This is a genomic window from Bombiscardovia apis (assembly GCF_033095945.1).
Classification (GTDB): Bacteria; Actinomycetota; Actinomycetes; order Actinomycetales; family Bifidobacteriaceae; genus Bombiscardovia; species Bombiscardovia apis.
Genome location: NZ_AP026800.1, coordinates 1,211,103 through 1,268,773 on the forward strand (window position 1 = coordinate 1,211,103; position 57,671 = coordinate 1,268,773).

45 protein-coding genes and 1 tRNA gene (2 of these 46 cut by a window edge) are annotated in these 57,671 nt (G+C 52.3%); 13 read left to right on the plus strand and 33 right to left on the minus strand.

What is annotated here, in order from left to right; all coding sequences use genetic code 11:
- The 3 genes in view from R8377_RS04785 to R8377_RS04795 are tightly spaced (each overlapping or abutting the next) and all read left to right on the plus strand, a layout consistent with a single transcriptional unit that may run on beyond the window.
- Positions 1–505, plus strand: partial view of a UDP-N-acetylmuramoyl-L-alanyl-D-glutamate--2,6-diaminopimelate ligase gene (locus R8377_RS04785; protein ID WP_317642354.1) — the final stretch only. It extends 1,073 nt beyond the left edge of the window; the window shows 505 of its 1,578 coding nt (coding positions 1,074–1,578); its start codon lies off the left edge, out of view; it ends in the stop codon at positions 503–505.
- Positions 502–1,743, plus strand: coding sequence for a carboxylate--amine ligase (locus R8377_RS04790; RefSeq protein WP_317642355.1), 1,242 nt, complete (start codon positions 502–504; stop codon positions 1,741–1,743). The genes R8377_RS04785 and R8377_RS04790 overlap by 4 nt, the downstream gene beginning before the upstream one ends.
- Positions 1,743–2,456, plus strand: coding sequence for an aspartate/glutamate racemase family protein (locus R8377_RS04795; protein WP_317642356.1), 714 nt, complete (start codon positions 1,743–1,745; stop codon positions 2,454–2,456). The genes R8377_RS04790 and R8377_RS04795 overlap by 1 nt, the downstream gene beginning before the upstream one ends.
- A 75-nt stretch (positions 2,457–2,531) precedes the next feature.
- Here R8377_RS04795 and smc read toward each other — a convergent pair whose 3' ends face one another.
- Together smc and R8377_RS04805 are read right to left on the minus strand one after the other, a co-directional pair.
- Positions 2,532–6,209: a chromosome segregation protein SMC gene (smc, locus tag R8377_RS04800; protein WP_317642357.1), complete on the minus strand. Its 3,678-nt coding sequence runs from the start codon at positions 6,207–6,209 to the stop codon at positions 2,532–2,534.
- Positions 6,210–7,631, minus strand: coding sequence for a bifunctional folylpolyglutamate synthase/dihydrofolate synthase (locus R8377_RS04805; protein ID WP_317642358.1), 1,422 nt, complete (start codon positions 7,629–7,631; stop codon positions 6,210–6,212).
- Positions 7,632–7,853: 222 nt separating this feature from the next.
- Here R8377_RS04805 and R8377_RS04810 point away from each other — a divergent pair, with 222 nt between their 5' ends.
- Both R8377_RS04810 and R8377_RS04815 read left to right on the plus strand, forming a co-directional pair.
- Positions 7,854–9,428: an aminopeptidase P family protein gene (locus tag R8377_RS04810; protein ID WP_317642359.1), complete on the plus strand. Its 1,575-nt coding sequence runs from the start codon at positions 7,854–7,856 to the stop codon at positions 9,426–9,428.
- A gap of 52 nt (positions 9,429–9,480) precedes the next feature.
- Complete coding sequence (locus tag R8377_RS04815) at positions 9,481–10,032, plus strand: NUDIX hydrolase (protein ID WP_317642360.1); 552 nt, start codon at positions 9,481–9,483, stop codon at positions 10,030–10,032.
- A 29-nt stretch (positions 10,033–10,061) separates the two neighbouring features.
- On the opposite strand, the gene R8377_RS04820 is transcribed toward R8377_RS04815, so the two are convergent.
- From R8377_RS04820 to R8377_RS04875, 12 genes are all read right to left on the minus strand, one after another.
- The gene (locus R8377_RS04820; protein WP_317642361.1) at positions 10,062–10,649 is read right to left on the minus strand and encodes a hypothetical protein; all 588 of its coding nucleotides are present in this window, start codon (positions 10,647–10,649) and stop codon (positions 10,062–10,064) included.
- A 1,745-nt stretch (positions 10,650–12,394) separates the two neighbouring features.
- Positions 12,395–14,116, minus strand: coding sequence for an ABC transporter ATP-binding protein (locus tag R8377_RS04825; RefSeq protein ID WP_317642362.1), 1,722 nt, complete (start codon positions 14,114–14,116; stop codon positions 12,395–12,397).
- A gap of 249 nt (positions 14,117–14,365) precedes the next feature.
- Positions 14,366–15,514, minus strand: coding sequence for a methyltransferase (locus R8377_RS04830; RefSeq protein ID WP_317642363.1), 1,149 nt, complete (start codon positions 15,512–15,514; stop codon positions 14,366–14,368).
- A 1-nt stretch (position 15,515) separates the two neighbouring features.
- Positions 15,516–16,616, minus strand: coding sequence for a radical SAM protein (locus R8377_RS04835; protein ID WP_317642364.1), 1,101 nt, complete (start codon positions 16,614–16,616; stop codon positions 15,516–15,518).
- 115 nt (positions 16,617–16,731) lie between these two features.
- On the minus strand, positions 16,732–17,334 hold the full coding sequence (locus R8377_RS04840) for a hypothetical protein (protein ID WP_317642365.1): 603 nt from the start codon (positions 17,332–17,334) through the stop codon (positions 16,732–16,734).
- Between the two features lie 1,566 nt (positions 17,335–18,900).
- Positions 18,901–19,338, minus strand: a complete 438-nt coding sequence (locus R8377_RS04845; protein ID WP_317642366.1) for a hypothetical protein — start codon at positions 19,336–19,338, stop codon at positions 18,901–18,903.
- A gap of 297 nt (positions 19,339–19,635) precedes the next feature.
- A complete protein-coding gene (locus R8377_RS04850; protein WP_317642367.1) occupies positions 19,636–19,959 on the minus strand; it encodes a hypothetical protein in 324 nt (107 codons plus the stop codon).
- Positions 19,956–20,357, minus strand: coding sequence for a hypothetical protein (locus R8377_RS04855; RefSeq protein ID WP_317642368.1), 402 nt, complete (start codon positions 20,355–20,357; stop codon positions 19,956–19,958). The genes R8377_RS04850 and R8377_RS04855 overlap by 4 nt, the downstream gene beginning before the upstream one ends.
- 122 nt (positions 20,358–20,479) lie before the next feature.
- Complete coding sequence (locus tag R8377_RS04860; RefSeq protein ID WP_317642369.1) at positions 20,480–21,157, minus strand: M14 family metallopeptidase; 678 nt, start codon at positions 21,155–21,157, stop codon at positions 20,480–20,482.
- A complete protein-coding gene (locus R8377_RS04865; protein WP_317642370.1) occupies positions 21,158–22,078 on the minus strand; it encodes a HesA/MoeB/ThiF family protein in 921 nt (306 codons plus the stop codon).
- Positions 22,079–22,999: 921 nt separating this feature from the next.
- Positions 23,000–23,635 (minus strand): tyrosine-type recombinase/integrase, encoded by a 636-nt coding sequence (locus R8377_RS04870; protein WP_317642371.1) that lies wholly within the window; start codon positions 23,633–23,635, stop codon positions 23,000–23,002.
- Positions 23,636–24,041: 406 nt separating this feature from the next.
- Positions 24,042–24,115 (minus strand) — tRNA-Arg (locus R8377_RS04875).
- Positions 24,116–24,410: 295 nt separating this feature from the next.
- Here R8377_RS04875 and R8377_RS04880 point away from each other — a divergent pair.
- Positions 24,411–25,094 (plus strand): hypothetical protein, encoded by a 684-nt coding sequence (locus tag R8377_RS04880; protein ID WP_317642372.1) that lies wholly within the window; start codon positions 24,411–24,413, stop codon positions 25,092–25,094.
- A gap of 48 nt (positions 25,095–25,142) precedes the next feature.
- Here R8377_RS04880 and R8377_RS04885 read toward each other — a convergent pair whose 3' ends face one another.
- The 7 genes from R8377_RS04885 to R8377_RS04915 all read right to left on the minus strand — a co-directional run bounded on the left by R8377_RS04885 (position 25,143) and on the right by R8377_RS04915 (position 31,959).
- Positions 25,143–25,922: a TlyA family RNA methyltransferase gene (locus tag R8377_RS04885; RefSeq protein ID WP_317642373.1), complete on the minus strand. Its 780-nt coding sequence runs from the start codon at positions 25,920–25,922 to the stop codon at positions 25,143–25,145.
- Positions 25,923–25,939: 17 nt separating this feature from the next.
- Entirely contained in the window at positions 25,940–26,125 is a 186-nt protein-coding gene (locus R8377_RS04890; RefSeq protein ID WP_317642374.1) for a hypothetical protein, read from the minus strand.
- A gap of 12 nt (positions 26,126–26,137) precedes the next feature.
- Positions 26,138–27,208, minus strand: coding sequence for an HAD-IIA family hydrolase (locus R8377_RS04895; protein ID WP_317642375.1), 1,071 nt, complete (start codon positions 27,206–27,208; stop codon positions 26,138–26,140).
- Positions 27,205–29,292, minus strand: coding sequence for a helicase (locus R8377_RS04900; RefSeq protein WP_317642377.1), 2,088 nt, complete (start codon positions 29,290–29,292; stop codon positions 27,205–27,207). Before R8377_RS04900 ends, R8377_RS04895 begins: the two co-directional genes overlap by 4 nt.
- A 95-nt stretch (positions 29,293–29,387) precedes the next feature.
- Positions 29,388–30,707, minus strand: coding sequence for a tyrosine--tRNA ligase (gene tyrS / locus R8377_RS04905; protein WP_317642378.1), 1,320 nt, complete (start codon positions 30,705–30,707; stop codon positions 29,388–29,390).
- A gap of 81 nt (positions 30,708–30,788) precedes the next feature.
- The gene (locus R8377_RS04910; RefSeq protein WP_317642379.1) at positions 30,789–31,361 is read right to left on the minus strand and encodes an arginine repressor; all 573 of its coding nucleotides are present in this window, start codon (positions 31,359–31,361) and stop codon (positions 30,789–30,791) included.
- 127 nt (positions 31,362–31,488) lie between these two features.
- A complete protein-coding gene (locus R8377_RS04915) occupies positions 31,489–31,959 on the minus strand; it encodes a hypothetical protein (RefSeq protein ID WP_317642380.1) in 471 nt (156 codons plus the stop codon).
- On the opposite strand from R8377_RS04915, the gene R8377_RS04920 reads away from it, so the two are divergent.
- Positions 31,959–32,132, plus strand: a complete 174-nt coding sequence (locus R8377_RS04920) for a hypothetical protein (protein ID WP_317642381.1) — start codon at positions 31,959–31,961, stop codon at positions 32,130–32,132. The two genes, R8377_RS04915 and R8377_RS04920, sit on opposite strands and share 1 nt — an antisense overlap.
- Before the next feature lie 90 nt (positions 32,133–32,222).
- On the opposite strand, the gene pheT is transcribed toward R8377_RS04920, so the two are convergent.
- The 3 genes from pheT to R8377_RS04935 all read right to left on the minus strand — a co-directional run bounded on the left by pheT (position 32,223) and on the right by R8377_RS04935 (position 36,853).
- Positions 32,223–34,817 (minus strand): phenylalanine--tRNA ligase subunit beta, encoded by a 2,595-nt coding sequence (gene pheT / locus R8377_RS04925; RefSeq protein ID WP_425604987.1) that lies wholly within the window; start codon positions 34,815–34,817, stop codon positions 32,223–32,225.
- Between the two features lie 12 nt (positions 34,818–34,829).
- On the minus strand, positions 34,830–35,894 hold the full coding sequence (pheS, locus tag R8377_RS04930; RefSeq protein WP_317642383.1) for a phenylalanine--tRNA ligase subunit alpha: 1,065 nt from the start codon (positions 35,892–35,894) through the stop codon (positions 34,830–34,832).
- A gap of 65 nt (positions 35,895–35,959) precedes the next feature.
- Positions 35,960–36,853, minus strand: a complete 894-nt coding sequence (locus R8377_RS04935; protein WP_317642384.1) for a TrmH family RNA methyltransferase — start codon at positions 36,851–36,853, stop codon at positions 35,960–35,962.
- A gap of 285 nt (positions 36,854–37,138) precedes the next feature.
- On the opposite strand from R8377_RS04935, the gene R8377_RS04940 reads away from it, so the two are divergent.
- On the plus strand, positions 37,139–37,759 hold the full coding sequence (locus R8377_RS04940; RefSeq protein ID WP_317642385.1) for a superoxide dismutase: 621 nt from the start codon (positions 37,139–37,141) through the stop codon (positions 37,757–37,759).
- A gap of 133 nt (positions 37,760–37,892) precedes the next feature.
- Here the strand turns inward: R8377_RS04940 and R8377_RS04945 are convergent, their stop codons facing one another.
- The 3 genes from R8377_RS04945 to R8377_RS04955 form a co-directional block, all read right to left on the minus strand.
- A complete protein-coding gene (locus tag R8377_RS04945; protein ID WP_317642386.1) occupies positions 37,893–40,400 on the minus strand; it encodes an ATP-binding cassette domain-containing protein in 2,508 nt (835 codons plus the stop codon).
- A gap of 5 nt (positions 40,401–40,405) precedes the next feature.
- Positions 40,406–41,071 carry an ECF transporter S component gene (locus R8377_RS04950; RefSeq protein WP_317642387.1) on the minus strand — a complete coding sequence of 222 codons (666 nt, stop codon included), beginning with the start codon at positions 41,069–41,071 and terminating at the stop codon, positions 40,406–40,408.
- 234 nt (positions 41,072–41,305) lie between these two features.
- Complete coding sequence (locus R8377_RS04955; protein WP_317642388.1) at positions 41,306–42,679, minus strand: dipeptidase; 1,374 nt, start codon at positions 42,677–42,679, stop codon at positions 41,306–41,308.
- Between the two features lie 77 nt (positions 42,680–42,756).
- Here R8377_RS04955 and R8377_RS04960 point away from each other — a divergent pair, with 77 nt between their 5' ends.
- From R8377_RS04960 to R8377_RS04980, 5 genes are all read left to right on the plus strand, one after another.
- Entirely contained in the window at positions 42,757–43,377 is a 621-nt protein-coding gene (locus R8377_RS04960; protein ID WP_317642389.1) for a DUF3043 domain-containing protein, read from the plus strand.
- A gap of 40 nt (positions 43,378–43,417) precedes the next feature.
- Entirely contained in the window at positions 43,418–44,908 is a 1,491-nt protein-coding gene (gene lpdA, locus R8377_RS04965; RefSeq protein ID WP_317642390.1) for a dihydrolipoyl dehydrogenase, read from the plus strand.
- Positions 44,909–44,950: 42 nt separating this feature from the next.
- Positions 44,951–45,682 carry a DUF4191 domain-containing protein gene (locus tag R8377_RS04970; RefSeq protein WP_317642391.1) on the plus strand — a complete coding sequence of 244 codons (732 nt, stop codon included), beginning with the start codon at positions 44,951–44,953 and terminating at the stop codon, positions 45,680–45,682.
- 149 nt (positions 45,683–45,831) lie between these two features.
- Positions 45,832–47,268 (plus strand): type I glutamate--ammonia ligase, encoded by a 1,437-nt coding sequence (gene glnA, locus R8377_RS04975; protein WP_317642392.1) that lies wholly within the window; start codon positions 45,832–45,834, stop codon positions 47,266–47,268.
- A 107-nt stretch (positions 47,269–47,375) separates the two neighbouring features.
- The gene (locus R8377_RS04980; RefSeq protein WP_317642393.1) at positions 47,376–48,686 is read left to right on the plus strand and encodes an MFS transporter; all 1,311 of its coding nucleotides are present in this window, start codon (positions 47,376–47,378) and stop codon (positions 48,684–48,686) included.
- A gap of 63 nt (positions 48,687–48,749) precedes the next feature.
- Here the strand turns inward: R8377_RS04980 and R8377_RS04985 are convergent, their stop codons facing one another.
- The 6 genes from R8377_RS04985 to R8377_RS05010 form a co-directional block, all read right to left on the minus strand.
- The gene (locus tag R8377_RS04985) at positions 48,750–49,442 is read right to left on the minus strand and encodes an ABC transporter ATP-binding protein (RefSeq protein WP_317642394.1); all 693 of its coding nucleotides are present in this window, start codon (positions 49,440–49,442) and stop codon (positions 48,750–48,752) included.
- A 9-nt stretch (positions 49,443–49,451) separates the two neighbouring features.
- Positions 49,452–50,861: an ABC transporter permease gene (locus tag R8377_RS04990; RefSeq protein WP_317642395.1), complete on the minus strand. Its 1,410-nt coding sequence runs from the start codon at positions 50,859–50,861 to the stop codon at positions 49,452–49,454.
- Positions 50,862–51,067: 206 nt separating this feature from the next.
- Positions 51,068–51,787, minus strand: a complete 720-nt coding sequence (locus tag R8377_RS04995; RefSeq protein WP_317642396.1) for a hypothetical protein — start codon at positions 51,785–51,787, stop codon at positions 51,068–51,070.
- Positions 51,788–51,898: 111 nt separating this feature from the next.
- Complete coding sequence (locus tag R8377_RS05000; RefSeq protein ID WP_317642397.1) at positions 51,899–53,080, minus strand: P-loop NTPase; 1,182 nt, start codon at positions 53,078–53,080, stop codon at positions 51,899–51,901.
- Between the two features lie 160 nt (positions 53,081–53,240).
- A complete protein-coding gene (gene ligA / locus R8377_RS05005) occupies positions 53,241–55,868 on the minus strand; it encodes an NAD-dependent DNA ligase LigA (RefSeq protein ID WP_425605040.1) in 2,628 nt (875 codons plus the stop codon).
- A 97-nt stretch (positions 55,869–55,965) separates the two neighbouring features.
- A protein-coding gene (locus R8377_RS05010) for a tetratricopeptide repeat protein (RefSeq protein ID WP_317642399.1) crosses the window boundary here: on the minus strand, positions 55,966–57,671 show its end. It continues 1,783 nt past the right edge of the window; 1,706 of the gene's 3,489 nt are visible here — the last part of the coding sequence; its start codon lies off the right edge, out of view; it ends in the stop codon at positions 55,966–55,968.

Consider the following 57,671-nt stretch of genomic DNA (forward strand, 5'->3'; position numbering starts at 1 on the left):
GGAACGCTTCGAGGGCGAGGGTATGGTGGCATACGTCGACTACGCCCACAATTTCGCGTCGACTGCGGCAATACTGGACTTTGTCAAGCAAACCTATGGCGAGCGTAAGCCATATATCACCTTGGTGACTGGCTCAGCTGGCGGCAAGGCACTGGACCGCAGGCGCGAAATAGTCGAGGCTGCTCAGACTCGGGCCAATCGCATTATCTTGACCGAAGAAGACACCGAATCAGCCGACGACCCCACCGCCGACATTTGCCAAGAAATGCTGGGCTATGTAAGCAATCCAGCAGTCGATGCCAGTATCATTCTAGACCGAAGCGAGGCCATTGAGCAGGCCTTCGATGCCGCCCAAGCCCACCCCGAGCGCTTCGATGTCATAGCGGTGATTGGTAAGGGCAATGAGCGCTGGATTAAGCGCGACGGCAAGCATGTGGCCTACGATGGCGACGACCAAGTCATTGCCCGCCTAATCGCACAGACCAAGGGAAAGGAAGAGGCATGAGCAGCTTTCAACCAGTCATTCTCGGCTCTGACATCAATGCTTACGGCATGGCGCGCGCCTTCCACGAAGAGTACGGCATCGTCTCTATCGCTTTTGCACACTTTCAGTTGAGCCCCACCAAGTACAGCCACATCGTAGACGTGCGGGTAGTGCCTAACTTCGGCAGGCCTGACGTGTTCGTAAACACGCTCATCGAGTTTGCAAAGGACTTCCAATCCAAGCAGACCGATGCCAAGCTCGTGCTCATCCCCTGCGGCGACTCTTACGCTAACCTGCTGGCCGGTGCCCGCGAGCGTCTAGAGCCCTACTACGTATTCAACGTCATTGGCCCCGAGCTCAACCGCGAACTCTCTATCAAATCTTCCTTCTACCAGCTGTGTGAGCGCTACCGTCTACCCCATCCAGCCACAGTTGCGATAGATGCCGAGGGAGTTCAGCGCGGGGAGTACAAGAACCTGCCCTTTGCCTATCCGGTGGCCATGAAAGCTGCGGATTCCGACGCTTGGCTCTCGGTTGATTTCCCTGGCCGCAAAAAAGCCTTCATTTTTGAGGATCCTAGCGAGCTGGAGACGATGATTCGCCGCTCTTACGAGGCCGGATACAACGGCGAGATGGTGATTCAAGACTTTATCCCCGGCGACGACTCACACATGCGCGTGCTCAACGCATACGTAGACCAGCATCACCGTGTGCGCATGATGTTTTTGGGGCACCCGCTTTTGGAAGATCCCACACCTGAGGCTGTGGGCAATTACGCAGCGATTATCCCCGATTACAATGAGGATATTTTTGAGCCTATCAAGGAATTTTTAGAAGACATCGACTACTGCGGTGTAGCCAATTTCGATATGAAATACGACGAGCGCGATGGCTCCTACAAGCTCTTTGAAATCAACTTACGACAGGGCCGCTCCTCCTATTTTGTGACCTTAAACGGAGCGAATCTGGCCCGCTACTTTGTAGACGATCTCGTACAAGACACGCCGTTCGACGGTAGAACGCTCTACGCTCGCGGCTCCAAGCTGTGGATGGAAATTCCAAAATCCATTTTCCGCGATTATGTGGAAGAGGGAGCCGACAAAACTCGCGGCTTAGCTATGCTCCGGCAAGGCGATTGGGGCACAACCCTGGAATACTCCAAAGACAAGTCCCCCTTGCGCTGGCTGATGATTCGGCATATGTTCAATATTTATAAGAAGCGCTACCAGCAGTACTTTAGGAGGAAAGGGGACTTGTAATGCAGAACTTTTTTGCCATCCTCGGCGGCATGGGAACCCTGGCAACTGAGAGCTTTGTGCGCACGCTTGACCGAGCTACCGGCGCCAAGAGCGATCAAGAGTTTCTTAGCTACCTGGTTTTCAACGATGCGGACGTGCCTGACCGCACAGCATTTATCGCTGACCGCACGCAGCCAAATCCCTTCCCCAGCTTGGCGCAAGACGTTGAACAGGCCTCAGCTCTGGGGGCCTCATCTATCGTTATTGCCTGCAATACAGCCCACTATTTCTACGACCGGCTCCAAGCCTTGACGCCAGTACCCATTGTGCACATGCCCCGCACGGCAATCGAGTGGGCCAGCCAGCACTTCCCCGCCAGCACTCACCCACGCTTAGGTTTTATGGGCACTGAGGGCACGCGCGATGCTGGCATTTACCGCACCCTTGCCCAAGAAGCGGGCTATCAGCTGGTCGAACCTGAACAACTGATGCAAGAGCGAGTCAACGAACTGATTTATCAAGATGTAAAATCGGGCAAACTCGACCGCTTGCACTATGAGAGCGTTGTCCAAGAGCTCTTGACTGACTACGATTGCGATGCCGTTTTGCTGGGTTGCACGGAACTGTCGGTCCTCAATGAGACCTTCCCTTTGCCCCAGCTGCCCATCGTCGATGCTCAAGCCCTTACGGTTGAGCGAGTAGTTGAGCAAGCCAAGGCCCAACAAGGCAAGTAATCCGCCATACATAAGCGAGGGGTTCGTGAACGCAGATAAGTGTTCACGAACCCCTCGTTCTTAAAGCCAGCGAGCTTAGCTGATGTCTAGGCTCTCTTCCTGCCCCTGGGCCAGCTTCTGAGAAATAACCGCAGTGATGCCGTCTGCTCGCATGGTGACGCCATACAGGGCATCAGCGATTGACATGGTGCGCTGCTGGTGGGTGATGATAATGAGCTGGGCATGTTCACGCAGCTGGTTAAAGGCGTTCAGCAAGCGAGACAGGTTGGTATCGTCTAGAGCTGCCTCGACCTCGTCCATCACATAGAAGGGGCTGGGGCGGGCAGTAAAGATAGCGAAGAGCAGGGCGAGAGCAGTCAGCGAGCGCTCACCGCCAGAAAGCAAGGAGAGCTGGCGGACCTTTTTACCTGCCGGGCTAGCTTCTACCAATACGCCGGTAGTGAGCAGGTCATCTGGATCTTCCAGACGCAAGCGGCCACGGCCCCCAGGAAAGAGGGTGGCAAACATCTTCTCGAAGGCGGCAGCTGTGTCGTCGAAGGCAGATTTGAAAACGTCGACCATAGTCTGATTCAAATCCTTGACTAAGTCCATCAAATCGTCTCTAGACTGGACCACATCTTGACGCTGATCGTTGAGATACTGGTTGCGCTGCTTGAGCGATTCATATTCCTCTGCCGCCAAAGGGTTGACCTTACCCAAGGCTGCCAAATCTTTGCGAGCCTTGTTGAGACGTTTTATCTGCTCTTCGCGCACGTAGGGCACGCTGCGATACTCAACGTTGGCTTCTTGCCCGTCCTCTAACTCGGACTCTTCGCTGCCCGCGCTCCCCTCGACTGGCACGGGAGCTCCGGTCTCGTCTAATACAGGTACCGGCTGCTCGGGTCCGTAATCGCGAATAATTTCCTCGACGCTCATGCCCAAGTCGTCGCTAATCTTCTGGCTCACTTGGCCCGACTGCGTGGCCAGTCGCTCTCGGTCCACGTCGAGCTGGTGCTCCTGCTCCCGCAAGCGCTCGACCTGCGGCTCAAGCTCGCTGCGCTGCCCCCTGAGCTCTTTGAGCTCGCTGTCGTGGCTACTGACCTGCGACTGTATGCGATCTCGCTTGGCAACCGTCTGTTCCAAACTGCCCGCCAGCAAGCCCAAGACTGCCTGAGCGCTGGCTGCAATCCCCCGCAGACGCTCGACCTGCTCTTGCCTCTGCCGGTTGAGTTCAGCCGCACGCTCCCGGCGCTGGGTAGCCTCCCGAGCCTGATCGCGCAGCAATTTGGCCTGGCGAACCAGCGATTCAGACTGCTGCTTAGCCTCATTCCACTTGAGCTGAGCACCCATCTCTTGACCGCGAGCCGAATCTAAGGCTTCTTCCAAACTACGAGCGCGCTGCGTCAGCTGGTCGACGTTGACTTCTTGGGAGTTAGAGTTTTCTGCCTGCTCTACAGCATTGCGTACGTCGTCAAGTTTGGCCTGGTGCGATTTAGTGTCTTCTTCCAAGCCTTCGATGCGATTGCGAATGGCCTCAAGTTTGCTCTCAAGCGTGCGAGTTTGACCCTGCGCAGCTGCTAAAGCCTTCTTGCTTTGCTCGGCCTGCAAGCGCGACTCTGTGCGCTTGGCTTTGGCGGCTTCTAAACTAGCTTCGGCTTGCTTGAGGGCATCTTGAGCTTGACCGAGCTCATCTTCCTTGCTCTCTAGCTGCCTATTCAAGCCCTGCGCTTGAGTCAGTGCCTTATCGCGACGGGCCACCAAGGCCAAATCGCTCGTAGCGGGCCCTGAGCCACCCACAGCACCAGCAGCAGTAAAGACATCACCCTCCCGCGTTACTAGCTCATCCCAGGCCCCTTCCTGACCCGAATTGGCCATACTGGCCATGAGCTTCTGGGCTTCGTTGCGATTTTCTACCGCTCCAGTGCGGGCCAGGAGCCAGCGGACCGCAGCCAAGACCCCTTGAGCCTGAGCCTTATCGCGAGCGCCTTCGCGAACGCTCACCAGAGAGGCAGCCGAAGCTATCGTCTTGCCCTGCTCGTCTTGGTAATTGTGAAGCTGCGGCTCTTGGTTCAGCGGGGAAAGCACCACAGCCTTGCCTAGCTGATCTTCATGCGCCTTGTCTAGGGCCGATACCAAGCCATCCGTGTTCGAGACGACCATGGCTCCAGAATAATCAGCCAAAGCGTGGGCTATGGGCTCTTCCCAGCCGTCTTCCACCTGAATGAAATCAGCCAGCCGCCCTAATACGTGAATGCTCTCCTCTTGAGCCAAACGGTCTACAGCCGAGCGCGATTGGAGGGTGTCTGTCAGCGCATCTGCCTTGGCTTGCAGGGCAATAATCTGAGAGTTGAGAGTGCGGCGCTCATCCTCTAGAGCGTTCACCTTTTCTCTGGCCGCAGTCCGGGCCTGCTCAGCCTTATCGAGGGCCTCTTGGTCGTCTTTGCTGTCGCTCGACTGAGCTTGTAGGTCGAGTTCGCGCTCCTCAACCCGCGCCTGTTCAAGTTGAGCACTGAGAGACTCAAGTTCTTTGCTACCGTCTCTCAGGCGCTCTTGAGCCAGCTCTAGGGCCGATTCTTCGCGGGTAACCAAGGTGCGCAGGCTTGCCAGTTGAGCGTCGTGCTGCCTTGCGCTCTGCTGTAATTCGGTCAGCGTCTGCCGGGCTGCGGCTAGCTGTTTTTCTTGACTAGCGCGCTCCTCCACTGCTTGGTCTAAAGCTAAGCGAGACTGGGCTACGATGTTAGCTTGCTCTTGGCCTTGATGTTCGAGTTCCTCGGCCCGCTTGGTCAGCATTTCCGGGTCTGGCCCTACGCTAACTTGCCCTATCTGGTCTTGAACCGAACGCGCGCGCTCATTGGCCAGAGATACCAGTGAAGTAAAGCGTTCTTGCAGCTGGGTTACATCGTGCCAGATTTGGTTAATCTGCGCCATTTGCGGGTTGGACTCTTGGGTCAGCGCTTCGACCTGCTCTATGCGCATTTTTACCTGGGCCAGCGCCCTCTGCTTCTCGCTCAGCTGCGAGCGCATCTGCCCTAGTTGAGTGCGGGTGGCTTCTAAGGATTGAGTTACCTTGACCGCATCTTCAGCGTAAATACGGGCTTGGGCGTCGCGCAGAGTCACTTCAATGCCGTCAGCTCTGCGGGAGACGCGCGCCTGCCTACCCAGCGGCCCCAACTGCCGGTGAATCTCGCCTAAAAGATCGTCGAGCCGCGAGAGGTTGGTCTCGGTATTGCTCAGCTTACGCAGGGCCCGCTCCTTGCGCTTGCGATGTTTTAGGATGCCGGCTGCTTCCTCAATAAAAGCCCTGTGCCCGCTTGGGTCTGCATGCAAAATGGCGTCGAGTCGACCTTGCCCCACGATGACATGCATCTGCTGACCCAAGCCCGTGTCTGAAAGAAGCTCTTGAATGTCAAGCAAGCGGCAGGCTGAGCCATTGATAGCGTATTCCGATCCTCCATTGCGGAAGATGGTACGCGTTATGGTCACTTCCGTATAGTCAATATCGAGCGTGCCGTCGGTATTGTCAATCGTCAAACTCACCTGGGCCCGGCCCAGCGCTGGCTTGGAAGACGTGCCCGCAAAAATGACATCTTCCATAGAAGTACCGCGTAGGGCCTTGGCCCCTTGCTCACCCATAACCCAAGCCAAAGCGTCCACAATGTTCGACTTGCCAGAACCATTGGGACCTACCACGGCGGTAATCCCTGGCTCAAAGCGCAAAGTGGTGGCGGATGCGAAGGATTTGAACCCTCGCAGGGTGAGCTCCTTTAAGTACATTTAGACCCTCTCAGCCTTCGGTTTACTCAGGTCGGGGTTGTGGTGCTCTTTGAGGAGTATGCGAGCGTCGCCAGCGGTCACGAATGAGCCACAAATCAGCACACCGTGCCCGTAGCCCACGCCCAGCTCGTCTTGCTCGTCTACCATATTGACTGCCAGCTGGATGGCATCTGGCAAAGCGTCTTGGCGCAAAACGCGGTCGGCCCCAAAGACTTTCTTAGCAATCTCTTCAAGCTCTTGAGCGGGCATAACACGCTCACGCCAAGAGTTTTCAGTGACCACAATCTGGCTGAGGAGAGGCTCTAGTGTGCCCAAGTATGCTTCGACCTGCTTGTCTCGCATCATCGCCACTACGCCCACGACCTGCTCGAAATCGTAGTTTTCTTCGATAGCTTCGCGCAGGGACTGGGCAGCGTTCACGTTGTGCCCGCCGTCGATGATAATGGTTGGCGAGGTACGCACCTGTTCGATACGGCCCGGCACCTTCACCTGGCTCAAGGCCTCGGCCACTAGCTCGCCGTCAAGAGCGCCGTTGACCGGAATCACTACTTCTGCCGCAGCCAAAGCCGCCAGAGCATTGTGGGCCTGGTGGACGCCAAACTTGTCAATGGGCACATCTTCGTAGGTGCCGTTGGGGGTGCGTAGGGTGGCTATCTGGCCGCCGACTGCCAATTGGCGGGAAATCACTTCAAGCTCTTGGCCATCGCACAAGACTTGCGCTGCCTCCTGCTCGCGAGCCGCCTGCTCAATTATGGGCATGACTTCGTCTTCGTGGGGCTGAGCTCCTACTATGAGCGTGGAACCAGGCTTGATTATGCCGGCTTTTTCTGTGGCAATCTGCTCAACCGTGTTTCCTAGCCATTGCATATGGTCCAAATCAATCGGCCCGATAACGGCAGCATCGGCTGTAAGTACGTTAGTGGCATCCCAGAGCCCGCCCATGCCCACTTCAACGATAGCTACATCGACTGGCGCATCTGCAAAAGCCCAGATTGCCATGGCCGTAAGCACCTCAAAGAAGCTCATGGCCGGCTTGCCTTCTTGGGCAGACTTGGCATCGACGATAGCAATTAAATCTTTAATCTGCTCGTAAGTATCAACGAAATCGTCGTCGCTCAACTGCTGGCCGTCGATAGCGATGCGCTCGTTCACGCGCTCCAAGTGTGGAGAAGTATACAAGCCCGTACGCAAGCCATAGGTGCGCGCAATAGCTTCGGTCATGCGAGCTGTAGATCCCTTGCCATTGGTGCCGGTAATGTGCACCACCCGGAAGGACTGCTCAGGATGGCCCATAAGATCGAGGATTGCCTGCATGCGGTCCAAGTTGAGATTGGTCGTATTATGCTCAGTTGGCCGAGCCATAATCTCGCGCTCAACCTCGCGGATAGTGCGACCCTGCTCGTTGGGATGCTCATATGACATAAAGAAACTCTTGCCTCCACCTTGCATGCGTGAATCCGCGCTATTGGCTTGAATTCTAGGACTATCCCCTATTCTATGCGGCACCCCTGTCCGGCGCGCTCACAATCGGCCCCGAGCAAAGCCCCAAGTTCGACCCCAGCACTAGAATACGAAGTATCAATATATTAGCAAGAGCGAGATTGCCGGCGGGACCCGAGCTCGCGTTTTTCTAGGAGGCAGGGCATGGCGGATAGCACAACACCGCGCGAATCTGATGTAGATATCAACGAGCAAGACATGGCAGATCGCGTCAACAACCGCACCTTGCGCCCTAATTCGGCTAGCTTCCAAGAGTTCATGACCCAAGACTGGGGAGAGCAAGACAGCAGCGTTGAGCCCCTAGAGTCGAGCGCCTACATCGGTGCCCGATTGGCCCAGTTGGGCAAGCGCTTCCCTACGGACAGGCTCATCATTCCTGCCGGTGATTATAAGACGCGCAACAACGACTGCGATTACGCCTTCCGCCCCGACTCTGCTTTCGCCTATTACACCGGGCTTGGTGAGGACTTGGAGCCGGGCGCTATCTTGGTTCTCGAACCGCTGGCTGCTGATTCTCCTGAGGCTCAAGCTGGGCAGACCCACCGGGCCGAATTGTTTGTCTCGCCTCGGGCTGACCAGTCCACTCGCGACTATTATCGTTCTTCGCAGTATGGCGAGTACTGGGTTGGTCCGCGAGCAGGGCTGAAAGAGCTCTCTATCATGACAGGGCTGCCCACGCGCAACATTGCCGAGTTTGACCAGGCCATTACCCAAGGTGTGGGGCCAGATGAGGGTGCTATACGCCTGCGAGTGCTCTACCATACCGATCCTGCCATTACAGCACGAGTCGACGCAGTCCGTAAGGAAAAAGGCCAGGGAAGTCCTGACCACAACAAGGCGCTCGACAACCAGTTTGAAGAGTTCGCCTCCGAAGCTCGCATGATTAAAGATGCCTACGAAGTGAATGAGATGCGCAAGGCTGTGGCTGCCACCAAAGACGGATTCGACAGGATTTTGAGCCGTCTGCCGCAGGTGGTGGGCCAGCCTCGTTCAGAGCGCATGCTTGAGGGGGCTTTTAATGCCAACGCCCGCGAAGAAGGCAACGATGTGGGCTACGGTTCGATTATTGCTTCGGGCGTCCACGCTCCAGTCCTGCATTGGATGCGCAATAACGGCACCGTAAGCGAGGGCGAACTCCTGCTCATCGACGCAGGTGTGGAAACCAACTCCCTCTACACTGCCGACATTACGCGCACCTTCCCAGTAGGCGGCAAGTTTAGTAAGATTCAGCGCGACATTTACGAGACCGTGCTCAGGTCTCAGATTGCCGGTTTTGAGGCAGCACAGCCTGGTGCCACTTATTCAGATATCCATCATGCCTGCATGCAGGTCTTGGCTGAGCAGCTGCACGAATGGGGTATTTTGAAGGTCTCGGTCGAAGAATCACTTTCGCCCCAGGGCCAGCAGCACCGCCGTTGGCATGCTTGCGGTTGCGCCCACCACTTGGGCCTGGATGTGCACGATTGCGCTGAAGCTCGCTATGAGTCCTACCAAGGCGCTGCCATTACGCCGGGCATGATTTTCACTATCGAGCCAGGCTTGTACTTCAAGGAAAACGACATGATGGTGCCGCCAGAATTCCGCGGTATTGGCGTGCGCATTGAAGATGACATCTTGATGACCGAGAATGGCCCCGAGTGGATTTCCAAGCAGATTCCGAAGACCGTTGAAGAAGTCGAGGCTTGGATGGCTGAGCGCGCTGCTGTAGCTCAAAACTAATCTCAAAACCCGCCTTCGGTGTTTGTGTACTGCTTGAAAGGAACGTAATTACATGTCTACTCCCCAATTTGTGCTTGACCTACGCAAGTCGATAGGCCACGACCTTTTGTGGCTCAACGGCATCACTGCTTATGTGCAAAGGGAGGATGGGCGCCTGCTCCTAGGCAAGCGTGCGGACTCAGGTAAGTGGGCCATCGTCTACGGCATTAACGAGCCAGGTGAAGAGCCTGCCGATACAGTGGTTCGCGAGGTGAAGGAAGAGACCGGTGTCGATGTGATTGTGACTGACTTTGTAGCGGTCAAATCGCAGCACAAGGCCACCACGTATACCAATGGTGACATAACTATGTATATGGACCATCTCTACCTGTGCAAGCCCGACCCCAAAGGCAATATCGAGCCATTTGTGGGAGACGATGAGAGTTTGGAAGTGGGTTGGTTTGAACCTGATCAACTCCCCCAGCCCTTAGATAAGGCCACTATTGAACGCATGAAACTGGTGCATCAATACCTCGCAAACGCCGCTCGGGGTGATCGCCACGCCCTCTTCTTCGGAGGCAATAGCCAGCCGGAAATCGACGGCGATGTAAGCAACTACGAGTAAAGCACTCCGTTAGCTCCTGAACCGCTCCTTTAGAACAATCGGTTCAGGAGCTTTTCTATACCCTTATAGGCAGCAAACATGAGGCAGGCAGCTACTGTGCCAGCTGCTATCGCGGCCCAGCGGGGTGTAAACATAAGATGCATGGTATAGCAACCGGCCAAGTAGACAACAATCCTCGTTAGCCCCCGCACTCTGTCGGGATGCTTGGAATCCTCAAATATATTGTGAAGTATCCCGTAAATGATGAGGGCTGCAAATATCCAGTATCCGAAGAGCTGAGTGGGCCGATACCAATCAGCCAGACGAGCCACACTGCCATGATAGCCCGCATCCGGTAGGGTTTGCGCCAGCCAAATGGCAGTCAGCCAAGGCACAAGACCCGCGAATACTATCTTGCAGCATAGTTCGAGCATGAAAGATGCGAATCCGGCCCAAACTGTTGCCCTGCTCTTAGTCTCGCTTTCGACAGGCTCGGGCAAAATACGGTAGGGTAACGGAGCCTTGGGTTCGCTTGACTCTGGTGAAGCCTCCTGCTCTGCACCATCTGGCTTAATCGCTTCGAGAAAGTCGAGCAGCTGGTCCTGAAAGCTCTTGCCTCCCTTATCGCTGTTGTCCAAAGCCCCCACCTCCCCTAGTCTTTACTCTCATTCTAAGCACAGACCGAATCACCCAAGTTCCCCGCCCCTGCACAAGCCAATGTATGCCCAGCTGGGCAGAGCATTGTGCAACCACGGTATTGCCAACTTCGAACGCATATATTAGGAGAACAGCAAGCACACCAATCCCCACACGCAACACTCATTACTGTCGATACCAGCCCAAGAAGAAAACAAGAAACCCCTGGAAGCTACTGTTTCCAGGGGTTTAACTGTGCGCCAGACAGGATTCGAACCTGCGACCTGCTGCTGAGCTTAAAACAAATACGCCATTCCGTCCAGGACTATCTAAGGCGATACCGCAGTGTAAACATTAGGTCGCCTGAAGCAGTACACATAAACTAAAATTGCCTGAAAAAATAAACGACGTTCATCGCTTCTGAATAGTGTCTGAACACCTCTATCCAATCTAAGCGAAGCGAAAAACCGTATTCCATAGCATCTAATTAGAACAGGCCGAGATTGATGGTCCTATCTGAAAGTTAGTCCAATGAAAATGTGATACAAACACTATGATTGCACAACAGTAAGTCAAGATCTTATAGAGGACACGCAGGATTAATAACAAAAGAATAAAACCCGCAAACGGAGAGGTTCAAAGATGGCATTATTAGAAATAGCAGCTGCAACACTAACTAAACTGTTGGCTAAGTCTGCAGACGATGCAATCAGCGAAAAGATGCAATGGTTATAATATAAAACAGCACTTTACGAAAAGCAATGGAAGAGCTCGGGCAAGCATGCATCAGAAACAATTACTCTAAAGCACTACCAGCGAACCGTTCCCTCTCATATAAGAAATTAGCAGTAACCTATCTACGACAGATCTGGGGTTATACGCCAAAATGTGTGCACATGGGTTCCTAGAGAGTTTTGCCAGTGGTGTGGTTGATTGGTTGGTACTGGTGCTGATCGGTGATTGTAGGTGTGACTTCTGAATGGTCTGAACCGGCAGAAATACTGGGTTAAGAAGCCGTTACGATACTTGTGTGGTATGTTGTGTGATTTTTTATAGCCTGGCATAGAGGCTACTGGTGGGCTGGTATATGCTAGAGGTTGAGACAGCACTTATGAACAGTGCTCACACATACTGGTACAAGGGCTTAGCCCATGGAAAACGCACACATTTTGGCCACCCTCGAAAGTCCCCTACACCACATTCGAACACACCTTAACCTTACTGGCACAAGGGCTCAGCCCCCCCCCCAAAAAAAACGCACACATTTTGGCGTATATCCCCAGATCTGCATGCTATTATATTTTGAGATACTGTTAACTCAAGCAGAAATTAATCAGTTAAACAAGCCAAGCGACGAGTTGCGCGATCAGTTGACATTGTTTAAGAAGTCATAGAAGACTTAAAATAATTATGGTTTTCACATTGGACTACGCATGTGAAGGCATGAAGACTAGATTAAACAAGGTCGACGTTGTTCAACACAGGCTGCCTAATTCACAGGGAGGCTACCAGAGAGCCCTCAGCATTGGTAGTGTGGGTCTCCATTCGTTGGGCGATTCGATCCCAAGCTGCATCACAACGCAATCAAAACCGAATCAAAATAACCAACATCTTAACCAAGCAAGGCTGCAGAAGAGAGGTCCAAATCGGATTCTAGAATCACATAGAAGTTCTTATAGATCTTGTTGAATTAATGCGTTGCTGAGCGACGCGAACATCACTTTGAATGCACTATTGCACACGAAGATTATTCTGCTCTACCGTGAGATTGAGCCTCGACTAGCTTTTTATAATATTTGCAACGATTCATAAGATCTGAGTGTCTACCAGAATCGAGCACTATTCCATCTTTAATAACTATAATCCAATCAGCTTCAAGGATGAGAGAGAGTCTGTGGGCTGAATACAAGAGAGTTGTATTTGGGAATCTGTTTCGTATAAGTTCAGATATTTCTCCTTCAGCAAGACCGTCTAAACTAGATGTCGGCTCATCCATGAGCAGTAGCTTGGGAGTTCTTATCAAAGCCCGAGCAATAGCTATTCGCTGTTTTTGTCCACCCGATAACGACAAGCCTGATTCTCCTACATGGCGGTCTAGTAGATTTTCTTGGCTTACGCCGGTAATGCACAAACCAACCTGAGCCAGAGCAAAGGTGATCTCTTCATCTGTAGCTGTTTGCTTTCCTAATTTAACATTATCTCTGATAGTGCCAGTAAGAATACAAGGTTCTTGCTCAACGAAAGCTACGCAATTCCTTAACTCTGAAATATCCAGTTCGGAAAGATTATTGCCATTAATAGTAATTTTCCCACTGGTCGGCATAAAGAATCGTTCCATCAGACCAAGGCATGTTGTTTTTCCTCCACCAGATTCTCCAACAAGTGCCGTAATTTTCCCAGCGGGTACGTTAAAACTTACTGCCTTCAAAGAATAATTTTGTCCAAGCGAATATTGATGGTATACATTGTTAAAACTAACAACCGGTGCTTCAATTAGTGTTACCGCGCAAGATCTTGCATCATTTTCTTCCTCTTCCATCATCATGAATTCGTCAACTCTCTGCGCGCCGACCAAAGCTTGCTGGAATTGACCTACAGCAGAAGCTATCGATGTAGTTGCTGATGAAAAATAGGAAAAGTACATCAGAAACATGACAAGAGTAGCAAATTCCATGCTGCCAGAAGCAACTTGATACGCTCCGTAAAGGATAGCAAGGACATTACCAAGTTGGGATAGGATTTGAGTAATCGGACCTAAACTGCTATATAGATAGATTAATTTTTTTCCAGAATGGAATGCCTGCGATATCGTATCATAGAGTTTCCTCTTCTCTCCTTCTATAGCATTATATGCTTTAAGCATTCTCATTGCAGAAGCTGACTCTTGTATATTTAAAGTCATACCCATTGATGCGTCCTGCACGTCATTTTGCCACTTTTTGATTGGCTTAGATACAACAAATACACACAATACAGAAATAAAGGATGGAACGATAATTATTGCAAAAAACAGAAGATTGATTTTAACCAAAGCCGTCCCAGATCCTACGAGCAAAATCGCAGACTGTATGATTCCAAGAAATTGAATGGGAATCGACTTTATCAATGCAGCGTCGCCTGCAATTCTCTGGGAATACCATGCGGGAGGTTTGACTTCACGATCAAGTAACCGCATACGGAAGAATTTTTCTACCATACGGTTTCGGGTTGAATATACCTTTTGTTCACCTATTTTACCTATTAGAGCCTGCTGAACGGCAGCTAGCATCGCTCCTAATATTGCGAGAATTCCCAGAATCATCGCAATATTGGTTACAGATATCTTCTGCTGTACTCCAGCTATTAAACACCCACTCAGCGTGGGCTGCGCTAGAGTTAAAATCTGGTTTATCACCCCCAATATTAGGCAGAAAAAATATATGCCTGCATGTCCTTCAATGTACTTCCATATAGAATGAGAATTCTTCATCTCGTACTCCTATCCCAAAATACAACATAGGTGGAATCCGGTACCGACTTTACATTGTAGATTCATAGATATCAGAAGGGCTATGAAAATCATTTGTGGTGGTCTACCAAACCTTGCTAGACGGTCTTTAGTCTTACTGTCCTTTATCTTGCATAGCACAATTCTCTAAAATAGACAATCCCAGGAAAGGCATTCCACACTTGTGAAGCTCTGGAATAAGTAACGTGTTGAACAAACCTTCTCGCGTGTTTAGACCCACCAACTCAGTACGTTTGACCGTGCCTTTCTATAATCGACGATTGAGTGAGTATGGCAGTCTCTCTCATTATCTGCAGCTATTGAAAATGAATAACTTAGCACTTTCGAAACGCCAGCCTTGCGGTAAGCTTCATAAACAGATGATTGCTGAATCTTGTTATCGTCAACTAAATATAGATTTATGGAATCCGCCATAGAACGTGTCCACTCGCAGCCATCTTTAATTACAACTTCGGATAGCAGGATTAGATTTGCGTTAACCTTGTATCTTTCTACTGCTCCAGTAATTAGCTCTTCTATAGCTATTTTCGAACCATAACAGGCAGACATGCCCAGAGAAAGCAAATGACCCGTACTGCTCAGTAAAGGTACTCCAGCAGCAATAATATCTCGCGTAATATCTACTCCATCTTCTCCGCCGTCACCAACGATCGGATAGCATAACTCGGCAGGCACCGGCAAAAGAGGGGGGTTCGCACAAATTAAATCAAATGTATCGCCAGATAACGCACTTGAGCTGTCCCTAATACTTGTGTTCAAAACGCGATATTGCGCTTCAAGACCATTCAGAACGGCATTACACCGCGCAAGCTCAGCAGCAACTGGGTTGATTTCAACTCCTGTTACACTTGAACAACCCATTTTCGCGCAAACAAGTCCTTGTATACCGGGACCTGAACAATAATCGAGAACTCGTTTACCAAAACCGCAATATGCTGGTAATCTTGTCACAAGAGCTTCCGAATCAGTGCCATAATATAAGGGCTGACGCCCATTGGGAAAATCAGCAAAATAGAGTAGTCCATGAATTGCATATAGACAGAGACCGTTCAGATAAATTCTGTCATTCTCAATCGTCACCAATCCTGCTGTCTGAAGTTCGCGAAAGGGTTCAATTGTTTCTAAGATCGAATCGTCAATGACAATATTTCCCCCGTATAGCAATAAGGAGCATATTTTTTGAAGATTAGCGGGAAGAGATCTTATCAGCGGCAGTAATTCTATTGAGGCATCGTTTGTAGGAGAAACTGAGGATGTTAAATCTATATAACCAGCATTTTCCAGAGCTTCAAATATCTTTCTCCCTGCAGCGGAAGGAATGGCGTTATGATCAAATATTCTTAGCAATCTCTGTACCATATTAACGTACCGCTTCCTTCATGATTTTCATAGCTGCTGTATCAGCAAGAATTTGATTAAGATTCGCGTAAAGGATTTGTAACAAATCATTATTAGTCGTTACTTCTTCGCAGAGTTCACACACAGGGTGAAATTTCTGTCGGATAAACTCATTATCGGTTCCTGTCGCTAGTTGATAAAGGTAAGCAGGACCCAACACGCCTATAGCATTTAAAAGTGCTTGCTGCTCGCTACTAGGGCGGGGGATATCAACCCCACCAGTTTTTTTAAAAACTCTTCCCAACGATAGTACGTTGTTCCCCTCAGCATTTATTCCGCAGCAAACTCCTCCTGTTCCATCAGCCATTAGTGTAATTGGTCTAAAAATCCCGTTGCATCCACCGAAGAGCCCAACACCAGATTGATTATCTTCGAAATATTGGTTTTTAAGTCTGCGGCCTCTTCCTAGCCTAGCGATTTTTGTGTTGGATATTCCGTAAACAGTTCCATCGGCCGATCTATCAGGCAATTGGCTCCTGCCATTACTTTCCTCAAAAATGAGTGAACCAGGTTCTCCCAGAAACTCCTTGAGCATATCTGCTGTGACTTTACTGCGAGGACCTCTGCACACAGCAATAAGAACAGTTTCGAACCCTTTGTGTTTAGAAGCGTTCCATGCGCGCTTAACATTATCGAGAGGAACCCATACTGCATGAAAATCATCAGTTGAAATATTGATTTCAGATAATCCTGCATCTCTCAGGTCATTTATAATTTCTTCCGATTTACTATCATCAGTTGCCCAGTATGCATTTGTTACAATTCTAGTGCTCAATCCAGTCTCAGAACAGTACGCTATCGCTTCAAGAAGTTCATCACCAAGGAGGGTGGACTCGCCGCCAGTAAAGACAACCACTTTCAAAGGATTAGAAGAACGCACAAAATCTATATACTCAATTATTTCCGAGCTTGTTAAACGTTCTTTACGCTCGGGACCAGATTTCATTAAGCAATGAGCGCAACGAATAGGGCATTCATCTGTAGTTGCTATAGCGAGTTCATATACAAACTTATTGGAATAAAGACGCAAATTATCATGTTCACCACCAGTGGAAACTACCATGTTTCCTCCTTCCACGTGTTATAATATTATGGGGTCAGAATGCTGCCAATTACCGGAATTGAATCTTTTATAATAGGAACCATCCGTCAACTAACTCTAGATCATAGATTCTTATCTATTGTTCAATTCGTTGCAGAGTCGATGATTCTGGCGACTTTTCCTCATTAACGACACCGTCGACTAGTACTAATCCTTCAGATACTCGCTCAATGTCAAACGAAATTTGAAATTCTTGAAACTGTCCCTTTTTACCAAGCGCTTGCTTCCGCAGAGTACTACGCACTATAGCTCGTTCTCGGCTTTCACTTAACCCTCTACTCTCGAAGAGCTTATGTAAATCTGAATTTAGATATTGCTCAGAGAAGGTGATGGGGAGCTGGACCCGATCAGACATTTCAACACCAGGGTTGCCATATCCGTTTGCATTAACACGATAGTTAGCATTAGCCCCATAGTGAAGATTAGCACCCCACCATGCATTAGCCACCCAGTTGACATTTGCTGCAAGATTGAAATTAGCCACTACATTCGCCAAGATACCCCAAAATGGCTGAATCTCTGGTTTTTCATCTACTGCAGCAGGAGCTTTACTTTCTACAGGTTTTAACCCCGTCAGCGCTGACTCTAGCACAACAAGTCGCATACCTTCTGGCGCAGTCATAAGATAATCACTCAGATAAGTCAAATCTTCACTGTTATCAGTTAATCTGAAATCCAAGTCTACTGCTTTTAAGAAGTTCGAGGGATCTTGCTCGAACTTATTTTAGCCTGATCATCAGTTAAAATTAATTCCCGTATTTCTCGTAGAGACTCTACTATATCCCGTGAACTGTCTGATTTTACATTCATTGCAATCCTCCTGTGTAAAAGTTCCAGCGGTACAGCCCTTCTTCGCACTTTCTACCAGCACAACAGTCTAAGCATAGCTCATTATACGCTAATCGCGAAATTGGATTACTGCTTTACTACTGGCCATACTGGGTTTCTGAACCGATTAAAAATAAAAGAATTCTTCGATATACTTATTAGTAAACCATCAACGGCAGAGGTGTTATGAAATCGAAAATTAATGCTTGCAGTATCGCAACATTGGCTTGGTCAACTATTGTGTTGCTTTTCGCTGTGCTTAAATTCCGAGAATCGAGCGGTCCCGTAGCTTTACATTGGAATATGCACGGAGAGGTAGATCGTTGGGGCTCGATTAATGAAACACTTGTAATACCAATTTCCCTGTTCATTTTAACTCTCTCCGGCATATCTATTCAGCCAGTCTTAAAAGAGACACAAAAAAATAGTGTAATTACAGACGTAATTACACTAATCCTTCTCGGATCGGATGGTTACCTTGGCGCTCTTTGCACTGGCTTATCAAGTGCGCATACTGATCCCAATAATAGAATATGGCTAAACTCAGGTAATATTTTCTTACTAGTTGTTTCGACATCTTTTCTATATTTTGCCTATAGTGCGTCAAGATCTCGACGAGTTGTAATGCCTGGGGTTAACGGGGTCGGTACCTGTCTCTTCGATTTACGGTCGAAAAAGATCCGTACATTCTGGAGCGTTTCGCTGTTAGTAAGCGGTGTCGTCGGAATAATCTTATGTTTCATTTACTCAGCAAATGACCCAGTTTTGTCCATTGCTGGTGGCATTCCTGGTCTCTGTATATCAATACTCCTCTTCGCAAGTGTACTCATTACGATTGCACTTTCAAATACTGTTTTAGACAAATACTAAGCCTAAGACTAGTCCATTATTTTATTCTCTTGTTACTTAACAAATTGGTTTACGTAAGTCATTTCCGTCGTACAGGGTTTATTCAGGTCTAGAGTCGTCGTTAGATGGATTGATTGCGTTTGGGTTCAGCTTCGTAAGCGTTGTTATTCTCTTTGGTTACTATAGAGGAGGACATCTCTGCAAGTGTGTGTTGGATTGATGCCACAGTAGAAGCTTATTGAAAGAGGCAGAGTTACCGACCTCCATCTGAGTCTTCACCCATGAGAGTTAAGATGACACCGGCTAGGATTTGTGCAGGTATGAGCTGTTCAGATGCTCAGCTCGATCGTTGTCCGCGGGTATCATCGTGCTTGTATTCTAGGTCGAGCAGATTGGTGTTTGCTGGTAGGCTATAATTGGTGCGCTTATAAAATCAAGGACAACTTAGTTTGTACCGTACTTTAAACCTAAAGTTAGACTCCATTGAGAATTCCATGAATGATACAGGCTTGGAGATAATTTACTCCACCATTTTCTGATGATTCTCATTAAATTTTGGCCATTAACCCTAAATTTTGTGGGATCCGTCAAGCGCACCTTCAGCAATTCTATTGTGGAGTATCCCGTATATGATGAGGTCTGCAAATAGCCAGTATCCGAACAGCTGAGTGGGCCGATACCAATCAGCCAGACGGGCCAAACTACCGTGGTAGCCCGCAGCCGGTAGGGTTTGCGCCAGCCAAATAGCAGTCAGCCAAGGCACAAGACCCGCGAATACTATCTTGCAGCATAGTTCGAGCATGAAAGATGCGAATCCGGCCCAAACTGTTGCCCTGCTCTTAGTCTCGCTTTCGACAGGCTCGGGCAAAATACGGTAGGGTAACGGAGCCTTGGGTTCGCTTGACTCTTGGCAAGCCTCCTGCTCTGCACCATCCGGCTTAATCGCTTCGAGAAAGTCGAGCAGCTGGTCTTGAAAGCTCTTGCCTCCCTTATCGCTGTTGTCCAAAGCCCCCACCTCCCCTAGTCTTTACTCTCATTCTAAGCACAGACCGAATCACCCAAGTTCCCCCGCCCTTCACAAGCCAATGTATGCCGAACTCGGCAGAGCCTCGTGCAACCATGGTATTGCCAATATCGAACGCATATATCAGGAGATCAACAAATACCCCAACACCACAGACTAGCGGACACACATTTTGGCGTATACCCGCAATACAATGAGGCATACAAAATCGCACCCAACTGTCGCAGAGAGGTAAAGGATACACAACTGCTATCTAGACATTGAGCAATACACCGTACATCAAAAAACTAACAACACGGCTGGTATCTTATCAAATATGTTTTTTCCCTCTGGAGCAACACCAATCAGCCCATTGCTGGACAATGTTCTTAAAAAGCCTAAGACATCCACAGCGGTTGAAGATTTGCTCTCTATAATTTTTTCTACTTCATAAACAGGTCGAGTTCCATCCAATAGACGAACAACATCAGCACCTATAGGCGGAATTGCAAGAAAAGTCGAACCTGTCCCCAGAATATACGATCCGTCTTTTTCTTCCGTCAAACTTAAAGAAGATAGATCAACCCTATCTCCAGCATTTATCTCGGGCTCTGCACCATTCATAATAAAGACTCCATGAGCTTTTCGGTGAATCTTTCTATCGCAACCGGTTTTATAGCCGACACGCGAGGGCTTAGATAAGCTAACTCAGAAAGAAGCGATTTATAATTTGGAAACTCTGCATTTAGCGAGCTTTTCTTCATTTGTGAATATTGAAAAGCCATGATGCAGATACGAGAGAGATAAAAACTATTAAATGATTTTTCAGACGTATTCCACTGCCGCTTGATCTCCTCTTGCAGGAATGAAAAATCACTCTCTTGCAATATGTAATATTCATAAGGAGAAGAGAGATAGACATTCGACCCCGGTCCACCGCTACCTTCGAAAACTCTGTCTAAATCACGCATAAAGATAGACCAAAAACTTTCAATATCGGCTATCTTCCGCGAACGGTCCAAGTGCAAATCACTTTCAATCCGAAAAGCTGGAAGTTCCGACACTATGGAAGAGCTATAGTCTCTAGCGTATTCAAAACTCGCAGCTCCACCGATATCATCGGGAATGGATCCTGCTGTCTTCTTTAGCCAATCAATCTGTTTAGCGGCATAAGGTAGCGAAAAAGCCCCAGGTCTATAACTTCGCTGTATGGCACGGGTGGTTCTTCAGCAATATCAAGTCCAGACAGCTGTAATGCCTTGGATAAATCCCTGGCTTTATCATGTAAACCTTGCGATATATAGCAATAAGCATTACCAACAATGCCGTTGTGTAATGAGATCAGACGTTGAGGATGAACTTCATCAAGTAAATTCTTGATTATCTCAGTTTCCGGCAAGCTTGAACTGTGCTTATAACCCCCAGATTCGAGTGGGAAATCCCATTCCACTTGCCTGTTTGCAGCAGGCCTGTACCAGCCGTTCACCATTTCAACTATGCTGTCCGCATTTAGGAACCAGTCTTGATTTCTAATTGCACCATCAATATCCCAAACAGGAATAAGAAACCAGAATTCATTGCCCTGATTCTGAAACTGCTCCGCCTTACGAGCTATTTGCATCATCATGACTTGAGACAAAGGTTCATTTGGATGTGGAAAACCCATGATTAAATTCGATACTTCCATCCTAGGAAGCAAAAACGAGATTATGTTTCTCCCCTCGGCACTCTTGCCAAGCACCTTTTCTTTGTAATCGACACCGAATAATGCAAAAGCGTTTCGAAGCTCCTGAATATAATTGGAAATCCTCATATATGACATTCAAACCGTCCCTTCAGTTTTGCCGCACACTGGACATGATAAGGATCGCAACCATTGGCTGGTTGTAGTCGTATAATCATTTCCATTCATCATCAGTGTTTTGCCAATAAGCCCGGGGGTCGCATAACCAGAAACATATCTAATGACCTCATCAACTGTAACAGCAGAAATTGCCATGCACAGCGGGCCAAATGACGGTGTGACAATATCGGCATTCATCCGAACGGAAGTATTAGTTGTTGGCAATTGAGCCCTTTGGCATTCATAGCAAGGGGAAAGATAAGGAACAACCAGAGGTCCGGCTAGCCCCATATGCTCAGAGAAACCTGCAAAAATAACCGGAATTTTTTCCTCAATACAAGCTTCATTGACTACACGCTTTATCAAATCTGGAGGATTATCCATTGTACAGATTACGCAATCGGCACCTTCAATCACTTTCTTCGCATCCTCAGTCGTATTCATTGCTTTATTTACCGTTCGGACGTGTAGGTCATTCCTGATCTCATTTAGATTTCTCAAAGCTGCTGAAGTCTTAAAACTTGAAATATCTTTGTTTCTGTACAGAAACTGTCTGACAAGATTTGTGTCTTCAACTTTGTCACAATCACAAAGAATGAGTCCTTGTATTCCACTATTTGCTAACTGTAAAGCACAATTAGATCCAATACCGCCAAACCCCATTATTGCAATTGTGGAAGAAGCAAGTTTTTTTGCACAGCTTTGTGCACTTATTCCTGAATGAAGGTTCAACATTGAAAAGTACAATTGCTGCCTATTGTACCGATCTGCATTTGATAATTCAGATCTATACACTTCTACATCCACCAATACACCAGCGTTACAAAGTTGTTGTATCGGCCACAACCATCCCCGAATAGTCGTACCTAACATTATTAACAATAACGAAGTAATTGTCAATACTATCTAATCAGATTCGACCAGCTGACTAATTAATTGAACCGCTTTCCCCATTCCGTCTAAGTCTGGGTTAAGAACTTTGTACGCATAATCGAACGTTTGAATAAAATCACCACGCATAACTTCTTCTATTAGTCGCCTAAGCTGCTTCGAATCATCTCCAGCAAAAGTTGGTAGCCCCAGGAAAGACAAACGATTAAAAGCTTCGATTTCATATAGTTCTCCCACTTCAGTTCACAGACATCTCTGATAATGAGGGAGTTCCACCTTCATAAAAACCGTCTACAATATTGGTCTCGTCATAGATTCGGGCCTTTTTACTTAGGAATCCCACCCATCAGATAATGCTTCTCTCCCCCACTGCTGTTTGGGGATTATAAGAACTTACAAGCTTTTTCCGACGTTTGTCTGGAACACCTTGTCTTGGGCTCAACCGCGCAGATCCTGTACTTTATACTCAGAAAGCACGAACCGGCCCTTTACTATTGTAGGTTCATCATGGGATTCGGCACATTAGGCAGCATCCTCGGAACCGTAGCCAAAGGGCACACTCAAACAACCGCAAAATGTTGATACTCCCTGTTCTGGGGTTACTCATGGCCTGCTCATATCGGCCTGTCTGCACACCGGTTTATCCGACAACAAACACAGTTGAGTAAAAGAATAATCGGCAAGTGTCACGGAAACTCAGATGGCGCTTCTTCTTAGTAAAGCGGTAGCGCCATCTGAGTATTGTGGCCCCGCTGAGGCACAATCTGCTTATCGGCATGTTCTCTGCACGGAGACACCACCGTGCTGTTCAGATTTGGAGATCCTGGCCGATTACCTCCGCCACCTCCCCGGTGCGGTTGGGCCATAGGTCCGCGTAGGTGTCCTGGGTCTCGGTGGCCGAGGCGTGGCCCAGTACGGCCTGGAGGGTCTTCACGTCCCGCCGGCCTTGATGGCCAGGGAGGCGTAGGTGTGGCGCAGGGAGTGGATGACCAGGCCCTCTATGTCCTTCATGCCAGCGTCCTGCAGGGCCGGGGCCCACACCCGGTTCCGCCAGTTTGCGGTGTTCTGCCTTCCTCCCCAAGGCCCGCGCAGCAGGTAGTCCTCGGGACCATGCCCGTCCAGCAGGGCTTCGACCCTGGGCAGCAGCTGGCTGGGAATCGGCACGAACCTGGTCCTGTTTCCCTTCGGCAGAGTCTCCACCAGGAGGTAGTTGGCATCGACCGACTGGGTGCGCAGGACGTTGATCCGGTTCCGGCCCAGATCCACGTCCCCGCACCGCAGGGCCAGGGCCTCGCCGATGCGCAGTCCCGTGTACGCGAGCAGGTAGACGACTGTGGCGTTGGCCTCGTCCATCTGCCCCGCGATGGTTTTGATCTCCTGCGGGGTCAGGTATATTCGCCGTTGGACGGCCCTGTTGTGCGACACTTTCGCCTTCCCCTGCTCGTCGGCGAACATCGCCAACGAATGCTTCGCGGAGGGCGGGGGCTCCATCTTCGTGCAATGCCCGTCCGCCGTCGTGACCTGGGCGTACTTCAGCCACTTGTCGTGTATCCATGCTTTTGACATACCAGCCTCTATGCGTCAGACAACAACCCGTTCCTATTAGCGATAACCAGCACCAGAGCACGGCGGCGCACGCTGACGCATAGGAACAGGTATGAGCGAAACACAGAAAACGACGAACGACAATCCGGCCGCGACGCCGGCCGAGGCAGCGGAGATCCTCGTGATACCAGTGAGCCCGCTGAACGCATGGAGGGCGCAGAGAACCGGGCTTCCGTATGTGCATATAGGGCGCCTGGTCAGATACCGGCCCGAGGATGTTGCGGACCTGATACTCCGCAACACGGTACGGCCGGAGTGAGCCTGAGGGGGGGGGGCACCCTGCTTATACGATGTGCCCGAAATGAGCCCGATTCCGAAAACAAGAATGGTCCCGAGGCCGTTAAGCCTTGGAACCATTGTCTTCTCGTGCGCCAGACAGGATTCGAACCTGCGACCTGCTGATCCGTAGTCAGCTGCTCTAATCCACTGGGCTACTGGCGCATGTCGTCTTTGCGATTGCTCACTGCGACAACTCATCTATAGTAGCGCACTTTGCCCTCCTCATCAATACGGAGTGTCGTATAGACCTACCACCCTTATTTATAATTATGCGAATATTATGCGTGCATCTGTATATTTTATGAATAATTATCGACTCTCACATCTATACCTTGTATATAACCTTTTACCACCATAGGGGAATGGGGAAAAAGTTATGCAGCTGGTGTCTTGGAAGGTAACGCCCAAAATGGCGCGGTATCGCCAAACACACATATTCAGTCAAAGGAGAGCTGATATGATCCCTAACCTCACCCTAACCGACGGCGGAACCATACCAACGGGCACATACGGACACATCGAAGCCCGCGGTAATGTATGTATGGAACCAGGAGTTCGTTTTCGCACCATGAATATCGACGGCGACCTGGTGGGCAGCGATATGATTGGCAGCTCTCTACACCTCAACGGCAGCCTGCACTTGCCAACCGGCAGCCTGCGAGTCTTCAACCTGCACGGGCGAGGACGCGTTCTAGGCCAGGGAGACATCTATGCCGATTGCATTGATATAGAAGGGTTGATAAACACCGAAGGGCGCATCATAGCTAAACGCTATCTCAAATTTTGCGGCCTCATGGAAGGCCAGACCAATATCGTATCCCGAGATGTCAGCATACTCGGTGTAATTCACGTTGAAACGCTCCTCGCCTCACACGTGCGAATCGAGACCATGCACCCTAAAGTAGTGCCACTCAAAGATGTAAAATGGATGGTGCGCCATAGCGAAATAGGCACCTTAATCTGCCACTATGCCGAGCTGCACAAGTGCGGATGCAATTTAGTACAGTCAAATATCATAAATCTTCGAGAAGGTACGTTCGTCTATGATGCCGTATGCACAGACACCATCACGACAGACAAGAAATCGGCAGCCGTTATGACCCTAGGAGGTGCCAAACGCTTGCACGTGGCCGGATATTAAGTCTGGCACAAAATCCAATAGATACGAGAGCTGAGAGATTTAATTCGCTTACTCTTCAGCCGGCAGACTGAGCCAGAGTAAGTATTCCTCATTGCCGTGCATACCCGCAATAGGCGACGGGGCTTGGCCTCGCACCAACAGCCCCTCGCCTAAGGCACACGTTTTCACCCGCTCAAGTGCTTCCAACCGGCGGGCCTCCTGACGGACTACACCACCGTGTCCAAGCTTGCCACGACCAACTTCAAATTGAGGCTTAACTAAGAGTAGGCAGTCAGCGCCCGGTTGGGCAATGCGGGCGATTACCGGAATAACGTATGTCAATGAGATAAACGACACATCGGAGACTATATAGTCAGGGGCAAAAGGCAAGTCTGCCGGCTCAACCTGTCGAATATTGACACCGCTAAGCTCGCACACGCGCTCGTCTCTTGCGATGCGCTCGGCCAGCTGATCATGGCCAACGTCGAGAGCAATAACACGCTCGGCCCCCTGCCTCAGCAGTACATCGCTAAAACCGCCTGTGGAAGCGCCTATGTCTAAACACAGCTTGCCCTGTGGACTTGGCAGCCCCAAAGTAGAAAACGCTTCCAGCGCGCCGAGGAGCTTAAAAGCGCCACGAGATACGTAATCTTCGCCTTTGTCGACGCTGAGCACATCGCTGTCGGCAATCAAACGAGACGGCTTCGTGCAGACCTCACCGTTGAGCAGAACGGCTCCGCGCTTAATCAGTGCAGAAGCACGGGAGCGCGACCCCACTAACGCGCACTCAACTAGGGCCTGGTCGAGGCGAACAGGCTCACTTGATGGTTCGGCATCGTACATTGGCATAGCGGTGAAGAATCCTCTTATTCTGCGGCGTGAAGCTGCTCTTGCAATTGCGCTAGGACCTCACGATAGAGGCTGACCTGCTGGACGAGAGCTTGTTGAGAAATATGCGCCAGTTGGGGAAAGCGCTCCTTGAGAAGCTCTTCGCTGCCAGTAGGCGCACCGGTAGCTGGACCACCTTCTGGAAGATGATTCTGCTCTGCCATACTGCCCCTCCCCTACTCACTTATGTGAAACACCGGTATATCTATGCGGCTCATATCTACGCCAGCGTCCGTCGCTTCCCAGCATGCGCAAGCAGCAGCGCGCACGGCATCTAGTTGGAGGAGCGGATCTAGCTCTTTGCCAGCTGCATCGTGAGCAGAGAGTTGCAACCGTCCGTCAACCACTTGGGCAGTGCACGAGCAACAGACCCAACTGCCATTTGGTGCTTTGACCGGTTGAGGCTGTGCATCTTGCAAGCCGCGCAAATCGGCCAGAATATAGCTAGGCCTTAACCGTACTTCAGCTTGAAGGATTGCCTCAGGCGTTGCCACACCCGTAAGCACTACAGCGCTGTCGTAACCACCCTTGTAGGCAGCTTCGATATCGGTGTCTAATCGGTCTCCGATGGGCAGGCAGACCTGGGTTACCATCGGTTTCCCGTCATCTGAAAATAGGCCGCGCGCCACGTCATACAATCCTGGTTCAGGCTTTCCGGCAGAGTCTTCGGGCTCCTTACCACTGGCCGCAATGACCGGAAGTTGCATAGCTCCGTTGCCGGGCGCTATGCCGTCTTCGCGAGGGATAGTCAAGTCACGATTTGTTACAAAATACCGGGCGCCGTTTTCAATGGCATAGGCAGCCTGAGCTAAATCGTTGAGTGTAAGCTCGGGATACCACGATTGAATAACAGCTTCAGGCTGGTCGCGGTTTGATTGCACAACTCGCAAATCGTTTGCACGCAGCTCATCGCGCAAATGGTCCGAACCGATGACATACACTGCTGCCCCAGCTGGCAGGTGCTTCCTAAGCATACGAGCACCCACCGTAGCCGAGGTAATCACCTGACTATCGCTGAGCTCTATGCCGTAAGAGCGCAGCTGCTGAGCCACAACCGAAGGATAGCGCGAAGGATTGTTCGTAGTGTAAACCATCTGCATGCCATGGCCCGAAGCCATTGAAATGGCCTGAGCCGCATGCTCGACTGGCTGCGAACCCCTATACACTACTCCGTCTAAATCGAGTAGAGCTAAACGGTAGGCTTGACTCAGCGCCTCCTGGCTCCCCTTGAGATAGCTAACACTCATGCTTCCTGCTCGGAATCCTTGCTAGCGCCATCTGCGCCCTGTTCAGTCGACGCTGAAACCTCGTTAGCTGAAGTCTGATCGGACGGATCGAGAGCCGGCACCACTAACTGGACCGGCGTCTGAGTTGCTTCGTCGCTCACTTCTTCTTGAATAGCTACAGCTTGAGGCTGATCTGATTCGAGAGATTCGGCAGTCGACTCGGTAGGCGTCGTCTCTTGCTCAGCTTGCTCGTCAGACTCCTGCGAATTCTCTGACTGAGCATCTTGATCAAGAGTTTCGCCAACTGCTACCTCTTCAACAGGTTCGCTTGTATTTTCTGCCTCATCTGCATCATCTTCATCGACAGGCTCATAGCGGTGCTGCTTGTAATATTCCTTCTCGGTAAGAATATCGAGACTTTCAAACATGGCATCATTAGCGTGCTCAAGGTCATTGTCGACGATGATTTCCATCTCGGAGTCTTCATCATCGTCCTCGTCAGCGTATTGTGCCTCCAGCTTGTCGAGGAGCGAATCCAAAGACTGGGCCTGGTCGCTATGGCCGGCCTGGTCCAAGAAGAATTGTTCGGCTTGCACTGCCCGCATCCGGTAGTCTCCGTTAAGCCCCTTGGCGCCAGCCAGCTGATGCACGGTTTGAACAGCCTGATCGAACAGGCCCAAATCAGCCAGAGCACCGGCATAAACCAAGAACATCTCAGCCTTGGACTCACCACGCAGGGCCTTGGCTTCGTAGCTGGTTGCCTCTTCAATAGCCTTGCGGGGATTACCCAAACCGCGTTCGCAATCGGCGATAAATGGTAGATAATCCAAGTATCCGTTCATACGGAAGGCAGTCCTAAACTCGCGCAAAGCAAGCTTGTAATCGCCCTGACGGTATGCAACCAAGGCCAAGGTCTCACGAGCAATGTCTACACGTGAAGCCTGACGAGCTACCCACTTAGCATGGTCCAACGCCCGGTCCGGCTCGCTCTCTTCCAAAGCATAAGCGGCGAGGATGTGCAAACCGATATTTTCGGCATGCTCCTTGCTTAAACCGCGTAAACGCTCTTTGTCGTCTTTGGAAAGCATGGACCACTCCAAGCCCTTAGGCATGGACGGTTCGCCTGGACGCGCATCCGTATATGGATTCTGAGAAGGATATGAGACCGTACCGTCGGAATTGCGCCTTGGGCCGTCCTGGTAGCTGTTATTACGGTCGAAATTGCGGCCATTGTTGCGACGGTCTTGTCCGCTGCGCTCTTGCCAATCTCTGCGGCCTGAGCCCTGCCTGCGATCATCACGGCGGAAGTCACGGCCTTGCTCGCCACGGCGATCATACGAACGGCCGCCATCGCGATGCTGGTCACGGTCACGGTAAGAATGACCACGCTCACCTTGGCTGTTGTGGTTGCGACGGTCTTCCCACTTGCTGTTGTCTTTGCCACCGCGGTTGAATCCACCCCTGCGGTCATCGCGACCGTTGCGGTTGTAACCACTCTGGCGATCATCGCGATCGTGACGCTGATAACCACCGCGACGGTCGTCATGATCACGATGCTGATAGTTACCGCGACGGTCATCATGGTCGCGGCGCTGGTAACCACCCTGGCGATCATCGCGATCATAACGCTGGTAGCTGCCACGGCGGTCATCGCGCTGGCCGCGGTCATCCTTGTTGAAACGCTGGTAACCGCCCCTGCGCTCACCACGGTCTTGACCTTGGTAACCGGAGCGCTGGTCATCACGGCCCTTATAGCCGCCCTTGCGGTCGTCGCGACCCTGGTAACCAGAACGGCGGTCGTCGCCATTGCGGTAGTTTGAACGATGCTCGTCGTGTCCGCGGTATCCCTGCCGGTCATCCCTGCGGAAATTGCCTTGCGATTTCCGCTCAGAATAGCGGCCCTCACCGGAGTCATTTCCCTGATCATTGCGGTCGTGGGAACGGTAGCCGGAACCACGGTTACCATAGTGATCCCCTCGGGAACCACGGCCCTTAAAACCGCCGTGGCCTTGATTTCCGCGATGAGATCCACCCGAATGTCCATAACCTGAACCGCGGTGGTTGCCGCCTTCATGTCCGCGGTTGTTCCTAGCTTCGTCTGCCATATCAATATCCTCAAATCTTCAGGCCTTACACTTCGTGCGCAAGACCTCTGTTACAACGCTATGCTGTTATTAGTTTTCGTACAAAAGATGGGCATTTACTGCTTTTCGAGGGCGCCTAGGGCTTTCTTGCCTCGCCTCACCAAAGCAAAACGGCCGCTCAAGAAATCAGCTTCTTGCAGGAGTTGGTCCTGGTCACTCACGCGCTCATTGTTGAGATAGACACCGCCCGACTTGATAGTCTTGCGGGCCTCGGAAATCGAGCTAAACAAACCAGCCCCTACCGCGGCATCAACTAACCTATCGCCGACCTTTGCTGCAGCGAAGCTCTTGTTGCCCTCGCTGTCGTCAATCTTCAAACCTTGGAGGGCACCCTCAAGCGCATCGGCATCTAAATCAGAGAGCTGGCCGCGCCCAAAGAGCGCACCTGCTGCGTCTACAGCACCTTGGGCAGCCTTGTCTCCGTGAACGTAAGATGTGACTTCCCAGGCCAGAACTCGCTGAGCCTCGCGGGCACCAGGATTGGCATTCACTTCCTCTTCCAAACGCTCAATCTCAGTCTTAGTGAGGAAGGTGAAGGTCTTTAAGAGCTTGACGACTTGGTCATCGGGCTGGTTAAACCAGAACTGGTAGAAGCGGTAAGGCGAGAACATTGTGGGGTTCAGCCAGACAGCATTGCCCTCTGACTTGCCGAACTTCTTGCCCTGTGCATCGGTAATGAGCGGGCTGGTCATGACCTGAACAGCCTTACCACGCACCTTACGAATAAGGTCTAAACCGCTGGTAAGGTTGCCCCACTGATCGCTGCCGCCCAGCTGAAGCTGGCAGTCGTAGCGGTCAAACAATTCTAGGAAATCGTTACCTTGCAAAACCTGATAACTGAACTCGGTAAAGGAGATGCCTTCTTCTGAATTCAGCCTGCGAGACACAGTGTCTTTAGCGAGCATGGTGCCCATGCGGAAGTTCTTGCCAATATCTCGCAAAAAGTCGATGACACTCATGGAGCCGGTCCACTCGTAGTTGCTCACAAAGCGCACTGGGTTAGCGCCTTCAGTAGCTAAGAAACGACCAATTTGCGCTTGAAGCTGGTCCGCCCAAGCTGCCACCGTCTCCTTAGGGTTGAGGGTGCGCTCGCCAGACTGACGGGGGTCTCCAATCAGACCAGTAGCGCCACCAACCAAAGCGATAGGATGATGCCCGGCTGCCTGCAAGTGACGCATGTTGAGCAGCTGCACCAAGTTTCCCACATGGAGGGAAGGCGCTGTAGGGTCAAAACCGCAGTAGTAGGTAACTTCTTGATCGCTCAGTTTTTTGTTGAGCTCAGCTTCATCGGTGCACTGCGCGATGAGCCCTCGCCACTTGAGCTCGTCAAAGAGCGAATCGAAGCCCGCTTCCTTGAAATCAGTGACCTTAGCCATAAGATAGTTACTCCCTATCGAATTCAAATATATATCTAATACGACGGCTTCATTCTCGCAGGTACGGCAGACACAAAACCGCTATTTCGCAGCGGCTTTAGCACCGTTTTCTTGCTTATGCTGGGCCTTGGCAGAAGACTCACCGGAGGTGATATTAATCAGCCACTGAGCCCGCTCCGCTGCTTCTTCGTCGTCGCTGGTAATGACGAGTACGGTATCGTCGCCAGCAATGGTGCCTAATACACCGACTATTGGCTGACGATCGAGCGCGCTTGCTGCGTATTGTGCCGCCCCAGAAGGTGTGCGCACAACTAAGAGATTCTTTGCTTGCTTCACTGAAGTAATCAAGCCCGTCAGCACGCGAGACAAATACTGGTCAGTCTTGCTGGAGTCGGCGGCGTTGGTCATAGCTAAAGACGCCACTTCAAGTAAGCTCTGATCGCCGGAATCGGGTATCCAATAACCGATCGCCCCGTCTGGGTAGCGCATCTTGGCTGCGTGAAGCTCATCGAGATCACGACTGAGCGTAGCCTGAGTCACGACAATATCTTGTAGGGATAGCAGGCGGGCTAGTTCTCCCTGAGAAGTCACTATCCCCTGTCTTACTATTTGACGTACGGCATCGAGCCGGGCGGCTTTATTCGTAGGTCGCATAGGCTTCTCCTTAACGTAAACTGCTCCCCAGTCTACGGGCGTATTTCGACAGCCTTGCGCAAACGGTCAAGCTGCGCAAGTTCCCCCAGTAACACTAGTTACAAAAAGCTCGGGCTACACCAGACAGCTATGCGCTTATCTGGTCGCCTCCAGTGCCGCCCGTATTGGGCATGACCTGCATCATTTGCTGGTAGAGGTCATCAACAGATATGCCAGACATTGCCATCCATAGAATCATCAAGCTGTAGAGCAGGTTAATAACAACTGCTGCCACTGCTAAGCCGAAACCTTTCATGTGGAAGGTGCGGGTACGGTGGATAGCAATAGCACCCATAAAGGCTGAAATCAGCGGTATTGGGAAACAAATGGCCATAATGAGCGAGAGCACAGCGTAAGGATCCCAGTGACCATAGGCAGGATTCTGCTGAGGGTCGTCAAGGTCAATGCCATTGATAATATGCTTGCCCCTGTTGGCTGCTCCCGGATTACTGGCCTGCTGAAAGGGAGGCTGCTGCATATTTCCAGGCTGAGCGTAAGGCTGGTAGCCCTGTCCCTGATTCTGCCCATTTACCTGCTGAGAGCCCGTAGGGATTACCATTGGCTGACCCGGCTGATTGGGCTGAACCGAAGCCGACTGCCCCTCTTGAGGCTGGGCAGCTTCAGGCTCTGGCTGACCAAAAACATAAGGATTCCAACCTGGATACTGGTTGGAAAGCGCGCCGTATTCGGGCTGCGTTTGCTGCCCGTACGCCGGTTGCTGGGGCTCAGTAGAGCCTTGTGCGGCGTTGTAATCGCCAGCTGGTCTGTTCTGCTGAGTATCCGTAGTAGCTCCTTTTGTCTTGCTGAGGCCAGTCTATACCGTCAGGCTCGTAGTTGCGCTCCCAGCGAGGCGGTCTGTTCAACAATCGCCTGGCGAAGGTGCTCGCTGTCCTCTGAAGTAAGTGTGCGGTCTGGTGCTCGGAAAGTCACGGCGAAGGCTAATGACTTAGCACCCTCACCTATCTGATCTCCGGTAAAGACATCGAAGAGCTCGATAGTCTCAAGCATGGGCCCACAGGCCTGCTCAATGGCTGCGGTCAATTGGGCAGCACTCACTGAGTCAGGAACAGTGAACGCTAGATCCTGTTTTACCGGCGGGAAGGTCGAAATGGCCTTTGCCTGCAAGGGCTTAAAGTCGATGTGGTCAAAGACAGCATCAAGATCGAGCTCGAAGGCTGCCGTATGCTCGGGCAGGCCGAGGGTATCCACGATGTGAGGATGAAGTTCTCCAACCACGCCTACCGGTGAACCCCCCATAAAGATTTGAGCCATGCGGCCCGGATGCCATTGGACTGGAACTGCCGCTGGCTCAGGCTGTTGAAACTCATAAGTTGCCCCTAGACGATCCAAGACACGTCGTACGCTCTCAACAGCATCAGACCAGTCAATAGCGCGTTTATCTCCCAGCCAGCCATCTTCAACGGCCAATCCCGAAAGTAAGGCAGCCACATGGAGCTTCTGCTCGGGCAGGCCTGCATCTAGTTGAGCAAGCTGCTCGTCGGTCGGCCGCTGGCCACCAGGGAGAGCTGGAATCGCTGGAGCATTTGGATCGTTCTTGAAAATTGACCCGAGCTCAAAAATACGGACATTTTCATTGCCTCGGCGGATATTTCGCTGAGCGGTATTGGCCAAGGGTAAGAGTAATTCCCGGCGCAAGTAAGGCCTGTCAGCAGCCATAGGATTCGCTAGCTCAACACTGACTGGCTTAATCTCGTCAATGTCGTAGTCGAAGACCTTAAAATCAGCGTCACCCACGAACGGGTAGTTCAACACCTCGGTGAGACCGTATTCAGCTAAGGTATCGGCTACCCAACGCTGACGACTCTGCTCAGGAGTTAATCCAACCGCTCCTGCTACGTGAGGAGAAGGAACGTTGACCGGAATCTGGTCATAGCCCACCAATCGAGCAACTTCTTCGACCAAATCGCAGGGCTGAACTAAGTCCGGCCGCCAGCTCGGTGGAGTGACCCTGAGTTCGTTTTCGCTAACAGACTCGACACTGCATCCGATATCTTCGAGCAGGGCAACGATGGTGTCTCGGTCAGTATCGAGATCTACTAAACGCTTTACAGTGCTCACAGGGAAATCGATTGCAGCCGGCGATTGGGTGCTATCAATATCAATTGCCACCGAATCGGCTTGAGCCTGGCCATACTGAGTTAGCAAATCGACTGCCATTTGAGCAGCTGCCGGCTGTATGGCGTAGTCAACGCCGCGTTCAAAGCGACGAGAAGCCTCAGAGGGCAATTTGTGCCTGCGTGCCGAGCGTGCAATGGAAACGGTGTCGAAGTGAGCAGCCTCAATCAAAATGTTAGTAGTCTCGTCGGTAACTTCGCCGTAGAGACCGCCCATCACGCCCGCTATACCAAGCACACGAGAGCCGCGCTTGCCCTCAGGCGAATCGGTAATCAGTAAGTCCTCAGGACTCAGCTCACGCTCTTTGCCATCGAGGGTAGTCAGGTGCTCACCCTCTTGAGCTCGGCGTACCACAATTGGGCCTTCAATCTTGTCCAAATCGTAGGCATGTAAGGGCTGCCCCAAGTCGAGCATGACATAGTTAGTGACGTCAACAGCCAGAGAAAGCGAGCGCATGCCGGCGCGGATAAGCCTGCGACGCATCCAATTAGGGGTAGCGCTAGCAGCATTGTATCCTCGCACTGCACGCAGATAGTAGCGGTCGCAACCCACCTGGCCGTAGATGGGATTACGGTCGTCAATCTCAACCTGCACGGGAGCTTGGCTCGCGTCAACCTTAGCGTCAATCTTAGCGTTGAGGCTTTCGACTGGGTCTTGGTAGCTAGCACCAGTCGAATGATGGAATTCACGGGCCACACCGCGATAGGACAGGGCATATCCACGGTCTGGAGTGATGTTAATTTCCAAGAGAGGATTGTCGAGATGCAACAATTCCATCGCATCGTCGCCGGGCTTCAACGCTTCATATTCTTTTGGGGTGAACCCATACTGGCGAAGGAGGATAATGCCGTTGTGGTCAGAACCGAGGCCTAGCTCACGCTCAGAAGCACACATACCATCTGAGATATGTCCGTAAGTCTTGCGCGGTTCAATCTTGAAATCTCCGGGCAGAACAGCGCCAGGCAAAGTGACAACCACTTTTTCGCCGGCCGCCATGTTGGGAGCTCCGCAGACGATACCACGAGGAACCTTATGGCCCTCATCGTCTACGGCATTGTATTGCTCACCCACGTCAACATGGCACCAGTTAATGACCTTGCCATTCTTCTGCGGTTCTGGCGTAGCGTCAACTACGTAGCCCACCACGATAGGGCCGGTAACTGAGGAGCGGTGAATCTCTTCCTCTTCCAGACCAACCTGAACCAAATCTTGAGCCAGCTGCTCGTATGACAACTCAGCTGGTACCTGAACGTGCTCCTTGAGCCAATCAATGTCTACCATCGGCATCGCTGATCACTCCCCCATCACAAACTGGTCGCTGAAGCGCACGTCGCCCTCTACCAGGTCGTGCATATCGTTAATATCGTGGCGCAAGAGCAAGGTACGCTCCATGCCCACACCAAAAGCAAAGCCGGAGTATATTTCCGGATCAATATCTGCAGCCCGCAGCACGTTGGGATTGACCATACCGCAGCCGCCCCACTCGATCCAGCCGGGGCCACCCTTCTTATCAGGGAACCACAAGTCCATTTCAGCAGAAGGCTCAGTGAAAGGGAAGTAAGAAGGACGCAAACGGGTACGAGCACCTTCGCCAAACATAGCGACAGCCAACTTATCGAGTACACCCTTCAAGTCGGCCATAGTCAGACCTTTATCTACGGCAATTGCCTCACACTGGTGGAAGACAGGCGTGTGTGTAGCATCGAGCTCATCGGTACGAAAAACGCGTCCTGGACTGGCAATATAGAGTGGCACACCACGATTTATGAGACCGCGCACCTGATCTGTCGAAGTCTGCGTTCGCATCACCAAATTGGACCCCACAAAACCGGCAGCATCCTTGGTTTGATTGCCCTTAACGTAGAAGGTGTCCTGCATCTGTCGAGCAGGGTGGTCCGGGCTAAGATTGAGCGCGTCGAAGTTATACCATTCACTTTCAACTTCAGGCCCAGATGAAATCTGCCAACCCATTGAGACAAAGAAATCCTCAACGTCTTCCATCAGCTTAGCCAGGGGGTGTCGAGCGCCGAGCGGGCGACGCTCAATGGGCAGAGTCATGTCGACCTGCTCGGCTGCCAACTTGCTCTGTTCGGCTTGAGCTTGCAGCACGTTCTCTTTGAGGCCATATGCTCGGCCGAAATCAGCCTTGAGCTTGCCCATAAGCTGGCCAGCACCCTTTTTAGCTTCGGGAGGCAGCGAGCCAATGGCGCGACTGGCTTGGCCCATTGCAGATTCGGCACCCGCAAATTGCGCCTTCAGGGCCTTCAACTCCTCCAGAGTGGAAGCGTTGCGAATTTTCTCAATACCCTCGGCGACCTCGTCGGTGACTGCCGCTGGATCGAATTGCGCATCTGCCAATTTGAGCCCTTTCTACGCGAGCGCGAACCCGCAAAAACTGCTATCTACCAGTCTTTTCGCTGTCTTCACATTCTCCCAAGACGACTCGACATAGCCAGGGAATATAGGAGGACCGCTGCCGACATCGCTAAGTTGAGCGATTCAGCCTTGCCGTATATGGGAATGGAAACGATGCTGTCGCTGCGTTCCAACAGAGCAGTAGGCAGCCCGCGAGCTTCGTTGCCAAAGAGCAGGGCTAGCCCAGATGCTGCTTCTTTACTTTGGGCCAACATATCAGGCAAACTCACCGGAACGCGGTCACTGGTGCCATACACATCTGCAGCTACTACCGGAAGCTGCCTAGTCTGCACCCAAGTGAAGAACTCATCGGTGGAGACCTGAACAACTGGGATATGGAAGATAGAACCGGCAGTAGCCCGCAGGACTTTGGGGCTAAAGGGGTCAACGCAGTCATCTACCAAAAGTAAGGCTTGCAAACCTGCAGCATCGGCCGTGCGGATAATCGTACCCTCATTGCCCGGGTCGCGAACCTGCCACAGGGCTGCAACCTGCACAGATTCTGCCTGTCCAGTCTGATCCTGCGGCAACAACAAACTATTGGCCTGCACTTGCAAATCTTCTAACCTACCTACGGCAACAATCCCCTGTGCATCCTTGCTGATGGCTTGCATAGTGCGGGAGCTGACGTAGTGAATGTAGGCCCGGGGCGCTGCTTTAAGAGCAGAGTTGCGAATCTGGGCTGCTGCGGTCGAAACAGGTTTCATTCCCGCATCCGGCTCGACCTCCACGTAAATGTCGAGCAGGCACTGAGGCTGGCAGGCTACGGCTTCGCGCACACACTGCGGTCCTTCAATCATAAAACGCCCGTAGCGTTGGCGGCGACGGCGCTCACTGAGTTCAGCAATTCGGCGAATACGCTCAGAGCGAGGATTGTCTATAATTTCACGGTATTCAGGCATAGCTTCCACTCTAGTGAGCAGCCAAGCCAAGCAAAACGCAGAGGGAAACTGACCGGCACAACCTTACTTACACAAGGCCAGCGCTCAACGAACAAGCAGATGGAGCAAGCGGTGAGTGTGTGATATCTCACGAAAAGAAGCGGCCCCTTCGCCTTGGCAGGGGGCTGGGCAAGGACTAGGCTTAAAGTACAAGCCAAGTCGACTTGCGTAACGCAGACATGCTGTGCCCTTGCGCGCCGAGCGAAGGCGCTCACACGGCGGCATTTCATACAAGAAGGAGGCGTCATGCCTGTTTATACTTTGCCTGACCTGCCCTATGATTATTCGGCTCTCGAGCCATTTATCTCCGGTAAGATTATGGAACTCCACCACGATAAGCACCATCAGGCTTACGTGAACGGAGCCAACCAGGCCCTGGAGCAAATTCACGATGCAGCTGAGTCCGGCAACGTGGCCCAGTCCAATATGCTCGAAAAGAACCTGGCCTTCAACTTGGCCGGTCACAAGAACCACACCATCTTCTGGAAGAACATGGCTCCGGCTCAAGACGAAGAGCCCACAGGCGAACTCAAGGCCGCTATTGAAGAGCAGTTCGGCAGTTTCCAAGGCTTCCAGACCTACTTCGAATCCATGTGCGCAGGCATTCAGGGCTCCGGCTGGGCCGTACTCGCTTGGGATGCCTTGGGCGAGCGCCTGGTAACCTTGCAAATGTACGATCACCAGGGCAACCTGCCTGTCACTATCTTCCCGCTGGTTATGCTCGATCTTTGGGAGCACGCCTACTATCTGGATTACCAGAACGTGCGCGCCGACTACGTGAAGGCCTGGTGGAACATCGTCAACTGGGAAGATGCTTCCAAGCGCTTCGACGAGGTACGCAACCTGAACACCATTTTGGTAAAGTAAGCACTTCTTTGTCGTTGTAATCAAGTTTTTGCTTGGCTACAGCGCTTATGCAAGAAAGCCGCTCGATGCATATCGCAAAGCATCGAGCGGCTTTTCTGTCTTTTTTCAGTAGGAGGGGCTCCTGAGTTATGCCCTAATTGCCAAAGAAGGAAAAAGTACCAGACCACCAGGCAACGCTCAAGGCCACTAGGGGAACGGCTAGGCAGATGGCAAGGAAGCAGTAATCTCGGGCTCTCACCTGCGAAACACGGGCGTGCGATCGTGGACTTAGCCCACCAAAGCCGCGGGCTTCCATAGCTTCGGCCAGCATGGTTGAGCGCCGGATAGAGAGCACCAGTAGAGCAAATGCCTGTGGTAAGAAGGCTTTGACCTTGCTCTCATCCCCCAAACCTCGCGAGCGCCGGGAGGCAGTGAGTGCTGACCAGTCATCTTGCAGAACTGAGAACAGGCGCATACCTGCTAAACCGCCGTAGACGAAGCGATCTGGTAGGTGGAGCACCTGGCTGAAGGAATCTGCTAAATCCGTAGCATCGATACCGAGCATCATGATGATAGCGGGAATACCAATGGCGAGAATACGCAAGGCTGTGGCTCCTGCAAGCACAGCTGAGCGCTCAGTCACATGCATCAGCCCCCACTGCCAGAGCACCGCGCCACCCGATTTGCCATAGAGCAAGACCGCAATGGCAGAGCCCGGAGCTCCAAGGAACAGCGGCCAAGTAGAGCGCACAATCCGCCAAGGAGAAAAGCCTGCTGCCATCAGCAACACCACTTCGATGCCGAGCGCTGTTAATGCCGAAAGCCAATCCAAACTAAAGAAGAGGGGCAGGGCCAAAACGAAAGCACCAATCAACCGATATGAGGGATTGATTGAGGCGAGATAAGCCGAGCGACTGGCTTGCCGCTGTTCTTCCACTCGCAGGTTCATGGCTTGAACTGGTATATGAGACTCAGCGCTTGTAGAAGAATCTGCAAGCGGTTGTTCAGTGTTTCCCGGTGCCTGCCTTGGCATATCCCAGCTGCCAGAGGAACCTTGCGGCGTGAGTTCTACCACACGCGCCCCTAGGACATGAACCAACTGACGGTCATGAGTAACCACAATCACGCAAATACCATCGCCACGCAGTCCGGCTATCAGCTGTGCCATGCTGGTCCAAGTCAGCCGGTCCTGACCGAAAGTGGGCTCGTCTAGGATGAGTACTTTGGGCGCTGCTGCTAAGGCCGAGGCCACAGTTAGTCGTCGCTTTTCACCGCCAGAAAGCGTATAGGGATTAGCCTGAGCATATTGAAGCAGGTTGAATCGCTTGAGTAGGGCCCGAGCACGTTCCTCGGCCTGCACTTCCTCCATTCCCGTTCGCAAGGGGGCAAGCATGACCTCTTCCAATACAGAGCCGCGCGCGAACTGGTGCTCAGGATTTTGGAACACATAGGAGATGCGACTGGCTAAAATCTTGGAATTCCACTCGAAGGGGTTGCTCGACTGCGCAGCCCCAGAGCCGCTGCCACGCAAAGCCTCAGAAGCTTCCACCTGCCCTGCCAGTGGCTCTAAGAGACCGGCGAGTGTGAGAGAGAGCGTTGACTTACCAGCACCGTTGTCTCCCACCAGAGCGGTAATTTGCCCGGCGTGAAAATCAAGGTTAACGCCCTGGGCAATGGCCTTCCCTGCTCGTCCGATAGCAACATTACGAGCCGAAAGCACCGCAGGCCCATAGCCACAAGCAGCTGAATAGTTGGGCTCGGGTTCGAGCTTGATAGGCTCAACTTGCTTACTGCTGCCAGAGTAGCGGTCAGGTACCCAAATACCTAAAGCCGCGAAATCAATCTGGGAATGAGTAAAGACTTGTTCGGGAGTGCCATCAGCTACGACAAGCGTCTTGCGCAAACCGTTGGGCTGCTCATCACCTAAGCCGAGGACTACAACGCGCTCAATCAAGTCAATCCAAGGCTGAGCCCTGTGCTCGACGAGCACCAGCGTTGAGCCCTGCTCATCAAGCACGTCTTTGACAGCGCCCACGATTTGCTCCACTCCCCTAGGGTCAAGATTGGCCGTAGGTTCGTCGAGTAAAAGCACGCCCGGTCGCATCGCTAAGGCACCAGCTAGGGCCAGTCTTTGCATCTGACCACCGCTCAAATGCGTAACCGACCTATGCAGCTGCAGGTCACTCAAACCTACAGCTGCCATACTTTCCTCCACCCGCTGCCAAATCAGCTCACGGGGCAGGTCCATATTTTCGGGCCCAAAAGCAACGTTATCGCCAACCCTTTGGAAGATGGCTTGAGCATCTGGATCTTGTAGAACTAATCCCACTTGTCCCAGCGACTGGTCAACTGGCTGCCCACCGACCAGAATGCGCCCCTGAGTCAGCCCGCCGTCTGCATCTTCCACGCTGGAAGCAGAGCCGCCGTCGAACCCTTCACTCGCTGAAGCAGATTCGCCCTCACTCGCCCCCAGTAAGCCAGCTGCTCCCTGCAAGAGGGTCGATTTACCAATACCAGAAGCTCCTAAAAGCAAGACCCGCTGGCCAGCAGGTATGCTCAGATCCAAATCATGGACTGCGTAGTAATCTCGTGAAGCATGCTGGTAGCCCCAGCCTTGAAAATCTAAGGAAGCAGGCTGCCCCAAAGAAGATGCTTGATTCACCGGCTTCACACTACCTTTGCGCCAGCAGCAGCACGGGCTATACGGCCCGATTCAAAGTGGTCTAAGGCTCCAGTTTTTGCAATTGCAAGATAGAGATACCAGACCAAGGCACCGGCTATAACAGCACCAGAAATAATCGTTGCAATCACATAGAAAACACCGTACGGACCTACAAGATTGATGGCCTGTAGATGAGTGAAAAAGCTGTAGAGCCAGCAGCCGATGCCAGAGAGCACACCGGAAAGCACGGTAGTTCCAAGATTCCACTTGCGATAAGCGTATATAAGGAAGGCCGCTTCGGCCATCGCGCCTTGTAAGAGACCAATCAGGAAAGTCTCGACTGGCACCCACTGGCTGCCCCAGAGAGATTCTAAAACGGCCGCAACCACTTCTGCGTATACACCAGCGCCGGGCTTACGCACGATAACCAGAGCCAGAGGGCCCGCGAAGAGCCAAAAACCATTAAAGAGTCCACCCAAACCCGGGATTATGGCCTCTAAAATTGGCCAAGGAGCTGCAGAAACTAGGGCAATGAGCCAGTATATAAGAGCTGAGGCCACTCCGATAACTGAAGCGACAGCAATATCTGCTACTCGCCAGCGGAATCTATGGGGCCGAATGCTACTTTGCTTGGGAGTTGATTGACTATTTGGAGCATACTGTTGCGCCATTATTGTGCCTTTCGTCATCGCGCGCTGGACCATCCAGCTGCACACTTGCAATAAGGCACGGGAAGTTAACATCCGTGCGCCGGCATTACCCGGTATACGTTCGTCCGGTTGAGGCTTGGCCTCATCTCAGCCGCGCGCCCCAAGTTTCACCTTGAAGCACGCAGCCCCCGTGTCAATTTCCATCCTAGGTGAAGCCCTAGTCTTAACTCACCCTCGCGGCAGTAGCCACTTGTATTACTTAGATTGCGCCAACTTATCGAGCAGAAGAGCTTCAGTCACAATATTGTGTTCCAAGCCTTTCAAAGAAATCGACTCGTTGGGGCTGTGAGCGTTGGTCTGAGGATCCTCGGGGCCAGTCACGAGCACTTGAGCATCTGGGAAGATGCGCTTAAGTTCGGGAATGAAGGGGATTGAGCCGCCTTCACCCTTGTTGACTGGAGCCACACCGAAAGCCTCTTCCATCGCAGCCTCAGCGTCTTGTACGGCATCAGAACTGGCATCCATAGCCCAACCCATGCCCGTATCAATGGGCTCAACGCTCACCTGAGCGCCGAAGGGAGCATGGGAAACCAAGAAGTCAATGAGAGCTTGCTGGGCTTCACCGGGCTCTTGCGTGGGGGCCGTACGCAAGGAGATACGGAAGCGCGAGGTATCGGCAATCACATTGAAGGAGCCCTCTACCGGGTGAGCGTCAAAACCAATGATGGAAGCGGAAGGCTTGGTCCACATGCGCTCAGCCAAGGAACCGGTACCAGCTAAACGGTAAGAGTCAACGATTCCAGCATCAGCGCGCACCTGAGTCTCTTCCAAATCCCGTTGCAAACCGCCGATGGGCTTGTCGGCCTTGACGCCGGGCACAGCCAAATCACCCTGCTCGTCGTACATGGAAGCAATCAACATTGCAGCGAGCGTATTAGCATCTAGAATCGGGCCGCCAAATTGGCCAGAATGCACCGGGTGTTCCAAGACCTTTACACTCACATCAACATCGAGATTGCCGCGCAGAGAAGTGGTGAGGCTGGGCACATCCCAGGCCCAATTGCCCGAATCGGCCACGATAATAACGTCGGAGGCGAACTCTTCGCGGTGGGCTTCAATGAAGGGAATAAACGAAGGTGACCCCATCTCTTCTTCACCCTCGATAAAGACCTTAATGTTAACGTTGAGATCTTCGCCCAAGGCAGCCAAAGCGCCCGAATGAATAGCAATACCGCCGCCATCGTCTGCTACACCGCGCCCGTAAAGACGTCCGTCCTTTTGCGTCGCGGTGAAGGGGTCGCTCTCCCACTGTCCGTTGTTGGGAGCGGGTTGCACATCGTGGTGCGCATAAAGCAAAACGGTGGGCGCAGATGGATCTACCATCTTGGTACCAACTACCTCGTAAGCACCCGGCGTACCGTCAGGATTGCTGGACTGAACTACGCGAGCATCAACGCCCACCTTTTTCAGCTCATCGGCCACAAATTGGGCCGAACGCTTCATGTGATCGCCGGTGATACCCTCGGCAGAAACGGAATGTAGAGCCACTTTTTGGCTCAACAATGCAACTACACGATCCCAGTCGTGCTGGACCCGCGAACGGATACTTTGAGCGGTTACCTCTGCCATGTTTGCCTCCTTATCAAGACCGCCTTGCGTGGCCCTTTGCGCCCGCGTGCGTCTAGGTGTCACCGTAATCTGTTCGCATGACATGGAAGCTATTTAAGGGCAAGAATTCTGACGAATCAGACACCCAAGCCAGCGCCACTACTCCAAGCCAAGAGAGCAACGGCGAGGGTAAGGGACGTCCAACTCCCAAACGTAAGCAGGCCGAAGAAAAGAACTTGCGCCCTTTGGTTCCTAAGGATCGCAAAGCTAGTCGTAAGGCCGCAAAAGAGCGTATGCGTGCTAAGGAAGACGCGCAATATGAAGCTATGCGCACCGGCGACATTACGAACATGCCCAAGGCTGAGCGCTTACCTTGGCGTATTTACATTCGTGACTACGTTGATGCCCGCTTCGGCATCTCTGAGCTCACCATGCCAGTAATCTTGGTGTTCTTCGTCTTTACTTTGATTGCAGCTTTCTTCTCACAGCCTCTGTATCTCGCAGCTACGATTTTTATTTACGCTTACGCCATTGCCGTAGTGATTGATTTAGCCTTCATGTGGTTCAAGCTCAAGAAGAAACTTATCGAGAAGTACGGCGAGCGCGCTGTAGCTCGCGGTTCCCGTTCGGCTTCCTACGCTTGGATGCGTGCTTGGCAGATGCGCCGTTGGCGTATTCCTAAGCCCAAATACCCCAAACGAGGCCATTGGCCTGAATAAACTCTCGCTTTTGCCCGGCCTTGTCTCTACTATAGAAGGTATGGATACGAGCAAGACGGAGCAGCAAGCAGGTAAGCATTCTTTTAATGACCAAGTTGAGGCAGATAGCTTCGACTTGGTCATTATTGGTTCTGGCCCCGGCGGCTATTCCACAGCCTTACGCTCGGCTCAGCTGGGCGCACGCGTAGCTCTTGTCGAACGTGATTCAGTAGTGGGCGGCACATGCCTCAACCGCGGCTGCATTCCCACTAAAGCCCTCATGACTGCAACTTCGACCATCACAGCCTCGGCCCACGCTCGCGAATTAGGAATTCAAAGCAGCTTCGACGGAATTGACTTCGCCAAGCTAGGAGCCTTCCGCCAGGCAAGTGTCGACGCTATGACCGGCGGTTTATCTGACCTCTTGCAGCAGCGCAAAGTCAGACTTATTCATGGCGAAGGCCGCATCGCCCAAGATGGCCTAGTGGAAGTGACTGGCAGCGATGGCAGCAGTCGCAAACTGCACGCCCGCAATATCGTCATCGCCACCGGTGCCCGCTCTATGGCCTTGCCCAATCTGGCATTTTCAGACGACATTATCGACTCCGACCGAGCGCTCACCTTGGAAAGGTTCCCCCAGCACCCCGTCATTATTGGAGCCGGGGCTGTGGCCGTAGAGTTCGCTTCCATCTGGCAGGCAGCTGGCAGTCAAGTAACGCTCATTATCCGCAAGGATAGGGTGCTCTCTGGTTGGGATCGCAGGACCGGAGTTACCCTGACCCGAGAGCTAAAAAAACAAGGCATTCGAGTCATTACCGGTTCGCAGTGCACTAAGGTAGAGGGAAGTCAGGGCAAGCTCAGCGTGTCGTATAGCTCTCTCGATGATGAAACCGGGCAGACCAGCGAATCTATCAGCGCCGACAAAGTGCTCGTTGCTATAGGCCGCACCCCCAATACTGATAGTGATTGGTTTAAACAAGTTGGAATCGACACCGACGACCACAACCTGCTAGTGACCGACCCTTGGGGCCGCACTAGTGTCAAGGACATTTGGGCCTTGGGAGACATCACACCCGGCTACCACTTTGCCCATCGCGCCTTCGAACAGGGCATGGTCATCGCCGAAAGCATAGCTGGGCTCAAACCCTCTCCTGTCAAGGAAGAAACCATACCACAGGTGGTTTTCTCTACCCCGCAGGCCGCTTGCGTGGGATACACCCGTCAGCAGGCCCAAGCCCAAGAAGACTTGACTCAAGTAGAAGAAACCCCTTACCCCATGCTAGCCAACGCTCGTATGCGTATGAGCGGCAGTGGCGGTTCATTGAGCGTGGTTACCGCTTGCGAGCACAGCAAACCAGGCGAACGCATAGTAGTGGGCGTGCACTTAGTAGCACCCGAAGCCGCTGAACTCATAGCTGAGGCTGAGCAAATTGTGGGCAACCGTATACCCGTGAGTCAGGCGGCCAGACTCATTCACCCCCACCCCACTTTTAGCGAAAGCTTGGGAGAGGCCCTGCTCAAAGCAGATGGTCGCCCGCTGCATATGCGCTAAACTAGTCAACTGGATACAACGCCAATACGGTAAAGGATAGGCATGGCTGAAGAAAGCAAGAAGGTTAAGAAGAAGAAAAAGTCGAGCACACTCTCACAGCTCAAGCAGATTTTTTCCTTCACTTACTCAGAAGACAAGATGCTGCCCTGGCTGATTGCTGGTGCCTTCTTCGTGCCCATCATCGTAGCCATCGTGTGCGGATTCGTCTTTAAGTTCGGCTGGCTCTCTTGGATTATGATTGTCGTTTTGGGCATTATGGTGGGCGTTTTGCTGGCTATGATGACCCTGACTCGGCGCTCAGACTCGGTAGGTTACCGAAAGATGGACGGACGGCCAGGAGCTAGTGCCGCAGTCTTGTCTAATATTTCCAAGGCTGGATTCACCTTCCCCCAAGAACCGGTTTGGATTGACCCAAAGACCAAGGACGCCATTTGGCGCGGAACTGGTCGCTCGGGGATTTTCTTGATTGGCGAAGGCGATTATGGGCGCGTGATGAAGGCAATGGTTCGCCAAGAAGAAGAGATTAACCGCATTACTCGCGGCTCTGCTATTCCTCTCTACAAAATCAGCGTGGGTCACGGAGACAACCAAGTACCACTGGAGAAGTTGCAAAAGACGGTAATTCGTAAGAAGGTCAAGCTCACCCCTACAGAGCTGGACCAGCTCAAGGGCCGTTTGAATACCTTGCAAATGCGGCAGAATGCTCTAAACATGCCCAAGGGTATTGACCCCACCAAGGCTCACATGTCTCGCCGAGCTTTGCGAGGTAAGTAAACAGTCATTCTGAGCTGCAAGACGCATTTAAGCGCTTATACGACTGGCAGGTTACGAAAAGAAACACTTTCGTAACCTGCCAGTTGCGTGTGTAGACCTCTTAGCCCCCTAGACTAGTATGAATTGATTGCGATGAAAGGAGCGGTCCGGTGACCGAACTCAAGACCAAGGAAGACTGCCAGGCGCTGATTGACCAGGAGCAGGTGGAATACGTTTCCATCCGTTTTACTGACCTACTCGGTGTGCTCCAGCACATTACGGTACCCGCCAGCGAGTTTGTCGACAATGCCTTTACCGACGGCATGGCTTTCGACGGGTCTTCGATGGAGGGCTTCCAAGCTATCAACGAATCGGACATGAAGCTGGTGCCCGATCCCACTACCGCATACATCGACCCCTTCCGCAAGCACAAGACCCTCGTTGTAGTCTTCTCCATCGTTGACCCGGTTACGAACGAACCCTATTCTCGCGATCCCCGCCAGGTCGCCGCCAAGGCCGAAGCTTACCTCAAGTCCACCGGCATCGCTGACACTGCTTCCTTTGCACCCGAAGCTGAGTTCTTCCTTTTCGACAAGGTTCGCTTCGAAAACTCCATGCGCCGCTCCTTCTATGAGGTAGACTCGATCGAAGCCCCTTGGAACTCTGGCATTGACAGCGAAGAAGACGGCAGCCCCAACATCGGTTTCAAGAATCGCGTGAAGCGCGGCTACTTCCCCGTACCTCCAGTCGATCACTATCAAGACTTGCGCGACGACATGGTCTCTAACCTCCAGCAGGTCGGGCTAATTTTGGAGCGTTCCCATCACGAAGTGGGCGGTGCCGGCCAGCAGGAGATTAACTACCGGTATAACACGCTCATGCACGCAGCTGACGATCTCATGAAATACAAGTATGTGGTCCATGAAACTGCCGCTCTCAACGGCAAGGCCGCGACCTTCATGCCCAAGCCCATCGCAGGAGATAACGGTACTGGTATGCACTGCCATCAGTCCCTGTGGCGCTCGGGTTCTCCCCTCTTCTACGATGAGAAGGGCTACGGCGGTCTCTCTGATATCGCGCGCTGGTATGTGGGTGGTCTTATTGCGCACTCTTCGGCAGTTTTGGCCTTTACCAACCCCACGCTCAACTCATACAAGCGATTGGTTCCCGGCTATGAGGCTCCTGTCAATTTGGTCTACTCAGCCCGCAACCGCTCGGCCGCTATCCGCATTCCTCTGGCTGGTACTTCGCCTGCCGCCAAGCGTATCGAGTTCCGCGCACCAGATCCTTCCTGCAACCCCTACTTGGCCTTCTCTGCCCAGCTGATGGCAGGCTTGGATGGCATTTTGAACCATATCGAGCCCCCGGCACCCATCGACAAGGACCTCTACGAGCTTCCGCCCGAAGAGCATGACCAGATTAAGCAGGTGCCCGCCTCGCTTGAAGAAGCTATGAATGCTCTGGAAGAAGACCATGACTTCCTGACTGAGGGCGACGTTTTTACTGAAGATCTGATTGAAACTTGGATTGACTTAAAGCGCGGCGAAATTGAGCAGGCCCGCCTGGCTCCAACTCCGCTAGAATACGAGCTGTATTTCCAGATTTAGGCTGGCAACGCAATTATAGAAGCCCCTGGTCTAAGCTGGACCGGGGGCCTTTTTCGTAGCTACATCAACACACATTTGTAAGTATTTGTAAGTAAAGGAGTGCCTAAGTGCGCTGGTTGAGAGAGTTTATGAGTTTGCCGGTTTACCTGCGCTCTATGCTCATCGTTGATCTGATATGCAGTTTTGGCTCCGGGCTCGTCTGGCCTATCGAGCTCCTGTTCGCTACCCACTCCTTGGGCGCCAGCATGAGTCAGGCGACTATCACGGTCACCTGTAGTGCTGTCGGTGCGCTTATTTCCAATCCGGTTGTGGGCTGGCTTTCCGACAAGCGCTCAGCTTGGACTGCTATGTATTTAGCTATGACTTTCGCCATCATCGGCCCGCTCATTTTTGCTCTTGCGCAGACCTTCCCGGTAGCCTTAGTGGCTGCCTTCATCTCTGGCTTGGGCATCGGACAGGCCACGGCTTGGACCAGCATTTTGACCCAGATTTCAAGTGAGGAGAACCACTCCATCGTCTACGGCATTAACCAGGCGGAGATGAATCTGGGCGTTGGCCTTGGCGCTGCTGTGGGCGGTCTCGTCGCTGCGAGCGGTTCCGATCTCCTCTACCGATTGAGCTTTGCTGGCCGAGCTGCGGGCTTCGCTTTCGTAGTCGTAGCACTTATGTTTTTAGACAGGCACTACCAGCTTCGAACCATCACTGCTAACAGGATGTTCCAAGCTCGACAGATCTCGGTATCAGGCGCAGCAGCTCCGTCTCAGGGCGAGCACCCAACCATTGCTGGCGCAGGCCCACTCCCCCGCGTTATGCTGACAATGGGTATGCTGACTATCGCCGCCTTGTTTATGAATATCTTCGGCTATTCTCAAATCGACGCAGGGCTCGTCACCACTATCATCTCTGACGCTCACATTCCGTCGTGGTCGCTGGCTTTGGTAGATGTCTTTAACACTGCAGCAGTAGTAACGCTCAATGTGATCTTCTTGCCTAGGCTCAAGAATAAAAACCACATACGAATTCTGCGCTCGGTTCCCTTGTTCTGGGCAGCTGCCTGGTTCCTCGTTGACTTCGGCTTATCACGCCCTCAACCCATGCTTGCCTTGGCTATTGCCTGCTTCGGTATCGCCGTCTTTGGGCTGGGCGAAGTTATGCTCGGCATTTCCCAGCCGGTGGTGGCTGCCAAGCTAGCAGGCCCTCGTTTTAGCGGTCGCCTCTTTGGCTTCATTAACATGGCCCAATCTTTAGGGTACATTTTTGGTCCCCTATTCGCCTCCTTCATCCTTGATAGGAAAACGGTTCTTCCCCTGCTCTCCACCTGCGCGGTTGCCTTGCTTATCTGCTCGCTGCCTTGGCTGCTGGCCATTCGTTTGCCCTCACAGACGGACACAAATGCAAGCCCGGTGCCCACGGCTTAAAGAGACTACATACAAGAGTGCCGACAGGCGAGCTCAGGCTTAACCTGTCGGCACTTATTACATCTAGCTGCGCGAGACTGAGACCTTAACCGGCCCTTTCTGCTCCAGCTTGCCTTCTCGCAAGCGCCAAGTTTTGTCGGCATAATTGGCTACCGACTGCGAGTGCGTAACTACCAGCACGCACTTACCCTCGTCGTGGGCCAGCTTGGCAAGAATATCCATAATAATGCGCTCGGACTCTTCATCAAGGTTGCCAGTGGGCTCGTCGGCGATGATCACGTCTGGATCATGGGCCAGAGCCCGAGCAATACCCACACGCTGCTGCTCACCGCCAGACATCTTGAGTACCTTGCGCTTAGCAGTCGGCTCGTCAATACCTAGTTTGGCCAGCAGAGCTAGAGCATCGCCCTTCTTATCCTTGCTTTTCACACCGCTTATCTGCATGGAAAGCACGACGTTTTCCAGGGCTGAAGCGTTCGTCAGCAGGTTATAACCCTGGAAAATAAGGCCCACGCTCTTTGCCCGATAGTCGTCGCGGTCTAGCTTGCTCACGTCTTGATCGCGATACAAGACCCGCCCGCCAGTAGCGGTGTCAAGCCCCGAAACTAAGGAGAGCAGAGTTGTTTTGCCTGCGCCAGAGCGGCCCATAATCGAAACTAAACTGCCCTCGTCGAAGGAGGCGGTGATGTTCTTGAGTACTTGATTATTGTATTTGCCGTAGTGGTAAGACAATTTATCTAAGGCTAAAATGCTCATGTTCGTTCCTTAGTTTCCTTCCGAAAGAATTCTCCTGGGCTCCCACCGGTTGGTAGTGGCCACGCTCACCAAGCTAGACAGTAAAACGATGCCCAGTGAGACTCCTACGATTTGGCCAGCGGTCTGACCGGTTAAGCGCGTTTCAATCTTGGGTGGCTTCACCTCGGCAGCTTCGGAAGTATTGGGCCCCACGATGACCATGCCACCTTCCCCCGGACTCTTCTTCTTGGCTTCTTCTTCCTTCTCATAGGAGGATACTTGGCCCGAGAGCATGGAATCTGCCACAGGCTGAGTAGCGCTGGCACCGATTCCCAATCCGACCGCTAAGCACAGAGCCACAATCACTACAACTTCGCTGACCAGACCGAGGCTGACCTTGCCCTTCTTCATACCGATAGCCCGCAAAACGCCGATTTCGTAGCGGCGAGAGCGCATCGACATAATCGAAAGCAGCAGGAGCACAATAGCGCCCAGAGCAACTACCAGAATCAGGAAGATGGTCGTCACCTTTTGCAAGCTCTCCAAGGGGGCTGTGGCCTTGCGATAGGCTGCTTCGTCGGTCGTAACCTTGTAGGTGTCTGGCAAACCCTTCTTGACAATTTCCTTGCGGAAGTCGTCTAACATGTCAGGGTTCTTCAAGTAGTAGTCCGCTTCCATGGTGCCGGAATTGCCGAAGATGCTCAAGCCAAGAGCGGTGTCTTGCGAGGTGATGATTTCGTTTTTACGATTAGAGAAAGCATCCTTGAAGGGCATATCTTGCTTGGAGGTCGTAGCATCCGCATAAATGCCCGAAATGCGTAGGGTAGAAGGCGTAGACTTCTTATCCATGCCCTTAACGGTAATCTTGTCGCCAATTTTGAGATTGTTGAGCTTGGCCACATCTTCGCTAATCAGGCAGTCATCTTTAGCTGAATACATCTTGCCTTCGCGAATCTGCCGCTTGCCAGAAGTGAAATCATCTGAAATTGAGGGGCTGTTATATCCCAAAATCTTGCCGGTGGGCATCGTCACATCTTTGCCCTCAGGGGAGCCCATGGAATCACCGGAGCTCATAATGGTCTTCCCCCCACCATTATCAGCATCCTGATCCACCATCTTAAGATTATCAGGATTTACCGGGATATTGGCAGTATAGATGCTTTTTTGAATGAGCGAGGACTTACCAAAATCTACAACCTGCTTAGGAGAAGGCGGCCCTCCTGTCTGCTGCTTACCCGGCCCCACTTTGTCGAAGTCGGGCGAGAGCGTGACCTTGGAGCCGTATTGGTTGCGGTAGTTGGTAATCAACTCGCTGGAGGCCCCGCGAATGAGCAAGCCCATGGTCGAGATAATGATTATGGCGAGAGCAATAAGAGCAAAGAGTAGGTTTTTACCCTTATTCCTCCATATATTTTTGAGTGCGTTGGTAAAGATATACAAGTCATATCCCCTTCATCGTTTCAGCGTTCGTGTCATTTTTGGTGACCAAAGTTACACTATTGGAGCTAACCGGGAGCTAGCCTAGAGTTAACCGGAAGCTAGCTGAGCCTTACCTTAGACTTTGCTGGGAGCGAAAAGTGCATACAAGAAAGCCCGGCAATCGCAAGGACTGCCGGGCTTTTGCAAGCACAAAGCTGGGCTTGGGCTTATTGCAAGATGTATACCGCATTCATGAAGTCTTGATAAGACATAACCGATATAGGGCCGCCAGAATGGTTGATTAAGCGGTTGTGGCTGGTATCTTCACCCGGATACCCTGCGCCCACACCCTGAGGGAAGAGCGTATAGGCTACGGCGTTGCCATTGTGAGGCTCCATAATCAATTCGAGTGCGCCGGCCACCTGCCCTGAAGCTCCCGGCCCTCCCGTCTGCACGCTCTGAATATGGCTGCCGAAGCTGTCTGCTTCAATAGAGCAGTTCACGGCCAAGCTGGCCTTACCGCCCTGAGCATTGACATAGGTGCCCTGATAGGCAGCACAGTTGCCTGCTGGGTCCGGCTGAGGCGCGCCCGGATCAGGCTGAGGCGCACCAGGATCGGTTTGACCAGCCGAAGATGGATCTGAGGGTTGCGCGCTACTAGTAGGAGATGCCGGATTTACCTTCAGCGCAGAATCTGATGCTTGGGTCTTGGCCTTTTGCGAAGCCTGAGCTTTTTCAGAAGCTTTTCGAGAACTCTCACTTGCCGAAGCCGAGGCTTGAGCTTGAACTTGGGAGTTGTGTGAGCTCACAGCCCAAGCGCTAGTAGCACCCGCTGCAATCACCACAACAGCAACAATGCACAGCAGCACTATCCGCCGCTTGGAGCGCCCGGCCTCACTTTCAGCCGAGTCCTCACTGATATGGCTTCCGCCCTCTGGTCGGCTCATATCAACCTCCCCTTCTCAAGTCTTGCATCTTTAGCTTCCAGTGTATGCATAAGTTGGGGCGAGCGGACATGGAAGCTGAGAATGTGGTCGAATGTGCACACTCTGCACAACCTACTCAGGTTGAGCGCTTGCACCAGATTCCATCAGCTGCTTAGCCAAGTGCTTAAACTGATCTGCCAAGGCACTGCTGTCGAGCGAGCCGTCTGCACGCAAGACCGCAGGTCGCCCCGACTCCCCTACCGTTCTGACACTCGGCTCCAAGGGCAGCTGGGCCATAAGCGGCACTTGGTAGTCTAAGGCTTGCGTCAGCTGGTCAGCCACCCGCTGGCCGCCGCCCTGTCCAAAGATGCGCAGGCACTCGCCTTCATGGTCATACCAAGACATGTTCTCTACCACGCCCCGCACCGTCGTAGGCACCTGAAGGGCCACTAAGCCACTGCGCACGGCAACATCAGAGGCCGAAGGCTGAGGAGTGGTCACTATGACTAGTTCGGCATTGGGCAGGGCTTGGGCCACAGAAATAGCCATATCTCCGGTGCCGGGGGCCAAATCTAAGACTAAAACGTCGGGCTCTCCCCACCACACGTCGCTCAAGAATTGTTCAAGGGAGCGTTGCAGCCGAGGCCCCCGCCAAAGTATGGCCCGCTCAGCGCCAGCAAACATGCCAATGGAGATAAGTTTGACCCCCCAAGCAGTAACTGGCATAAGCATACCGTTCAAGTTGGTGGGCTGGGAATGAACGCCGAAGAGTCCGGGCAGGGAGAAGCCGTAAATGTCAGCGTCGATTGCAGCGGTGTCGTATCCCAAGGCTGCGAAGGTGGCAGCAAGATTGGCAGCAACCGAAGATTTACCTACTCCCCCCTTGCCTGATGCAACGGCGAAAATGCGCGTCTTGCTGTTGGACTTCGTGAAGGGATTGGCCCGGCGTTCGGCCTTGAGTTGGTCCACTAAACCGCTGAGCTTTTCCTGACTCATCGACGAAACTTCTTGACGGGGGCGCAATATAGCTTTGGGATAAGAGGTGACCGCAGTATTGATGCGCTCGGCTATGGTTGCGGTCAGCGGGCAGCCCTCAATGGTGAGTTCTACATAGACCGTCACGTCGAAAATGGGCTGAGTGGGGCCGCCGATGCTTTCTGGGCCGATACCGGCAGGCTCAACTTCTATATCGGTAATCATCCCTAAATCAGTGACTGAGCGCCCAAGTTCGGGGTCGATAACCTGACTGAGACGAGCGAAAACGTCGGACTTAATCCGCCTAGCGTAAGCTTCCAAATCGGATTGTGCCAGCATGACCCTCCTCGTGCGCCCTAGCGCTGCCTGTAAAGTTTTCGCCAACCAGCTCGCCCGGAAGCGAACTAGTATTGCATCCAGCCTAGCCGCTGCAAGCCAAGCCCGCCAGAGCCTTCTTGTCTCGCAGCCAGCACGGCTCAACTGCGAGACAAGGTAATGATTACTGCGCCTTTGGCTCAGTGCCTTCTTCTTCAGACTGCGACAGTTCGCCAGGGTTGCCAGTCTCTATGAGCTGCTTGAACTGCTCCTCGTTCAAAGTGGGCACATTTAAACTCTCAGCCTTGGCTGCCTTAGAACCGGGATTAGCCCCCAAGACTACGTAAGTGGTCTTTTTACTGACTGATCCCGAAGCCTTGCCGCCGCGCTCAATGATGGATTCCTTAGCTGAGTCGCGAGAGAAGTGTTCAAGGGTACCGGTCACAACGATAGTCATGCCTTCCAATATTTGAGGTTTGGTAATCTGCTCGGTGTGGTTGCCCACGCCTGCCGCTTTCCAAGCCTGCAAAATCTGCCCGCGCCAATCACCTTCTTGGCGGGCTCCTTCAAACCACGAAGCCACGGAGTGGGCAATTTCGGGGCCCACGCCATCCAGCTCAGCCAACTCTTCCTCGTCGGCATGTTCAAGGGCCTCAAGCGAGGTGTAGCGCCGGGCTATGACCCTGGCCGACGTTGGACCTAAGTGGCGGATAGAGAGGGCCACCAGCACCCTCCAGAGGTCTGCTGAGCGTGCTTTGTCGATCTCTTCGAGCATGAGTAGGGTGTTGCGCCCCGGCTCACCCTGACCCTCACGCAGCAAGTATCCGACTGGCTCCTGGATAGCGGGCTCCTGGGCAGTCTCTTGTTCTTGTGTAGTCTCAGCCGGCTGAGTGTCAGTACTTTTGTTGGTCTCTTGGCTTGCTTGAACCCCAGCAGAATCGTCAGTTGTAGCGCTCTCTTGCTCTATTTCAGCAGCCTCAGAAGCCTCAGAAGCCTCAGAAGCCTCAGAAGCATCGAACTTGGGCAGATTATAGAAGGCCGGAGCCTGGTACCACAGACCAGAGTCGCCAATCTTGCGGCGAATCGTGCGCCACTTTTCGCCCTCGATGGTAGTCTCCTCCAAAATCGGCACCTGCCGCCAAGCAGTTACCTCTTTGAGGTCTTCAATCTTGAGAGAAAACAGCCCGGCCTCGCTCTTCAAGACTGGCTCCTGAATCGGCGGCAGTTCAGTACCCTCGGGAGGTGTATAAGGAACGGGCTCCTGCCCAGCTTTCACAATGATTGCGCGCATATTGGGCGTATACACATCGACCGACTCCGGGCGATTCTCCTCAGGATTGGTCAGAGCAATAGCCGCCTGCTCCCCCAAGTGCTCAATGTCGAAAGCCTTGCGCGAAGCCAAGTGGATAATGCGCTCTGTTAGCTGGGCCGGGCAGGATTCCACATTGGGGCAGCGAATATCCTTGTCGTTCTCCTTCGCTGGAGCCAATTTTGCACCGCAGGAAGGGCAATTTTGAGGCATAACGAACTCGCGCAGCTGGTCCTCGCGCCCCTTGCGCTTTTCCAAAACCGGCCCTACCAGCTCAGGAATCACGTCTCCAGCCTTGCGCACCACGACCGTATCGCCGATCAAAATGCCCTTGCGCTTGACCTCAGAAGGGTTGTGCAGGGTGGTACGAGAGACTGTTGAGCCCGCCACATACACGGGTTTCAAGATGGCCACTGGTGTAATGCGGCCAGTTCTGCCCACCTGTACGGTGATGTTGAGGAGCTCAGTATTGACCTCTTCAGGCGGGTATTTGTAAGCAATAGCCCAGCGAGGAGCCCGTGAAGTCGAACCCAAGCGGCGCTGTAAAGCAATGTCTTCTACCTTGACCACAATGCCGTCGAGCGCATGCTCAATCTCGCTGCGATGCTTGCCGTAATGGTCAATCATCTCAAGAATCTCATCGAAAGAGTTGACGATGCGATTGTATGGCGAGACAGGAATGCCCCACTTGGTATACAGCTCGTAGGCTTGCGACTGGTCCACTACCTCGTCGTGGCTGCCCTCAGGATGCTTAGGCCCCCATGTCAGACGTCCAATGCCATGTGCATAGAAACTCAGGCTGCGCTGAGCGGTTACATGCGGGTCTTTTTGCCGCAATGAACCGGCGGCAGCATTGCGAGGGTTAGCGAAAGGCGGCTTGCCGTTGGCTTCCTGCTGACGGTTGAGTTCATCAAAATCTTCAAAACGCATAAAGACTTCGCCGCGAATCTCTACAAACTCTGGAATATCGGCCGGAGAGCCGCCCAAATTCTGCGGAATCGAGCTAATCGTGCGCACATTGAGCGTAATATCTTCACCGGTTACGCCATCGCCGCGGGTGAGCCCTTGAACTAGTACGCCGTTGCGGTAGAGAAGGTTGAGGGCCAAGCCGTCAATTTTCACCTCCGAAGTCATGGCCAAAGGCTTATTTTCGGGCCAATTCAAATCTTCGCGTACACCTTGATACCATTCGCGCAGCTCGTCGATTGAAAAGACATCATCCAAGCTCATCATCCGCGTGGGATGGCGTACAGAAGTGAACTCATTCGAGAAGGATCCACCCACCCGGTGAGTTGGAGACTGCGGAGTGTCTAGGCTCGGAAAGTCAGCTTCGAGCGCCTGTAGGCAGCGCATACGCGCGTCGTAGGCAGCGTCGGATGAAACCGGAGAATTGTTGACATAATAAGCAATTTGGTCTGACTCTACCCACGAGGCCAGTCGAGCCCACAGTCGTTGGGCTTGTGATGCGCTCAAACTAGAGACGTCTAATTGTCCCAACTTCATAGCATCAGCATCATCTGGTTTCAGACCAGAAATCCACTCATCACTACCTATTGTTATATGGTCTGCTTGCACGTTAGTCAACTCTCCTCCCAAAGTTTCACGCACTTAGTGATTGCAAAAACTGCACCTCTACCATATCCAGACCATCGCTCTCTTCGTCATTCATGCGTGCCGCAGCGACCGACAGGGTGCGCGCAGGCACGAACTGACCAGCATCTACTAAGACTCGGGCAGCCTGACGAACGATGGTCGCAACCTTAGTATGCGGCCAAACTGGCAGCCCTTCCTCCTGCAAAACCAGTCGTGCATCATCATAGTCTCTAGGGATGGGAATGCACTGCGAGTCCGCGCGTGCCGCAAGCTCTTCGAACTCGCTGCGCAGGGCCGAAATGCGGCCAGGACTGATGTGTTCAGCCATAAGGTAGGCTGCTGCTGCCACTGCAAACTCGTCTCGCATCCACGCCGCGTAAGCAAAGCGGTAGTATGCGAAAGCTGCATCCGAACGGTCCAAGGCTACGTTGAGCGCATTGAGAGTGGCAGCCCGGGCTCCCGTCCAATCCTCGTTGCGAGCCAGTTGCACAGCCAGTTTCAGGTGCGACAATGGATAGGCCGGCGCATAGGCGACCATAGTGTTCAAATGCTGCAAGGCTTGAGTGCCCTGCTTAAACTGGGTCAGCAAATCTGACAGCTCCAGATGAGCATAGAACAGGTTGTCGGGGATGAGGAGCGTGCGCTCGCCGGGAATGGCGAAGAGGCGGTTGTAGACCACACGTTCGGCATACGAATTGAAATAGCGTGGCACGCTGTGGGTGTCATTACTAGAGGCGAAGAGCGCATCTACCTTGGCAACGGCCTCAGACTCCAGCTGGAGGGCGGCACCTACCTCCCCTGAGAAAAGCAGGTCGCGAGCCTTCACTCGTTCACTGTCAAGCTGATCGGAGAGGGCAAAATGCAAGTCGGGCATGGCTTTAGTATCAATCAAAGCGCTGGTGACCTGCGGGGCCAATTCGCTCAGTTCAGGGTCACCGATGCGAGTTACAACGTTCATAGCTTCGTGAGCTTTAGCAGCAGCACCTAAATCTTGGCTGTCCGACAGGCGCCTAAAATCAGCCATTGCTCGTTCCAGCAGGTCAGCTCGCTGGATAGAGAGGCCAGTCACGTGTTCGGCACCCACAATCTGAGCGATAGGCTGACTAAATTCCAAATCCTCAAGCTCGGGCTCATCTTGGGAGCCGCGTGGAGCAAAGCGCCCATCTCGCATATCGAATTCGGCACTGACCGGCTCTAATCCGCCTTCTGAATCCACATCCATGCTGGCATCGAAGAAACGGTAGAAGCTCTTCGGATCTTCCAAACCATGCTGGCGAAGCTGGGCTAAGAAAAGTTCACGGGTGAAGGTGACGGTAACCAAATTGCGCACGGTCGGGTTCCGTCTTAAGGCCGAAAGTGGATCGCCGTCTTTTTGCTCGCCAAACTCGCCCAGATTGTCACTATCTTGGTCGAGCCCATCTACGCTATCTTGCGAATCTGCGGGGCTAGCAAAGGTCATCGAATCCAAGTCGATACCCTGCATCAGGTCAGCAAACTCTTGGTTGACTGCCTGGGCATCGTCTGGGTCTACTGGACCCTGCGGCTCACTTTGGGTAGAATACGTAGCCTCAGTTTCTCCTTGTCTTGTCTCAGCAGCAGAGGGAGCACCACTTTGGGGAGCTTCGGCACCCTGGTTAACAACGCCTGGGGCACTATCACGGGTCATCAAGTGGTTGGGATCGCCGTGAATATCTCCATCCTTAGGGTCTCCCT

Excerpts from the sequence above, each read along its gene's own strand:
- R8377_RS04835 (WP_317642364.1), bottom strand. The coding sequence starts at position 16,616 with ATGGTAGTTTCCACTGGTGGTGAACATGATAATTTGCGTCTTTATTCC.
- R8377_RS04895 (WP_317642375.1), bottom strand. The coding sequence starts at position 27,208 with ATGAGTGTTAGCTATCTCAAGGGGAGCCAGGAGGCGCTGAGTCAAGCC.
- R8377_RS04795 (WP_317642356.1), top strand. The coding sequence starts at position 1,743 with ATGCAGAACTTTTTTGCCATCCTCGGCGGCATGGGAACCCTGGCAACT.
- R8377_RS04860 (WP_317642369.1), bottom strand. The coding sequence starts at position 21,157 with ATGTCATATATGAGGATTTCCAATTATATTCAGGAGCTTCGAAACGCT.
- R8377_RS04830 (WP_317642363.1), bottom strand. The coding sequence starts at position 15,514 with ATGGTACAGAGATTGCTAAGAATATTTGATCATAACGCCATTCCTTCC.
- R8377_RS04790 (WP_317642355.1), top strand. The coding sequence starts at position 502 with ATGAGCAGCTTTCAACCAGTCATTCTCGGCTCTGACATCAATGCTTAC.
- R8377_RS04935 (WP_317642384.1), bottom strand. The coding sequence starts at position 36,853 with ATGCCTGAATACCGTGAAATTATAGACAATCCTCGCTCTGAGCGTATT.
- R8377_RS04960 (WP_317642389.1), top strand. The coding sequence starts at position 42,757 with ATGACATGGAAGCTATTTAAGGGCAAGAATTCTGACGAATCAGACACC.
- R8377_RS04885 (WP_317642373.1), bottom strand. The coding sequence starts at position 25,922 with ATGCCAATGTACGATGCCGAACCATCAAGTGAGCCTGTTCGCCTCGAC.
- ligA (WP_425605040.1), bottom strand. The coding sequence starts at position 55,868 with ATGAAGTTGGGACAATTAGACGTCTCTAGTTTGAGCGCATCACAAGCC.
- R8377_RS04950 (WP_317642387.1), bottom strand. The coding sequence starts at position 41,071 with ATGGCGCAACAGTATGCTCCAAATAGTCAATCAACTCCCAAGCAAAGT.
- tyrS (WP_317642378.1), bottom strand. The coding sequence starts at position 30,707 with ATGGCTAAGGTCACTGATTTCAAGGAAGCGGGCTTCGATTCGCTCTTT.
- smc (WP_317642357.1), bottom strand. The coding sequence starts at position 6,209 with ATGTACTTAAAGGAGCTCACCCTGCGAGGGTTCAAATCCTTCGCATCC.
- R8377_RS04880 (WP_317642372.1), top strand. The coding sequence starts at position 24,411 with ATGATCCCTAACCTCACCCTAACCGACGGCGGAACCATACCAACGGGC.
- R8377_RS04995 (WP_317642396.1), bottom strand. The coding sequence starts at position 51,787 with ATGAGCCGACCAGAGGGCGGAAGCCATATCAGTGAGGACTCGGCTGAA.
- R8377_RS04805 (WP_317642358.1), bottom strand. The coding sequence starts at position 7,631 with ATGTCATATGAGCATCCCAACGAGCAGGGTCGCACTATCCGCGAGGTT.
- R8377_RS04850 (WP_317642367.1), bottom strand. The coding sequence starts at position 19,959 with ATGAATGGTGCAGAGCCCGAGATAAATGCTGGAGATAGGGTTGATCTA.
- R8377_RS04985 (WP_317642394.1), bottom strand. The coding sequence starts at position 49,442 with ATGAGCATTTTAGCCTTAGATAAATTGTCTTACCACTACGGCAAATAC.
- R8377_RS04915 (WP_317642380.1), bottom strand. The coding sequence starts at position 31,959 with ATGGTAATCCCTACGGGCTCTCAGCAGGTAAATGGGCAGAATCAGGGA.
- lpdA (WP_317642390.1), top strand. The coding sequence starts at position 43,418 with ATGGATACGAGCAAGACGGAGCAGCAAGCAGGTAAGCATTCTTTTAAT.
- R8377_RS04870 (WP_317642371.1), bottom strand. The coding sequence starts at position 23,635 with ATGTCAAAAGCATGGATACACGACAAGTGGCTGAAGTACGCCCAGGTC.
- R8377_RS04900 (WP_317642377.1), bottom strand. The coding sequence starts at position 29,292 with ATGGCAGACGAAGCTAGGAACAACCGCGGACATGAAGGCGGCAACCAC.
- R8377_RS05000 (WP_317642397.1), bottom strand. The coding sequence starts at position 53,080 with ATGCTGGCACAATCCGATTTGGAAGCTTACGCTAGGCGGATTAAGTCC.
- R8377_RS04970 (WP_317642391.1), top strand. The coding sequence starts at position 44,951 with ATGGCTGAAGAAAGCAAGAAGGTTAAGAAGAAGAAAAAGTCGAGCACA.
- R8377_RS04940 (WP_317642385.1), top strand. The coding sequence starts at position 37,139 with ATGCCTGTTTATACTTTGCCTGACCTGCCCTATGATTATTCGGCTCTC.
- pheT (WP_425604987.1), bottom strand. The coding sequence starts at position 34,817 with ATGGTAGACATTGATTGGCTCAAGGAGCACGTTCAGGTACCAGCTGAG.
- R8377_RS04955 (WP_317642388.1), bottom strand. The coding sequence starts at position 42,679 with ATGGCAGAGGTAACCGCTCAAAGTATCCGTTCGCGGGTCCAGCACGAC.
- R8377_RS04815 (WP_317642360.1), top strand. The coding sequence starts at position 9,481 with ATGTCTACTCCCCAATTTGTGCTTGACCTACGCAAGTCGATAGGCCAC.
- R8377_RS04890 (WP_317642374.1), bottom strand. The coding sequence starts at position 26,125 with ATGGCAGAGCAGAATCATCTTCCAGAAGGTGGTCCAGCTACCGGTGCG.
- R8377_RS04810 (WP_317642359.1), top strand. The coding sequence starts at position 7,854 with ATGGCGGATAGCACAACACCGCGCGAATCTGATGTAGATATCAACGAG.
- R8377_RS04910 (WP_317642379.1), bottom strand. The coding sequence starts at position 31,361 with ATGCGACCTACGAATAAAGCCGCCCGGCTCGATGCCGTACGTCAAATA.
- R8377_RS04825 (WP_317642362.1), bottom strand. The coding sequence starts at position 14,116 with ATGAAGAATTCTCATTCTATATGGAAGTACATTGAAGGACATGCAGGC.